Genomic DNA, 57,671 nt, shown 5'->3' with positions numbered 1-57,671 from the left:
GCTGAAAAAAAAGAGCAAGGATTGGTTGATAAAGTTTTCGTTACCGGATGTTTATCGGAACGTTACAGACCCGATTTAGAAAAAGAAATTCCAAATGTTGATCAATTTTTTGGAACTACAGAATTACCATTATTATTAAAAGCATTAGGTGCAGATTATAAACATGAATTAATTGGAGAACGTTTAACTACCACTCCAAAAAATTATGCCTATTTAAAAATTGCAGAAGGTTGTGATAGACCGTGTAGTTTTTGTGCTATTCCATTAATGAGAGGGAAACACGTTTCTACTCCTATTGAAAACCTAGTAATTGAAGCTGAAAAATTAGCTAAGAATGGTGTTAAAGAATTAATCTTAATTGCGCAAGATTTAACTTATTATGGTTTAGACTTGTACAAAAAAAGAAACTTAGCAGAACTTTTAGAAAATTTAGTAAAAGTAGAAGGAATTGAATGGATACGCTTGCATTATGCCTTCCCTACTGGTTTCCCTATGGAAGTTTTAGACCTTATGAAAAAAGAACCTAAAATTTGTAATTATATTGATATTCCTTTACAACACATTTCAGACAATATTTTGAAATCGATGCGTAGAGGAACTACAAATGAAAAAACAACTAATCTTCTAAAAGACTTTAGAAAAGCAGTTCCTGAAATGGCAATTCGCACTACTTTAATCGTTGGATATCCTGGAGAAACAGAAGAAGATTTCCAAATTTTAAAGAATTGGGTGGAAGAAATGCGTTTCGAACGTTTAGGATGTTTTGCTTATTCTCATGAAGAAAACACACATGCTTATAATCTTGAAGACGATGTTCCAGACGAAGTAAAACAACAACGTGCTATGGAAATTATGGATATTCAAGCACAAATTTCTTGGGAGTTAAATCAAGAGAAAATCGGTAAAGTTTTCAAATGTGTAATTGATAGAAAAGAAGGCGAGCATTTTATTGGAAGAACCGAATTTGATAGTCCAGATGTTGACAATGAAGTTTTAGTAGATGCTTCTAAACATTATTTAAAAACTGGCGATTTTGTTATGTTAAAAGTAACCGAAGCTACTGAGTTTGATTTATATGCTGAACCAATAGTATAATTTTCAATTTACGATAAATAAAAAAGTCCTCGTTAATTTAATGAGGACTTTTTTATTTTCACATGACAAATATCATTTCAAATAGGAAAGCTATGTTGTAAATTTGAATATATTAATTAAACAAGCGATAAATATGATTACTAAGCATCAATTAACAGTAGATTTTCCAGAATTTGAAGTAAAAATTCATGATTTAAAAGTAAATGATAATCATTTTAAAAACTTATTTGAAGAATACGACAAGCTAGATCATGAAATATATAGAATTGAAACAGATTCAGAACCAGCTTCTGATGAAACTCTAAATAATCTTAGAGTAGAAAGGGTACGCGTAAAAGATGAGATTTACGCCTACTTAAACCAAAACTAAACCAACAAATTAAAACTAAATTTTAAATCCTTTTCATTCGTTTGGAAAGGATTTTTTATCTTTGGTTAAAAAGAATGTACAAGGCAATTTTCGCTTTTCTATCTAAGTATTTTAAAAAGAATATTTTATTCAAAATTTTATTCAACATTTCCCCAATGTATCGTCGAACAAACGCTCAATTAATCGAGGTTTCAAAAGATATTCATAGAGTAAAAATAAAAATTTCATTAAACTATAAGAATCGCAATTATATGGGAACTATGTTTGGAGGAAGCATGCTTTCTGCAACTGATCCTATTTACATGATTCAATTGTTACAAATTTTAGGTGATGATTATGTAGTTTGGGATAAAGCAACTAACATTCGTTTTAAAAAACCTGCCAATCAACATTGTTATGCTATTTTTGAATTTACTGAGCAAGAAATCATTAAAATAAAGGAAGATGTTACTAAAAATAACGAAATAGATATAATTAAAAATCTAACTATTCAAGGGAGAAATGACCAAATATTTGCAATAGTTGACAAAACTATCTACATCAGTACAAAAAGCCATTATGAAGCTAAAAAGAAAAAATTAAACCGACAATAATGCAACCAACCATAAAAACAATACACGCTAAGAAAACGATTGGATTTTCAATAAAAACAACCATGGCTAACGACCAAACTGTAAAAATTTGGCAACAATTAATGCCTCGATTAAAAGAAGTAAAAAATGCAGTAAGTGCTGATTTATTTTCACTTCAAGTATATAATGGTGAAAGTTTTGATGAATTTACACCTACTACAGAATTCACTCAATATGCATTAGTAGAAGTAAAAAACTACGATTTTGTACCTGAAAGTTTTGAAACATTTGAAATTCCTGCTGGCGATTATGCTGTTTTCATTCACAAAGGCACAAGTGCAGATTTTTATAAAACCTCACAATATATTTATGCAGAATGGCTTCCAAAATCTAAATACAAATTAGACGACAAACCTCATTTTGCTGTGATGAGCGACAACTATTTAGGGCATGAAAATCCAGAATCAGAAGAAGAAATTTGGGTGCCTATAATTATAAAAAATTAATTCAAAACACGATTAATTTGAACGAATCTTTTGGAATAATAAGGCTCGTTTAAAGAAGATGTAATTACACCTGAAGAAGTAGAAGAATGAATAAATTTAATTTCATTATCAGAAACTTCGGTAATCATTCCAACGTGACTAATGGTTCGTTTTCTATTAGTCGCAAAAAAAATCAAATCGCCTTTTTGCGCTTGTTTTCGTTTTACTTTAATTCCGAATGTAGCCTGACCTCCAGAAGTTCGTGGTAAAACAATGTCAACTTCTTTAAATGTTGTACACATTAAACCAGAACAGTCAAAACCTGCAGCAGTTGTTCCGCCGCTTCTATAACGTGTTCCAATATATTGCGATGCTTTTTCAATTAAAAAATGAGCCTTGCTAGCTGCTGTTTCGTCTAAAGGAGCAACTTCAGCTAATTCATCTTCATTTACTGCTTGCACAATTTCATCAGAAACTTCTCCTTTCTTTATAATCAAATGGTAACCCAAAGGCAAACTATTAACCACTTCTGGGTTTAATTCTTTTAATTTTACAACCGTAGTTTTGTATTGTTTTGCAATACGATATAAAGTCTCCTTAGCTTTTACAACGTGCATTAAGTCGTTAGAAAACTCTTCTTCATCTTGAGCAATAACAGGTTCATCAACCGAATTTAATTCAACAGGAACAATCTCAACAATTTCCTCAACTTTGGGAGCAACCAAGTTTACTTGCATTCCTATTTTTAAATCGGAAGGATTTATGTTTGGATTATACTTTTTTAATTTTTCAATTGTAGAGTTGTATTTTTTAGCAATTCCGTAAAAAGTATCGCCTTTCTCTATTTTATGAAAGTTAACACCTGAATTTGCAACGTATGCTTTATTTGGCAAAATTAAAACTGCGTTTAATTGCAAAGGTTTATTTTTTACCTCTGGATTTAATGCATAAATTTCATTTGCTTTAATATTATATTTTTTAGCAATTCCATAAATGGTTTCGCCCTGCACCACTTTATGTTTAATGGTTTCTTGACCAAAAGCAAAAAAGGAATTTAAAATAAAAATAAAAACAATGACCTTGAATAATTTCATCTGGAAAATTTAGTATGCGTTTTAAGTTTTGCTAAAAGCGTGCCAAGATAGGAAAACTAACGTTATCCAGATTGTTTTATTATATAAAAAACCGCCAATTGGCGGTTTTTCGTTTTTTACAAAGGAATATTTCCGTGTTTACGTTTTGGCGTATCTACTGTTTTATGTTCTAAAACACTAAACGCTTTGAGTAACTTTCTACGCGTATCTTGTGGTAAAATAACCTCATCGATAAACCCACGTTGTGCTGCACTGTATGGATTAGCAAATTTCTCCGCATATTCTGCCTCTTTTTCTAATAATTTTGCTGCAGGATCAGCTGCTTCGCTAATTTCTTTCTTAAAGATAATTTCCGAAGCTCCTTTTGCGCCCATAACTGCAATTTCAGCACTTGGCCAAGCAAAATTAAAGTCGGCACCAATATGTTTCGAGTTCATTACGTCATACGCTCCACCATAAGCTTTACGTGTAATTACAGTTACTTTTGGCACAGTTGCTTCACTTAACGCATATAATAATTTTGCTCCGTGTACGATAATTCCGTTCCATTCTTGATCAGTTCCTGGTAAGAAACCTGGTACATCTACCAATACTAATAAAGGAATATTAAACGCATCGCAAAAACGTGTAAAACGAGCTGCTTTTATAGACGAATTCACATCTAAACAACCTGCTAAAAACATCGGTTGATTAGCTACAACTCCAACGCTTCTTCCGCCAATACGTGCAAAACCTACTATGATGTTTTCGGCATAATTTTTATGAATTTCGTAAAACGATTCTTCATCAATAATACCTTTAATTACATCGTGCATATCGTAAGGCTTATTCGCATTATCAGGAATAAGACTTGCCAATTGTTCACGAACCTCATCGTTTAATTCGTAAGGTAATTTCGTTGGTAATTCTTTATTACTTTGAGGCAAATAGCTCAATAATCTTTTTAAATCTTCCAAACATTCAATATCGTTTGTAGACGTAATATGTGCTACACCTGATTTTGTTGAATGTGTACTTGCACCACCTAATTCTTCAGAAGTTACTTCTTCATTCGTTACGGTTTTCACAACACTTGGTCCGGTAACAAACATGTAACTACTTCCTTCTACCATCATGGTAAAATCGGTCATAGCCGGAGAATACACTGCTCCACCAGCACATGGACCCATAATTGCTGAAATTTGAGGAATTACTCCAGAAGCTTGTACGTTTTTGTAGAAAATATCGGCATAACCACCTAATGAGCGAACACCTTCTTGAATACGTGCTCCACCAGAATCATTTAAACCTATCATAGGAACATTAGCCTTTAGAGCCATGTCCATTACTTTACATATTTTCTCTGCATGTGTTTCTGACAATGCTCCACCAAAAACGGTAAAATCTTGTGCAAAAACATATACTGGTCGTCCATTAATGGTTCCGTAACCTGTAATTACACCATCACCATAATAGATTTCGTTTTGCATTCCGAAATCGGTAGTTCTATGGGTTACCAATGCTCCAATTTCTTCAAAAGAACCTTCGTCCATTAAATAATTTACACGCTCACGAGCCGTTAACTTTTTCTTTTCGTGTTGTTTTGCTATTCTTTTTTCACCTCCACCTAAATAGGCTTGGGCTAATTTATCTTCTAATGTTTTTATTTTGTCTTGCATAGTTTTAAAAATTGCCCTTCGACTGCGCTCAGGGTGACAGAAATTAGCATTCAGAAATCTCTTAAAAACTAATTACTAGTTACTTTTTACTAATCACTAATTTATTGGTAAACGTAAAACTTTTTGGTCTTCCAAATATTTTTTCAAAGCTACTAAAGCGGCAATTTCTGCTTCTTTTTCAGCTTGTGCTTTCAATACCTCTGCATCATAATATTTCTTCACGAAATGAGTATCAAAATCTCCTGAACGGAACGCTTCATGCTCCATTACAAAAGTTCCAAAAGATAATGTTGTACTAATTCCTTCTACTTTATAATCAGCAATTGCTTTTATCATTAACTCGATAGATTCTTCACGTGTTTTTCCGTAGGTAATTAACTTCGCTAACATTGGATCGTAATAGATAGGCACATCCATTCCTTGTTCGAAACCGTTATCTACACGAATTCCTTTTCCAACCGGAAGTTCATATACTTCCAAATTTCCAACACTTGGCAAAAAGTCGTTTAAAGGATCTTCTGCATAAACACGTAATTCCATTGCGTGACCTGTAATTTGCAAGTCTTCTTGTTTTACAGTCAATTCTTCACCACGAGCCACACGAATTTGCATTTCAACTAAATCCATTCCTGTGATTAATTCAGTTACCGGATGCTCTACTTGCAAACGTGTATTCATTTCTAAGAAATAGAAATTTTTATTCTCGTCTAATAAGAATTCAACAGTTCCTGCACCTATATAATCACACGCTTTTGCAACTTTAACCGCAGCTTCTCCCATTGCTTTGCGAATTTCTGAAGTTAACACCGATGAAGGTGCTTCTTCTACTACTTTTTGATGACGACGTTGCACCGAACATTCTCTTTCGAAAAGATAAAGGATATTACCGAAACCATCGGCCATAACTTGAATTTCGATATGACGTGGCGAACCTACATATTTTTCGATAAAAACAGAGCCATCTCCAAAAGCAGAAACCGCTTCTGAAACTGCACGATTCATTTGCGATTCAAATTCTGCTTCATTATTCACCACACGCATTCCTTTACCACCACCACCAGCAGCGGCTTTAATTAAAATAGGAAAACCTATGTTTACCGCAACTTCTTTTGCTTTTGGTATATCTGTTATCGCTTCATCAACACCAGGAACCATAGGAATATCATAATCTTTAACCGCGTCTTTGGCAGCTAACTTATTCCCCATCATGTGCATAGCTTTCGACTTAGGCCCAATGAAAGTGATGTTATTTTTTTCTACTAAATCGGCAAAGTCTGCATTTTCACTTAAAAATCCGTATCCAGGATGAATTCCGTCTACATTAAGTTGTTTACAAACTTCTATTATTTTATCTCCTCTTAAATACGATTGACTTGAAGGTGCTTCTCCAATACAAACTGCCTCATCTGCAAATTTTACGTGCGGTGCATTTCTATCGGCAACCGAATAAACAGCAACGGTTTTAATTCCCATTTTCTTTGCTGTTTGCATTACTCTTATGGCAATTTCACCACGATTTGCTACTAATATCTTTTTCATTTTATTCGAATTCAATTAATAAAGCTCCTTTTTCTACCGCTGCTCCTTTTGTCATGGTAACTGATTTAATTACACCATCACGAGGTGATAAAATACTGTTTTCCATTTTCATGGCTTCTAGTATTAATAGAGGATCGTTTTCTTTAACTTCCTGACCAACTTCAACCGAAATTTCCAATATTAAACCTGGCATTGGTGCTTTAATTGAATTTACCTGTTTAGATGCACCAACTTCAAACCCCATTTCTTTTATAAGCATATCTAAAGCATTTGCAATTGCAACCGTATAAGTTGAATTGTTAACTTTAACTGTGTATGTTTTATTAATAAAATCGGTAGCGATTATTTCTGCTTGGTAAGGCGTGTTGTTTTTTAAAATGTGAAATTTATTTTTTTCAACACTTACAGCATCTAATTGAGAAACAGCATCATTTTCAACATCAAATTGAAAAGTGTTATTTACGTTTAGTTTATAATGATTACTCATGTTTTTACTTTTAAGTGGCGTAAAAATAAGGAAAAGAAATCGTTTTACTAAAAATTTGACTTGTAAAATTCGTTATTTAGTATAGTTATAATGTTAACAAACCAAACTCTTTCAAAGTGTTTATTGGTTTTGAATACCAAAACAATTCAAAGTCTTCGAATTGAAGTTCAAAATCGTTTTTTAACTGTTGAAATGTAAATCGTTGTTCATTAGAAACCGACAAAAATTTTAATTTTTCTAATAACCAATTCCCTTTATCTTGTTCCAAAGAAATTTCAAATGAATGTGTTTTTTGATGAAAAAAAAGTTTTATCATTTCCCAAGAATTTCCCTTTTTAGATTTGGTAAAAGTTTCTACCAAAGGAATTCCTCCTATCCAAATAATTTTAGCATTGGTTTTGGTTGAAAAAAAAGTTTCTTTTTGAAGCGCATTTTGAATGAAATCGGGTTCTATTTTAGTACGAGGAATTTTAAAATCAAACCAATCTTGCAAATCGTAGTCAAAACAAATTCCGTGCATGTAATTAAATAATGATTTTTTTAAACCAAAACTAAATTTATCGTGATCAATTCCGGTTTTATCAGTAAAAGCGACATCATTATTCGCAAAAGTAATTTCATTGATAACCGGAATAACACCAAATTCTTCAGGATTAATTCCAACCGGACTATGTGCTGTCATGGCAAATTGATGCCAAAAACCTGATTGCAAAACTCCTATTTCAAATAATTGACGAACCATTTCTAAACTATCAATTGTTTCTTGGACTGTTTGTGTTGGGTAACCGTACATTAAATATGCATGCACCATTATTCCGCTCTCGGTAAAATTTCTTGTTACTTGCGCTACTTGTTCAACAGTTACTCCTTTTTTTATTAATTCCAATAATCTATCTGAAGCTACTTCTAATCCGCCAGAAACAGCAATACAACCGGATAATTTCAACAATAAACATAAATCTTGTGTAAAACTCTTTTCGAAACGAATATTCGTCCACCACGTAACCGAAAGATTTCTTCGCAGAATTTCAAGAGCCACTTCACGCATTAAAGCTGGAGGCGCTGCTTCATCTACAAAATGAAATCCGTTTTCACCTGTTTGCGCAATAATCTCCTCTATTCTATCTACTAAAATTTTAGCAGCAATAGGTTCGTAAATTTTAATATAATCTAATGAGATATCACAAAAAGTACATTTTCCCCAATAGCAACCATGCGCCATTGTCAGTTTGTTCCAGCGCCCATCGCTCCACAAACTGTGCATCGGGTTTGCAATTTCTATAACCGAAATGTATTTATCTAAAAATAAATCGGAATAATCTGGTGTTCCCACTTCGCTTTGTTTATAGTCGTTTTTTAAAGTGTTGTTCTTATAAACGACTTCATTGTTTTCGAGAAGAAATGTTCTTTTAAACTGGTTCTCGACTGCGCTCGAACTGACAAAATTGTGAAGTAATTCTACAGGTAATTCGCCATCATCTAAAGTTATAAAATCGAAAAACTCAAAAACACGATTGTCTTTTAATTGACGGAGTTCTGTATTTGGGAAACCTCCACCCATTGAAATCTTAATTTCTGGATAATTTGCTTTTAAAAACTGTGCACAACGGAAAGCACTGTACAAATTACCTGGAAAAGGGACTGAAATTAAAACTAATTTTGGGTCAACTGTTTCTATTCTATCTTTTAGAATTCGTAAAGTAATTTGATCTATAAAAGTGGTTTCTTTATTTAGCTCACTATACAATTCATCAAAAGAATTGGCACTTCTTCCTAAACGTTCGGCATAACGACTGAATCCGAAATTTTTATCGATACATTCTACAATAAAATCAGATAAATCTTCTAAATATAAGGTAGCTAAATGCTTAGCTTTGTCTTGCATTCCCATAGTACCAAATGCATATTCTAAGTCATCTAATTGCTCAAAACGAGAAGCTTCTGGTAAGAAATTACCACTACAAATTTGACGCGCTAATGTGGGTTGTTTTCCTTGTAAAAATGTAATAACTGAATCTATGGTTTTAATGTATTCGTTTTGAAGCGCTACTATTCGTTGAATGTTATCAGAAAGTTCAATGTTTTTTGATTCACTGATTTTAAAAATTTTCATCAAACCTTTTCTTGAAAACAACTCTAAAATTACTTCGATTCCTAAATCCATCTGGAAGGCAGAAATGTTTTTAGTATTCAAAAAACCTTTTAAATAAGCCGTTGCTGGATAAGGTGTATTCAGTTGGGTAAAAGGAGGAGTGATTAATAGAGTTTCTTTCAATTTTTTATATTTATCTGTAGTATTTTACTTAAATTTGCAGAAAATTTACATTTCAATAAATGAGCAAAAATATACTTTTGTCAAAATTAGCAAAATCATTACAGATAATTCTATTTTTATTTACATTAACATTTATAAATAACTTATCAGGACAAACATATGTAACTTGGACTACAGGGGCTGGTGGAACAATTATAGGAACATATCCTGGCGGAACTGTTACTGCATCAATTACAGGAACAGGTAATGGAATAACTCTTAGTACTCCATCAAGTTTTACAGACTTTTTAAATGCAACAGGAACTCAAACTTTTTCTACTTTTGGGCCTAGAAACACAGTCCCGTCAAAAAAATTAACTTTTAACTTCTCAACACCTGTAATTGTTACAAAATTCAATATGAATGATATCGACAAAGGACCACAATGGGATGATTCTTTTCTTTTTGAAAATATTGTATTTTCTTCTACAACATGCACTAATTGTATTTCAACTGTTAATGGAGGAACTGCAGACGGTTCTCATTCAGGTGTTAGCGAATATGGGTACTGGTTTGACAGCACTGCACCTATAACAGATTTTTCATTAAATTATCTAACAACTAATAATCTAACACATGCTTTTTTGGGTTATTCGATGGAGGTCATTCAATCCAATATAAACATTGTTAGTATAAATAGCCCTACTATATGCTCTAGTCAATTAGCAACAATAACAGCATCAAATACTTTACCTGGAACCTATTCATATGACTGGACTGTTCCTTCTGGGGCAACAAATCCTGGAAACGTAAATACTTTTACAACAAGTATTCCTGGAACATATAGTGTAATAGTTACAAATACAATAACCGGTCAAGTTAACACACCTGTTTCAAGTGTAGTGACTATAAGTTCTTTTATAAATAACACTTTCAATCAAATACAGCCTATATGTGCTGGAGATACATTTAATTTACCATTAGTCTCAAATGAAGGAATTGCAGGAACTTGGTCGCCTTCAATAGACAACAATCAAACGACAACTTACACTTTTACTCCAACAAGTAACTTTTGTTCTTCAACAGAGCAAATGACAGTAATTGTAAATCAACTTGTTTCTCCTACATTAAATTCACCCCAGTTATTTTGTGTACAGGATAATGCAACATTAAATGATATTGTAATTTCAGGAATAAATATTAATTGGTATAATTCGTCAACAAGTGGAAGCATATTACCTACATCTACAACTCTTCAAAATGGAGCGACATATTATGCCACTCAGACCATTAATAATTGCGAAAGTAATAGAGTTCCCGTATTAATTCAAGTACAAAACACAAGTGCCCCAACAGGAAATACTAATCAACTTTTTTGCAGCACTGATGGAGCTACTTTAAATTCAATAAATATAATAGGCACTAATATTCAATGGTACAATAGTAGTACTACAAGCACTACACCGCTACCAAACAACACTCCATTAACAGATGGAATGACTTATTATGCATCACAGATTGTAAATAATTGTGAAAGTATAAATAGACTTCCTGTTACAATTGAAATAATTTTTACGCTAAATGCGTCAAATTATGTAGAATTAATTTGTGATGAACTAAATAATGGAGTAGAAAGCATAAATCTTTCTAACTTTAATTCAAATTTAATATCAACTAGTGGAAATACTTTTTCGTATTATTATTCTTTAAATGGTGCTAATAATGAAATTGCTACTGATGAAATAGCAAATTACACAAATTATAATTTAAACATAGGAACCGAAATTTTTTACGTTAGGATAGTTGCTCCAAACTCTTGTTATCAGGTTGTTGAATTAACTCTAGAACTTGTAAGTAAACCATTTATACTTATAGATGACAGTATAATTCTTTGTGAGGGCAATAATGTTCAAATTGATGCTGGTTCTGGATACGATGCTTATTTATGGTCAACTGGAGAAACAACTGACAGCATAATCATTCAAAACCCTGGAAATTATTCAGTTACTGTTTCAGAAAATTTTGGCACTTTAACATGCTCAACAATAAAGAACTTTAATGTAGTACTTTCAAATATTGCTACTATTACAGAAACAATAGCTACAGACTGGACTTCAGAAGAAAACACACTTGAAGTACTAACTAATGGATTAGGAGATTATGAATTTTCAATAAATAATATTGACTATCAAGATAGTAATATATTTACCAATTTAGAAAACGGGGAATACACCGTTTATGTTAGAGATAAAAATGGCTGTGGTATAAATTCAGAACAGATATATTTATTAATGCATCCAAAATATTTTACACCTAATGGAGATGGTTATAATGATTTTTGGAAAATTAATTTTTCAGAAAAAGAACCTAACTTAACCATAAAAATATTTGACAGATACGGCAAATTAATCAAAGAATTAGATTCAAATTCAATTGGTTGGGATGGAACGTATTTAGGTAAAAAAGCAGTATCAAGTGACTATTGGTTTTTAGTTATAAGAGAAAATGGAAAAGAACACAGAGGACACTTCTCTTTAATACGATAAAAATGAAAAAAATAATTTTACTATTCCTTTTTATATTCATTTCATGTGAAGAAAAACATGAAATAAAACTAGACTTAAAACTCAATGAATCTTATAAAATTGCAGTTATAAATGAAATTGCAATTAATGAAAATGATACAGATGGATTTAATATCGTTAACATATTAAACTCCATTACACAAACTGAGTATATCGTAAAAAAAATAGATAAAAATGTTTATTTTTTAGAAGGACGTTTAAAATACATAAAGTTCGAAATTAGCACGCCTAATGGCTCAGTTACGATGAATTCAAAAGAAAACAGAAAAGAAGACATCATGTCTAATCTTTTAAAAAAGATGATAGATAAACCTTTTAACTTACGTCTAAATAAATCTGGAAAAGTTGAAAAAATTGAAAATCTAGAAAACATTTATTCAAATTTACTTGATGATGTAAAAGGAATTTCAAAAAAACAAAAAGAAGAGCTTCAATTACAGCTTAAAGATAAATTTAACGAAACAGCTTTTAAAGAAGAAATTGAAATATTCACTAATGTATACCCGTCTGAAAAAGTAGCTATAAATGAAAAATGGAGCAAAAAAAGTAATAAAACATTAATGAATTTAAAGGGGTTTTACGAAAACACTTTTAAATTAAGAAAACTACAAAAAACAAGCGCTTTTATTGATGGAAATACATTAATGGTAAATTTCAAGAATGAAAGCACGGCTTTTCCTCAATATAACTTAAATGGTACTGTTAAATTAAAATTTAAAATAAATACGAAAACAGGCTGGATAAAAGAAGGGCTTCTTGATCAAAAATTAAAAGGTTATTTAGAAGTGATTGACAACACAAAAAATAATAAAACAGCTAAAAGACCTTTAACAATAGATAATAGAATAATGATTTCAGGCTATTAATTTTAAAATTGAGTTAATCTTAATAATACAGTTTTTATTTTTCTTATTTTAGCAAAAAGTAATAAATATGCAAAGCGACTGTATAACTTACCAAAAATCGGGATGTTTTTCTAATCTAATTGTAGATTATCTAAATCAGAAAGAAGAACTACAACCTTTATATAATCGTTTTCCAACTTTAGAGAATTTTAAATTTCAAATTGAAGAGAAAAAGCAGAATTTTTCTTTGAACAAAAGAGAAGTTTTAGTTGATGCTTTGAAAGAACAATACAAAAACATTGAAGCATCTGAAATAACACTAAACAATATTGATAGTTTATTATCTGAAAAAACGTTTACAATTACAACTGGCCACCAACTTAATTTGTTTACTGGTCCGCTTTATTTCTTATACAAGATAGTATCGGTTATAAACTTAACTAAAGAACTAAAAACTAAATATCCTGAATATAATTTTGTTCCAATTTATTGGATGGCGACAGAAGACCACGATTTTGAAGAAATTAATTATTTTAATTTTAACAATAAAAAAATAAAGTGGAATAAAGAAAGTAATGGTCCAGTTGGAAGATTATCAACTGATGGTTTAGAAACTATTTTTGAAGAATTTTCTTCAGCATTAGGAAAAGGTGAAAATGCAGATTTTTTAAGAGAACTATTTAAATCATCTTATTTAAATCATCATACTTTAACAGAGGCTACAAGATTTCTAACTAACGAATTATTTAAAGAACAAGGTTTAATTATAATTGACGGAGATCATAAAGCTTTAAAAAAGGTATTCTGCCCGTTTGTTAAAAATGAACTTTTAAATCAAACTTCTTTTAAAGAGGTAAATAAAACAAATAAATTAATAAGCGAATATAAAATTCAAGTAAATCCAAGAGAAATCAATTTGTTTTATATTCTCGATGATTTAAGAGAACGAATTGTTTTTGAGAATAATCAGTATAAAATTAATAATACTAATCTAAAATTTTCTGAATCTGAAATTTTAACTGAATTAGAAAATTATCCAGAACGTTTCAGTCCAAATGTAATATTACGCCCTCTATATCAAGAGGTAATACTTCCTAACTTATGTTATATAGGAGGTGGTGGTGAATTAGCCTATTGGCTTGAATTAAAATCAAACTTCGAATCAAATTCAGTTACTTTTCCAATTTTGTTACTCAGAAATTCGGTTTTAGTTGCTACTGAAAAACAAATTAAAAAAGTAGACAAATTAAACTTAAGTTGGTCTGATTTATTCTTAAGCAAAGAACAATTGATTGAGAATAAAACAAGAGAACTTTCAAAATTTGAAATTGATTTTTCAAAACAAAAAAATCATTTATCAAAACAATTTCAAGAATTAAAAGAGATTGCAAAAAAAACCGATAGATCTTTTATCGGAGCTGTTAAAGCACAAGAGGCAAAACAAATAAAAGGATTAGAAAATCTTGAAAAAAGATTACTAAAAGCCGAAAAGAGACAACACGCTGAAAAAATCGAACAAATAGTACAACTTCAAGTAAGCTTGTTTCCAAATGAAAGCCTTCAGGAACGCACTAAAAATATTTCAGAAATAGTTCAATCAATAAAATTTCATTCTTTTTTAGAAAAGTTATTGCAAAAAACAAAACCACTTCAACAAAAATTCACTATTATTGATATATAATAATCGATAAACGGCGTGGTAAAATCGACCAAAAACATCATTTATTGCATTATTATCAATAAACAGAATATTTCATTACATTTTTAACAAAAAAAAGCCGCAATGTGATATTTTTCGTATCTTTGCGCAAAATTTTTAACATATTTAAGATTATGAAGAAAACTACTTTTTTAACCTACGCATTATTAATTTCTGTATTTACATTTTTCTCTTTTACAGAAAATAATCCTATAAACTTTATGGTAAAAGTTGAAGGAGGTACATTTAAAATGGGATCTAAAGATTCTGACAAGTCTGCTGACAACGACGAACAAACTGAACATACTGTAACAGTTAAAGATTTTGAATTATGTAAATTTGAGGTAACAGTTTGGCAATGGAAAGAATATGTAAAAGCAAATAAATTAAAAATGCCTGTTAAACCAAAATGGGGATTTGTTGATAATTATCCAATTAATAACGTTACTTGGGAAGAAGTAATTTCATATTGTAATTGGTTAAGTAAAAAAGAAAAGTTGACTCCTGTATATTCAAAACACGGACCAAATGTATTTTGCGATTTTAACGCAAATGGGTACAGACTACCTACAGAGGCAGAATGGGAATATGCAGCTAAGGGAGGAAAAAAAGCAAAAGAAACAAAGTTTAGCGGAAGCACTAACGTAAATGATATTGCTTGGCATAAAGCTAATAGTAAAGGGTCACCTCATACAGTGGGTACTAAATTACCAAATGAACTTGGAATTTATGACATGAGTGGAAATGTTTGGGAATGGTGCTGGGATTGGTACAATAAAGATTATTACAAAGTAGAAGATGGTAATAACCCAAAAGGACCTACAATGGGAGAAAGAAAAGCCGTAAGAGGTGGTTCATGGGATAGTAATATTAATTATTTACGTCCGGCAAATAGAATTTCTACAATTCCAAGTAAAACACATGAGTTTTACGGATTTAGAGTTGCTCGTTCAATAACAGAATAAATAAAATAAATCTTGTTTTTAGTTACTAAAATAGTACTTTTGCACAAAATTTAAAATAAACGTTATGGCAACGAATAGAACTTTTACAATGATTAAACCAGATGGTGTTGAAAATGGACACATTGGTGGAATTTTAAATATGATTACTGAAGGTGGTTTCAGAATTGTAGCAATGAAATTAACACAACTTACTGTAGCTGATGCTAAGGAATTTTATGCAGTACATGCTGAAAGACCTTTTTATGGTGAATTAGTTGAGTTTATGACTCGCGGACCAATTGTTGCTGCTATCTTAGAAAAAGATAATGCTGTTGAAGATTTTAGAACTTTAATTGGTGCTACAAATCCTGCAAATGCAGAAGAAGGAACAATTCGTAAGAAATATGCGACTTCTATGGGAGAAAATGCAGTTCACGGATCTGATAGCGATGAAAATGCTGCTATTGAAGCAGCTTTCCATTTTTCTGGAAGAGAAATGTTCTAATAAAATATATTTCAAAAAAAAGCCATTCATAACTGAATGGCTTTTTTTTATCTTAAAACTAAAGTTTTTACAACTTCTTTCCCTATCTCTTGATTTATCATTTTGATGATTTTCTCTCTACCAAACATCAACTCTTCTCTTAATACAGCCGAAGTTAACTTAACATAAAGTGTTTCTTTTCTTAATTCTACTTCCTCGGTATAATTAGCCACTCCGTTTCCCATTAAACGAAACCAGACTTCCTTAACTTCTATTTTATCAATACCACCTTGAAGTTTATTATGGGAAATGAAATTTTTTAAAACGTCTTGAATAGATTGTTCTTCATTAAATCGCTTTGCCATCTTATTCTTTATTTAAATCTGTTCTTTTAGTATAAAAATACATCAAATCATTACTATTTTTTACTACTAATTTATCATTAGACAAATTAATTAATTCCTCTGTCCACGAAGTGTGTTCCGTTTTATAATTTAACCAAAATGTATTATCTTTTTCTGTAATAGTAAACTTTTCAAATAAATTATTAGACAATAAACTACCATCTAACTGTGGGATAACTTTATTTCTTGAACCATTCATATTATCATACTTAATAAAATCTAAAGATTCATTAATTTTAAATTCTTTAGTAGAACCATCAGGCATTTGAACTTTTTCAATTTCCCAAAAACCATTTAATTGTTGTAAATCTTCTGGCTTTACATCAGACTTACATGATAAAATTGATAAAAAAAATAACACCAAAATGATTTTTATATGCTTCATAATACTATTCTTTTGAAAAAAATAAAATTACAATATTAATTGCGGAATTAAACTATTTCTTACTTTTAATGTCATAGAAAAAAACGGAGTATGAAAAACTTGAAAAATATTGGTTTAATAATAATTGGATTATTTATCTGCAGCTGTTCAAGTACGGAAGAAAATGTTTTTGCTGAACCTATGTATTTTCCACCTAATAATAGCTCTATTTGGGAAACCAAAACAATAACAGAACTAGGCTGGAATGAAAGTAAAGTTCAACCATTATTAGATTATTTAGAATTAAAAAATTCTAAAAGTTTTATCGTATTACATAACGGAAAAATTGTATTAGAGTATTATTTTAACGGACATACCGAAAGTACTCCATGGTATTGGGCAAGTGCTGGAAAAACACTTACAACAGCTATTACTGGTATTGCTGAAGAGGAAGGCTACATTAATATAAATAACAAAGTTTCAGATTATATAGGTACCAGTTGGACAAATGCACCATTAGCAAAAGAAAACTTAATTACTTGTAAACATCTTCTAACAATGACCTCAGGATTAGATGATACAAATGATCAAATAGATGCCGCAAACTTAAATTATCTTGCCGATGCAGGTACAAGATGGGCATATCATGGTGTGTTTTTTAAACTTCAAGATGTTGTTGAACAAGCCACAAGTCAAAATTGGGACAACTATTTCAATACAAAACTAAAAAACCCTATCGGCATGAGTGGTATTTGGCTAGCTAGTGCTAGTTCTGAAAATGTATATTGGAGCTCTACTAGAAGCATGGCTCGTTTTGGCTTACTTTCTTTAAATCAGGGTAACTGGAATGGTGCACAGATAATAAATTCTAATTTTTTTAATAATTCTACATCAACTTCTCAAAGCATAAATTTAGCTTATGGCTATATGTGGTGGTTAAACGGAAAAACAAGCTATCATTTACCCCAAACACAATTTGAATTCAATGGAAGTATCATTCCATCGGGGCCCGCTGATATGTTTATGGCATTAGGAAAAAATGACCAAAAAATTTATGTTGTTCCAAGCAAAAAATTAGTAATTATACGTATGGGAAATGCTGCAGACAATGAAACCGCTGCATTATCAGATTTTGACGAAGTACTGTGGCAAAAAATAAATGCTGTTATTAATCCTTAAAAAAAAGCTTAACAATAGCGTACATTATTAATGCAAATGAAAACAATCTTAAAAAAATAAAAATAGTTGGAAATGATTCTTCAATAAAAATTCCTGGCAAGGTAAATAAAAAGCTAATTAAAATAATTTTAATTGGTTTAGCCTCTCTAAAAAAATTAATTATCTTCATTTTATTTGAAAAAAGAATCAACAAATGCATATTTATTAAAAACTTGAAGATCGTCAATTCCTTCACCCACTCCAATATATCTAACTGGAATTTTAAATTGGTCTGAAATACCAATAACAACTCCACCTTTTGCTGTTCCATCTAATTTAGTAACTGCAAGACTTGTAACTTCAGTAGCAGCAGTAAATTGTTTTGCTTGTTCAAATGCATTTTGCCCTGTTGAACCGTCTAAGACTAACATCACGTCGTGTGGAGCATTTGGCACAACTTTTTGCATAACTCGTTTAACCTTCGTCAATTCGTTCATCAAATTAACTTTATTATGTAAACGTCCTGCAGTATCAATAATAACAATATCTGCATTTTGAGCCACAGCTGATTGTAAGGTATCAAAAGCAACAGATGCAGGATCACTACCCATATCCTGCCTTACAATTGGCACACCTACTCTATCTGCCCAAATTTGCAGTTGATCGATTGCCGCAGCTCTAAAAGTATCTGCTGCCCCTAATACAACTTTATAACCCGATTTTTTAAATTGACTTGCAAGCTTACCAATGGTAGTTGTTTTACCAACTCCATTAACACCAACAACCATAATTACATAAGGTTTAACATCTTTAATGATAGAATAATCAACAGCATCATCGGTATTATTTTCAGATAATAAACCTGCTATTTCTTCTCTTAAAATTTGATTTAGCTCGCTTGTTCCTAAATATTTATCTTCAGCAACACGTTTTTCTATTCTTTCAATAATTTTTAATGTAGTAGTAACACCAACATCTGAAGACACTAATATTTCCTCTAAATTATCCAATACATCATCATCAACTTTGGTTTTTCCCGCTACCGCCTTAGAAAGCTTAGAAAAAAAAGTTGATTTAGATTTCTCCAATCCTTTATCAAGAGTTTCTTTCTCTTGCTCACTAAGGTTGGGATTCTTTTTGTCTGAAGAAAATATTTTTTTAAAGAAGCTCATTTTTTTGAATATAATTATAAACAAATGTAAAAATAAAAAAGCTACTTTCAAACGAAAGCAGCTTTTCTATAGATTGTATTTACAAATTATTTCTTGCTTAAGAAATCATCTACTAATTCAGGAGCCATAACTGATTCAACAAATGTATAAGCACCCGTTTTTGGAGACTTAACCATTTTTATAGCTTTTGTTAATCTTTTAGAAGATGTTTGTAAAGTTGCTACGGTTTTCTTTGCCATGACTTAATTATTTAATTTCTTTATGAACTGTTACTCTTTTTAAAACAGGATTAAATTTTTTAATCTCTAATCTGTCTGGAGTATTTTTTTTGTTTTTAGTAGTGATATAACGAGATGTTCCAGCAACGCCAGAAGCTTTGTGCTCAGTACATTCTAATATAACTTGAATTCTATTACCTTTCTTTGCCATTTTGTATATTATTATCGGTTATCGAATTATTTTACAAATCCGTCTGCTTTTGCTTTCTTTAAAACAGCAGCAATACCAAGTTTATTAATTGTTTTTAACGCAGCAGTAGATATCTTTAAAGTAACCCATCTATCTTCTTCTGGAATGTAGAAACGTTTCTTAACTAAATTAACTGAGAATTTTCTCTTAGTTTTATTCATAGCATGAGAAACATTGTTTCCTACCATTGCTCTTTTTCCTGTAAGTTCACAAACTCTTGACATTATTCTATAATCTTTATATCGTTATTCAAAATCAGGGTGCAAAGAAACAAAATTTTATAATATCAAACAACTATCTTTAATTAATTTTTTAAAATTTCTTTATATAAAATTTCCAATGCTTTATTCACCGTTCTATCTATTACTTTTTCTCTCGGCTGTCCAAAGTTAAATTCTTCTACAATTACTTGACTTGGAGTAATTACTGAAATAAAAACTGTACCTACATCAGCAAACGAATCTCCTTTCAATGGACCAGCATTTCCGGTAGTTGCAATAGCAAAATCAGTATTTAAAATGCGTTGAACAGAATGTGCCATTTCTCTAACTACTTCCTTACTTACAACAGAATATTTTTCAATTAAATCTGGACTAACTCCCAATAAATTAATTTTAGCTTCAGTTGCATAAGTAACCATACTTCCTTTAAAATAATTTGATGCCCCCGGAATCGATGTAATTAATTGCGCTATTTTACCTCCTGTACAACTTTCTGCTGTTGAGAGTGTAAACTTTTTTTCGTTTAACAACATCCCTACAACTCGCTCAATTGGTTCGTCATCATCAAAACCAACAATATCATTAGGAATTAATTTCTGAAGCTTACCTACCTCTATTTCAATCGCTTCTTTTAAAATTTGCTCATTTTTCCCTCTTGCTGTCAAACGTAACCTTACTCGTCCTGGACTTGGTAAATATGCTAATTTAACAAATGAAGGCAAATTATTTTCCCAATCTTCAATTTCTTCAGCCAATAAACTTTCCCCTTTACCATAAGTCATTATAGTTTTATGTAAAATATAAGGTCTTTCAAATCTTTGAACTAAAGCTGGGATAATTTCTTCATTAACAAGATATTTCATTTCATAAGGTACTCCTGGTAAAGAAATAAAAATAGTATTTTCCTTCTCCATCCACATTCCTGGAGCAGTTCCTACTTTATTAAATAACACCTTAGCTTTTGAAGGCACTAAAGCCTGATCTTTATTGATTTGAGAAATCGGTCTTTTATATATCCCCTCAATTAACTCAGTTACATGAAATAACACTTCTTCATTACTTACTAAAGTATCTTGAAAATAGGTACAAAAAGTTTTCTTAGTAACATCATCTTTAGTCGGACCTAACCCACCAGTGATAATTACCAAATTAACTTTATTTTGAAGTTTTTTGAAAGTCGAAAGTATATATTCTTCTTTGTCTGAAATGGACAACATTTCAGTAGTTTCAATTCCGATTTTATCTAAGGCTTTAGCTATGTAAGAAGAATTAGTATCAATAATTTGACCGATGAGTATTTCATCGCCAATAGTTACGATTGAGGCAGTCATAAATTTTAGTTGCTGATTTTAAAATCTTTTTTTATTTCCTTAACTGATAAATCAACCCTATCCTTTAAAGATTTAAAAACTTCAATTATTTCTTTGCGTTTTCCTTGAGATTTAGCCCAAGACATAATTTGAAGGTTTTCATCGTATGCAATATCCATCCCAAGCAAATCAAGTGAAGGTTTAATTTTATGAGAAGCAGTATATGTTCTGGTATAATCTTTTTCTTCAATACCCATTTTCATAGATGCTATTTCATCAGGAACTTCGGAAAGAAAAAGTGTAACAATTTGATGCGCAAAGTCAGTATCATTTTCTGAAATTTCGTAAACTTTCGATAAATTATACTGTAGTGCCATTTTATTTTACGTTAATTTTAAACATCTGTTTATCTTCTATAAAACCCTCAAGTAAATCTCCTGGTAAAACTTTAGCTACACCTTTTGGAGTACCTGTAAATAATATATCTCCTTTTTTGAGTGTAAAAAATTGAGAAACATAAGCAATCAATTCATCAATTTTCCACAACATTAAGTCAGAATTACCTTTTTGAACAACTTCATTATTATTCCTTAACTCAAAGTTAATATTTTCTAATGAAGAAAAATTATTTTTCGGTAAAAAGTCACTAATTACCGCCGAGCCGTCAAAAGCCTTTGCTTTTTCCCAAGGCAAACCTTTTTCTTTTAACTTACTTTGCAAATCTCTTGCTGTAAAATCGATTCCTAAACCTATTTCATCATAGTATTTATGAGCAAATTTTTTATCAATATACTTTCCTACTTTATTGATCTTGACCAATAATTCAACTTCATGATGTACATCATTAGTAAATTCAGGAATAACAAATGGAAACTTCTTTAGCAATACAGAAGAATCCGCTTTCATAAAAATCACAGGTTCTTCGGGCTTTTCATTATTCAGTTCAGAAATATGGTCAGCGTAATTTCGGCCAATACAGATTATTTTCATGTTATAAATAAATTATGCTTATTTCGTATTTAATTTTCTAAGCTTAATTGCTGTCAATACTTTTTTAGTGTACAGCGGAAAATCGGCATTTTGCAACCAATTAAAGTATCCAGGTTCGTTTTCCAAAACATCATCTACTAAAACACCTTTATGTTTCCCAAAAGCAAACACCTCTTTACCTTCTTTATTCATAGCAATAAAACCTGCAAAATCAACTGATTTTTTACGAGTTGTAAATTCAGAAAGTGTTTTCATATCATTTTCCAAGTCTGGATAACGGTCTAATTGTGCTTTTAAAATTTCGTAAGTTGCTTCTGTATCGGCATTTGCGCTATGCGCATTTTCTAACGTTTCGCCACAATAAAATTTATATGCAGCACTTAATGTTCGCTCTTCTTTTTTGTGAAAAATGGTTTGCACATCAACTGAAACTCTATTTTTCATGTCAAAATCAACTCCCGCTCGAAGCATTTCTTCAGCTAATAATGGAATATCAAAACGATCTGAATTAAAACCAGCCAAATCACTATCTTTAATCATATTATACACATGAGGAGCTAGTTCGTTAAACGTTGGCTCATTAGCAACTTTTTCATCAGAAATACCATGAATTGCAGTTGTTTGCGGAGGAATTGGAATCGTAGGGTTAACTAGCCATGTTTTACTTTCTTTATTTCCGTTTGGATATATTTTAACCACTGCAATTTCAACTATTCTATCTTTCCCTACATCAATTCCGGTAGTTTCTAAGTCAAAAAAGCAAATTGGTCTATTTAATTTTAATTCCATTTTTAATTTTATTTCGAAATATGTAAATTATTATTATTTCGGCGATTATTAGATTAAAAACCCAACCTAACCAAGAAACTATTCGATAAGTATCCATAGGCGGAGAGTGAAACAAAAATACAATAATGTATTTGAAAAGGCGTAATGAAATAGCAGATAATGTTAATGCAAAACTTCTTATTGCAAATTTTTGATGTTCTATAAAGTTTAGTTTTTTAGCATATGAATATGACATATAAGTAAATAAAAGCCACAAAATTGATAGTATGATGAATGAAATTTTAGAGGAAATTCCTCCATTTGCATGGTAGCCCATTATTAAAGCTGAAGGCCCAGAAAACATAAGAATTATGAGAATATAAAATTTTCCAATTAACGTATGTAAGTTGGTATATTTTTTTCTAAAAAAAGACCAAAATTGAATCCAACCTATCAATACGAGAACTATACTCGTATAAACATGTGTAAAAAAAGCAATATTATAATAGGATAATTTAACTTCTTCTTGTTTTAATTTCAAGAATGTAACTTCAAAATTTAAAGGGATGTATTGAAGTGTAATTAAAAGTAGTAAAAACGTAAAGTAAAAATAACTTATAACGATTAAAATTTTAATTAATTTCATTACCTACCAAATCTATCATAATACTCTTCTGCATTTTCTTCATACAAAAGCAACATATCTATATTAGCAAGTTCAATTTTAGTAAATGATTTTTTTACATCTGTAAAAACAGGCATATACCAATTATAATTTTCAAAATACCTACGCAATTGACGATTCTTAAATGAGTAACCATGACGTGCATAAATAGAATTTCTTAGAATAAAAATATCTGCTTTAGACAAATTCTCAGCAAATTCTTTAGTTATTTTATCTTTAGAAGCATTTACCTTTAAAACAGCTTCAGTTGTAGTAAAATACTCTTCATCTTCCCATTCATACTCATTTTCATTATCAACTTCTTTATATTTTACTTTTTTTGACTTATCCCAATCTACAAATTCATTACTTAATTCATTATCAGCACTGTACTCAAATACTTTTTTATATAATTTTAAACTTCTCCTATCTATCCTTAAAACTTCATTTGCTTGCCATTTCCCATTTATTATGCTATCATTTTTTAAAATTGAAAATTCAAATTTTCCATCGTATTTATCATCACCTGGCTCTGAAACTTTAAAATAGAAACCTTTTTCATCTTCAAACAAACTTCCTTGAAAGGGTCTTATATTACCACTCACTATTGAATGTCCGTCAACAAGAGTGTCTTTAATTTTATCAATTGAAATAGAAATCTGTTTATTATAATTATACTCATAATAATCTTCAGAATCGGCTAATTCTCTTTCTTCTTCAACGGTTAAATCGCTTTTAAAATCCCCAACCCAATAACCTAATAAATCTTCTTTAGTAGTCATTACTAAATTTTCGGTCACTACAGGTTCTTCGAATTCATACAAAACCTTGTCTACTTTTAGCTTTTGAGCAACTTCGTTTATAATTACTTCTTTACAACCAAAAAACGCAAATACAACTGCTACAATAAAAACTTTTTTCATTGATTTCTTTTTTTTCAAATATAAAAAAACCCGACAGGTTTTAGAAACTTGTCGGGCTTAATATTCAATATATTTTTTTATACGTCTCTATTTACATCAAAAGCTTCTAAATAATCAGCCACTCTTTTAACGAAACTTCCACCAAGCGCTCCATCAACTACTCTATGATCGTAAGAGTGCGATAAGAACATTTTTTGGCGAATTCCAATAAAATCACCTTCTGGAGTTTCAATAACCGCAGGAACTTTTCTAATTGCTCCAAGGGCCAAAATACCTACTTGTGGTTGATTGATAATTGGTGTTCCAAAAACAGATCCAAAAGTACCTACATTAGTAACCGTGTAAGTTCCACCTTGCGTATCGTCTGGTTTTAATTTACCTGCTTTTGCTCTGCTTCCTAAATCGTTTACCGCTTTTGCCATACCTACCAAGTTTAATTGGTCTGCATTTTTAATAACTGGTACAATTAAGTTTCCATTTGGTAAAGCCGCAGCCATACCTAAGTTTATATTTTTACGCTTAATGATAAAATCACCATCAACCGAAATGTTCATTCCTGGGAAATCTTTCAATGCTTTTGCAACCGCTTCCATCATAATAGGCGTAAAAGTCAACTTCTCACCTTCTCTCTTTTCGAAAGCTGCTTTATGCTTATCCCTCCATTTTACAATATTAGTAACATCTACTTCAATAAACGACTGAACGTGTGCAGAAGTTTGAACCGAAGCTACCATATAACCTGAAATCAACTTACGCATTCTGTCCATTTCAACAATTTCGTCTCCACCATTTACAGAAACAGGAGCTGCTTTTGGCGCTTCTTTAACTGTAGCTATTGGAGTTGAAGGAACTGCAGCTACCGCAGCAGGTTGACTTCCTCTATTTTTAATATAATTTAATATATCTTCTTTGTTTACTCTTCCGTCTTTTCCTGAACCAGTAATTGATTCTAATTCTGCTAACGAAATACCTTCTTCTTTAGCAATATTTTTTACTAACGGTGAAAAGAATTTATCAGAACCTGAAAAATCAGCACTTGAAACTGTTTCTTTTGCTTCTTCTACAGCTTTTTCAACAGCCGCAACTGGAGCTGACACTACTTCTGCAACTGGAGTCGCAGCAACAGCACCACCTTCTGTTTCAATAATAGCAATAGTTTGACCTACTTGAACAACATCATCTACATTAAAAAGAATTTCAGTTAAAGTTCCTGAAACCTCAGAAGGCACTTCGCTATCTACTTTGTCAGTTGCTATTTCCAAAACAGCCTCGTCCATTTCTATAGTTTCACCTACATTTTTTAACCAATTTGTAATGGTTGCCTCTGCAACACTCTCTCCCATTTTAGGAAGTTTTAATTCAAATTTTGCCATATTCTTACTGTATCGTTGTGATGTATAATTTGGATTGCAAAATTAATAAAAGTTTTGAGCTTTCACTATCAATTGCATAATTTTATTTATTATTTCAAATTCTCAATTAAAATCACTTTTCCTCTGTCGTTACTACTATCACTTCCTATTAAAAAATCACTAGAAAAAACAGCATTTTTAAACGTAATGTTAGTAGATTTATGCACTTCCATAAAATGTATAATTTCTGTAAATGAGAAACTATTTGTATCAAAAATTATTTCAATATTATTGTTTTCATTATTGACAAATGCACTAAAATCTTTGAAATAAGTTGTTTTTTTATTTAAATTTAATTGAAGTTCATTTTTAGAAAAAACAATAAATTCATCAATATTAATTTCTATTTCTTTTTGTTGATTTCTTTTAATTAAGCTAAAAATAAAAGCACCAAACTGCATCATTACATCAAAAATAATTGACTTTTTAAAATGTTTTTTATAGAAAAATTGCATTGCTTCGCGAAAGCGTTTCATGTACAAACCATCACGAACTGTGCTTTCACCTTTATAATGAATCACTGAAGTTTCATGAAAGTAATAATTTTGTTTTCCTGATTTTAGAACCATGTAACTCAAATCAATATCATCTGAATACATAAAACAATTCTCATCAAAACCGCCAATTTCAAGATATAAACTACGTTTCATAAACATAAAAGCACCTACTAAAACATCCACTTTACCTGAGTGATTTTCGGTAATATGTTGTGCATAATATTGATTAAACCAACTTGAATTAGGAAATAATTTATACAAACCAAAAATCTTTGTAAAAGCAACCCATGGAGTTGGAACACCACGTTTACTTTCTGGAAGAAAATTTCCAGTTCCATCAATTAGTTTACAACCCACAATACCCGTGTTCAGTTGCCAGTTTTTAGTACTCAGTATTTTAATAAAAGTATCTTCTGAGACAACTGTATCTGGATTTAAGATGCAAATATACTCTCCTTTTGCTTCTGCAACTCCAATATTATTTCCTTTTGGAAAACCCGAATTTTCTTTGTTTTCAATAAGTTTTACATTAGGAAATTTTTCCTTAATCATCGCACAACTTTCGTCAGACGAATTATTATCGACTACAATTATTTCACCATTAATGTTTTCTAATGCTTTTTGGACACTAAAAACACACTGCTCTAAAAAGAAACGCACATTATAATTGAGAATAATAACGGATAATTGCATAGTGCGAATATAATTAAAGTTTAAAACTATTTAAAGCAACAATTTATTTAATTGGAAAAATCTTAATATCTTCGAAGTTCTATTTATTATTATCCCTTGAACAAATAAAATAATAACTATTTATAATGAAAAATATTTTTAAGTTTTTAATGATTTTATTGTCATTACAAATGTTTTCTCAGGAAGATATTAAAACCAATTATGACAAAAAAGAGGTTTATATCCCTATGCGAGATGGTGTAAAACTTTACACGGCTATATATACTCCAAAGGACATTTCTAAGGAGAAAAAATATCCAATATTAATGCAAAGAACATGTTATAGCATTGCGCCTTATGGTGAAGATAATTTTAAAAAATCACTTGGACCAAACTCTTTCTTAGAAGATGATAAATACATTTTTGTTTATCAAGATGTTCGCGGAAGATACATGAGCGAAGGTGTTTTCACCAACATGACACCGCAAGTAGAACACAAAACTAAAAAAGACATTGACGAAAGTACAGACACATACGACACAGTTGATTGGTTAGTAAAAAACATCAAGAGCAACAACGGAAAAGTAGGACAATACGGAACTTCTTATCCGGGTTTTTACTCAGCAGCTGGAACTATTTCCAATCATCCTTCATTAGTGGCTTCATCACCTCAAGCACCTATTTCTGATTTCTTTTTCGATGATTTTCATCACAATGGTGCTTTTGTAATGGGATATTTTAGAACTTTTCCTGTGTTTGGAGTTCAAAAAACAAAAGCTGAAAAAGATGCCTGGTATATGGATCAGTTTATAAGACCAACTTCAAATGACGGCTCTTTTTTCTTTAATGAACTTGGAACTGTTAAAGAAGCAACTGACAAATATTACAAGGATAATTTTTTCATGCAAGAAATCATAGATCATCCAAGTTATGATTCATTTTGGCAATCTAGAAATTTATTACCACATTTAAAGAACATTGATCATGCTGTGATGACTGTTGGAGGTTGGTTTGATGCAGAAGATTTAGCTGGACCTTTAAATATTTACAAAACAATAGAAAAAACAAGTCCAAAAGCAAAAAACACTATTGTCATGGGACCTTTTTCTCATGGGGGCTGGGGAAGAGAAACGGGTAAACATTTTCATAATGACATCTATTTTGGTGATAGTATTGCTACTTTTTATCAAAAAAACATTGAGTATAAGTTCTTTACTCATTATTTAAAAGGAAAATCAAAAAATGCTGTTGCACTTCCTGAGGCTTATATGTTTGATACTGGAAAAAAAGTATGGAATGAATTTACCAATTGGCCTCCAAAAGAAAGTTCTAAATTAAATTTCTATTTAAATTCAAATGGAAAATTAGAAACAAAAAAATCGCAAAATAATTTATTTTCTGAATATTATAGTGATCCAAATAATCCGGTTCCAAGTAGCGTTAATTACAAAGAGTATAATGGATTTACGCCAAGAAATTATATGAGTGAAGACCAACGCTTTGCACTTAACAGACCAGATGTAGTTACTTTTACAACAGATTATTTAACTGATGACATTACGTTAGCTGGGGAAATAATGGCAAAATTAAAGATTTCCTCCTCTTCTTCTGATGCAGATTTTATTGTAAAGTTAATTGATATTTATCCGGCTGATGAAACTCAGAATTCTGATAAACCAGAAGTACTTTATGCCAATTACCATCAAATGGTTCGTAGTGAAGTAATGCCAGCACGTTTCAGAACAAGTTTTGAAAAACCAGAAGCATTAACTCCAAATCAATCCACTGAAGTTAATTTTAAATTACAAGATGTTTTACATACCTTCAAAAAAGGACATAAAATCCAAATTCAAATTCAAAGTACTTGGTATCCAATGATTGCTGTGAATCCACAAAAGTTTTTAGAAAATCAATATTTAGCTAAAAAAGAAGATTATACTAAATCATTTATCAAAATTTTTAATGATAGTCATATCGAAGTTGATGTTATAAAATAAATTCTAAAGCTGTCTGAAAAGGCAGCTTTTTTTATTTACAATTAAAACATTGTTTCATTATAGTCAATAAACTACTTTTGCATTTTAAAATCTAAATACCAATTCACTTTGAATTACTTATCAGTAGAAAATATTTCTAAATCATACGGAGAACGCGTTTTGTTTGACAACGTTTCTTTCGGAATTAATAAAGACCAAAAAATAGCTTTTATTGCAAAAAACGGTTCCGGAAAGACAACTATTATGAATATGATTAACGGCTTTGACGAACCAGATTCGGGGCAAATTGTAATTCGTAAAGGAATAAACATGGCGTTTTTATCGCAAAATAATAATCTTCAAGACGAATTAACTATTGAAGAGAGTGTTTTTGCATCTGATAATGCTACTTTAAAAGTAATTGAAGCTTACGAAAAAGCATTAGAAAATCCAGAAGACGAAGAAGTTTACCAAAGAGCTTTTGACGACATGGATCGTCTTAACGCATGGGATTTTGAAACACAGTACAAACAAATTTTATCTAAATTAAAACTAGAAGATTTAAAATTAAAAGTAAAAAATCTTTCTGGTGGACAAAAGAAACGTTTATCATTAGCTATTATATTAATCAATAGACCTGACTTATTAATCTTAGATGAACCTACCAATCACCTAGATTTAGAAATGATTGAATGGTTAGAAGATTATTTTGCAAAAGAAAACATTACTTTATTTATGGTTACTCACGACCGTTTTTTCTTAGAACGTGTTTGTAATGAAATTATAGAGTTAGACAATAATAAAGTTTACCAATACAAAGGAAACTATTCGTACTACTTAGAAAAAAAAGAAGAACGAATTGCATCTGAAAACGCAAGTATTGACAAAGCGCAAAACCTATTTGTAAAAGAGCTAGCTTGGATGCGTCGCCAACCAAAAGCAAGAACTACAAAATCAAAATCACGTCAAGATGACTTTTATGTAATTAAAGAAAAAGCAGAAAGTCGTAGAAAAGAAAACGTAGTTGAGCTAGAAATCAACATGGAAAGAATGGGTAGTAAAATCATTGAAATGGTTAAGGTTACTAAGAAATTTCCAGAAAAAACAATCTTAAACGAGTTTTCATATTCTTTTCAACGCGGAGAACGTATTGGTATTATTGGTAAAAATGGAACAGGAAAATCAACTTACCTTAATTTACTCACTCAAACCATTCAACCTGATTCTGGTAAAGTAATTATTGGTGATACAATTAAAATTGGTTATTACACACAAAGTGGAATTAACCCTAAACCAGGTCAAAAGGTTATTGATATAATTAAAGAATACGGAGAATATATTCCGCTTACAAAAGGAAAAATTATTTCGGCTTCGCAATTATTAGAACGCTTTTTATTTGATGCCAAAAAACAATACGATTTCGTAGAAAAATTAAGTGGTGGAGAACTGAAACGACTCTATTTATGTACGGTTTTAATTCAAAATCCAAACTTTTTAATTCTCGATGAGCCTACTAACGATTTAGATATTGTTACCTTAAATGTACTTGAAAGCTTCTTACTAGATTATCCTGGATGTTTATTAGTGGTAAGTCATGATAGGTATTTTATGGATAAAATTGTAGATCACTTATTCGTTTTTAGAGGAGAAGGAGAAGTTGAAGATTTTCCAGGAAATTATTCTGACTTTAGAAGTTATGAAGATTCTGCAGACCCTAAAGTTTTAAACAGTGTAAATACTGAAAAAATAAATTGGAAAGAAAAAAATGCAACTACAATAGGTTTATCTTTTAACGAACAAAAAGAATTCAATAAAATTGAGCGTGAAATAAAAGATTTAGAGTTTGAAAAAGCTAAAATAGAACAATTATTTACTGATGGAAAAGTAGCTGACGATGCCATTGAAAAAAAGGCAAACGAGTTACAGAATATTATCAAAAAATTAGAAGCGAAAGAAGAACGCTGGTTTGAACTTTCAGCTAAAATTGAGTAGATTTAAGTTCTTAGTAAAGAGTAATTAGTAATTAGCTTTTCAAATTCAAAACTAATTACTAATTACTTATCACTATTTACTAAAACAAGATGAAACATATAATTAAATCATACTTAAAATTCCTTTGGAACTCCAAAAACGAACATGGAGTGCATTCGCCATTTGTATATGATTTGATTACCAAATGTTTTCACGACACTACTAATTATCCTGAATACGAAATTCTAAAAAATTATCGAAATTCGCTTTTAGAAAACAAAAATACGATTGAAGTAACCGATTTTGGCGCTGGCTCAAGGGTTTTTAAATCGAATACTAGAGAAATTGCAAAAATTGCTAAAACAGCAGGGATTACTTCAAAAAATGCTAAGCTATTATTTAGAATTGTTCGTTATTTTCAACCTGAACAAATTTTAGAGATTGGAACTTCATTAGGTTTAGCCTCTTCTGCATTGTCTTTAGGAAACAAGAATTCATATTTACTTAGCCTTGAAGGTTGCAAAAATACACAATGCGTAACAGAAAATTTGTTTAATACTGAATTTCCAGATTATAACTTTGAATTTTTAAATGTGGAATTTGGTGAATTTTTAAAACACAATACAGGCATAAGTGACTGGAGCCTAATTTACTTCGACGGTAATCATTCTAAAAAAGCTACTTTAGAATATTTCGAACTTTTGCTACCAACATTTTCAAATGATTCAGTTTGGATTTTCGACGATATTCATTGGTCTGCCGAAATGGATGAAGCTTGGGAAATCATTAAAAATCATTCAAAAGTAACTGTTACAATTGACACTTTTCAATGGGGAATTGTTTTCTTTAGAAAAGAACAAAAAAAGGAACACTTTATTATCAACCCTAATAAAACCTTAAGTTCTTTTATATTCAAAAAAATAAGAATCTAATTGTAACAAAACCTTATCTTTTTCTACTTATGTATTAGTTATGAATTCAAATGTTACGAGTTCTAAATTCTAAATTCTAAATAGAAATGGCACAACCAATAATCGAAATTAAAAACATCACTAGAGACTTTCCACTTGGAAATGAAATTGTTCATGTTTTAAAAGGAATAGATTTAAATATAAATAAAGGAGAATATGTAGCTTTAATGGGACCATCTGGTTCAGGAAAATCTACACTAATGAATTTATTAGGTTGCCTAGACACCCCAACAGGAGGAACTTATATTTTGAACGGTAAACGAGTAAGTGAAATGGAAGATGAAGAGTTAGCTGAAATTAGAAACAAAGAAATTGGTTTTGTTTTTCAAACTTTTAATCTTATGCCCAGAACTACAGCTTTAGACAACGTAGCTTTACCAATGGTTTACGCCGGCTATTCAAAAAGCGATAGAAATGAAAGAGCAACTGAGGTGCTTTCTCAAGTAGGGCTTTCTGACAGAATGGATCACAAACCCAATCAGTTATCAGGTGGACAAAGACAAAGAGTTGCAGTTGCAAGAGCTTTGGTTAACAAACCTTCTATAATTCTTGCCGATGAACCAACAGGTAATTTAGATAGTAAAACTTCTTTAGAAATCATGACTCTTTTTGATGATATACATGCAAACGGAAATACTGTTATTTTAGTTACTCACGAAGAAGATGTTGCACAACACGCACACAGAATCATTAGATTGCGTGATGGTGTTGTTGAAAGTGATGTTAAAAATAGATAGATACTGCTTACCACAAACTTATTTGGCTATTATTTCCGATTTGAAATATATTCATTTTCTTATCTTTGATAAAATTTAAAATGATATGTTTTACTTAGTCGGAATATTATTGTTTTTGTATATTGCTTTACGATTGGTGTACAAAAAAGACTCAACTAACTTAAACCACAGAAAGACTTTTAATATTAAAGGCACTAAAAAAGACTAATCACTAGTTTCTCAAAAAATGAAAGTATATACAAAAACAGGCGATAAAGGAACAACCGCATTATTTGGCGGCACACGTGTTCCTAAACACCATATTAGAATTGAAAGCTATGGAACAGTAGACGAATTAAATTCTCATATTGGTTTAATCCGAGATCAAGATATCAATACCTTATACAAAAACGTTTTGATTGAAGTACAAGATCGCTTATTTACAATTGGTGCAATATTAGCAACTCCACCCGAAAAAGAGACTTTAAAAAATGGTCAACCAAGATTGCAAAATTTAGGAATTCAGGAAAAAGACATTGAATATTTAGAAAAAGAAATTGACGTTATGGAAGAAAGTCTTCCTCCGATGACACATTTCGTTTTACCTGGAGGACACACAACCGTGTCATATTGTCATATTGCACGATGCGTTTGCCGTAGAGCAGAGCGATTAGCAACCCATTTAAATGACATAGAGCCTACAGATGAACGTGTAATGAAATACTTAAACCGACTTTCTGACTATCTTTTTGTGTTGGCACGAAAGTTGACTTTAGATTTAAACGCAGATGAAGTACAATGGATACCTCGAAAATAAAACCTTATTTAACTGTGTAAAAATTCATAAATATGTCAACTATTTTTATCAAATTCTGACTAAAATAAAGGCAAATCATTGAATGCTAAAATAAAACGTTCTTAAATTTAAAGAAAAACACTAAAAAAAATTGCTTTTTTAAGTATTAAAATTACTTTTGCAAAAACTAAAATCGATATAAGATGTATTGGACATTAGAATTAGCATCATATTTAAGTGATGCGCCTTGGCCAGCTACCAAAGATGAACTTATCGACTATGCCATTAGAACTAGCGCACCTTTAGAGGTGGTAGAAAACTTACAGTCTATTGAAGACGAAGGTGAAATCTATGAGTCTATCGAAGAAATTTGGCCCGATTATCCAACTGACGAAGATTATCTTTGGAATGAGGATGAGTATTAAAAGATAAAGAATACAACGTAAAAAAGTCTCCTATTGAGGCTTTTTTTTGTGTACATTTGTTAACCATTATAGAAAAAAAATAAAAATGAGTTTAGTAAATTCAGTATTAAAAATGTTTGTGGGAGATAAGTCCCAAAAAGATATAAAAGCTATTCAGCCACTTGTTAATAAAGTTAAAACTTTTGAATCTAAACTTGCCGCTTTATCTAATGATGAATTAAGAGCAAAAACACAAGAGTTCAAAGAGTTAATAAAAGAAGCTAGGCAAGAAAAGGACAATAAAATTGCGGCTTTAAAAGCTGAAGCAGAAACTACTCAAGATATTGATGCTCGTGAAGATATTTACTTAGAAATCGATGCTATTGAAAAAGAAGCATATGAAATTTCTGAAAAAGTATTAAACGACATTCTTCCAGAAGCTTTTGCCGTTTTAAAAGAAACAGCTAAAAGATTTAAGGAAAACAGTACAGTTACTGTAACTTCAACTGAAAAAGACAGAGAATTATCTGCTACTAAACCTTATATAAAAATAGTTGGAGACCAAACGAATTGGGCTAACTCTTGGGATGCTGCAGGGAAACCTATTACTTGGGACATGATTCATTATGATGTTCAGTTAATTGGTGGTGTAGTATTACATCAAGGTAAAATTGCTGAGATGCAAACAGGTGAAGGAAAAACGTTAGTTGCAACTTTACCAATGTACTTAAATGCGTTAACAGGAAACGGTGTTCACTTAGTAACCGTAAATGATTACTTAGCACGTCGTGATAGCACTTGGAAAGCTCCATTATTTGAATTTCATGGTTTAACAGTAGATTGTATTGACAATCATAAACCAAATACTGAAGAACGTAGAAAAGCTTATAATGCAGACATTACTTATGGAACAAATAACGAATTTGGTTTCGATTATTTGAGAGATAACATGTCGCACTCACCAGAAGATTTAGTACAACGTAAACACAATTTTGCAATTGTCGATGAGGTCGATTCTGTATTAATTGATGATGCTCGTACACCATTAATTATCTCTGGACCAGTTCCTCAAGGAGACCGTCATGAATTCTTAGAATTAAAACCAAAAGTTGAAAACTTAGTTGGTTTACAGCGTAAGTTAGCTAATGAATGTTTAATTGAAGCAAAAAGATTAATCAAAGAAGGTAATACTAAAGATGGTGGTTTTTATTTATTAAGAACTTACAGAGCATTACCTAAAAATAAAGCATTAATTAAGTTTTTATCGGAAGAAGGAATCAAACAATTACTTCAAAAAACGGAAAACCAATACATGCAAGACAACAACAGAGAAATGCCAAAAATTGATGAGGCATTATACTTTGTAATTGAAGAAAAAAATAATCAAGTTGAATTAACTGATAATGGTATTCAATTTTTATCACAAGATACAGAAGGCGATTTCTTCCTTTTACCAGATATTGGAACTGAAATTGCAAAAATTGAAAAATTAGGTCTTTCAACTGAAGAGGAAGCAGAAAAAAGAGAAGATTTATACAAAGATTTCTCTATAAAATCTGAACGTATTCATACTTTAACGCAGTTATTAAAAGCATATACAGTATTTGAAAAAGATACTGAATATGTAATTATGGACAATAAAGTAATGATCGTTGACGAGCAAACAGGTCGTATCATGGACGGTCGTCGTTACTCTGACGGTTTACATCAAGCAATCGAGGCTAAAGAAAATGTAAAAATTGAAGCTGCTACACAAACTTTCGCAACAGTAACACTTCAAAATTATTTTAGAATGTACAACAAACTTGCTGGTATGACAGGTACTGCCACTACTGAAGCAGGTGAGTTTTGGGAAATTTATAAATTAGATGTTGTTGAAATTCCAACAAACAGACCAATTGCAAGAAAAGACAAAGAAGATTTAATTTATAGATCAGTACGTGAAAAATTCAACGCTGTTATTGAAGATGTTGTAAAATTATCTCAATCGGGTCGTCCGGTATTAATTGGAACAACTTCAGTAGAAATTTCTGAATTATTGAGCAGAATGCTTAAAATGCGTGGAATTAACCACAACGTTTTGAATGCAAAAATGCATAAAAGTGAAGCGGAAATTGTTGCAGAAGCGGGTAACCCGGGAGTTGTAACAATTGCAACAAACATGGCTGGTCGTGGAACGGATATTAAATTATCTGACGAAGTTAAAGCTGCTGGTGGTTTAGCAATTGTAGGTACAGAACGTCATGATTCTCGTCGTGTTGACCGTCAGTTAAGAGGTCGTGCAGGTCGTCAAGGAGATGTGGGTAGCTCGCAATTCTACGTTTCATTAGAAGATAACTTAATGCGTTTATTTGGTTCTGAACGTGTTGCAAAAGTTATGGACAGAATGGGTCTAGAAGAAGGAGAAGTGATTCAACATTCTATGATGACTAAGTCTATCGAAAGAGCGCAGAAAAAAGTAGAAGAAAACAACTTTGGTATTCGTAAACGTTTATTAGAATATGATGACGTAATGAATGCTCAAAGAGAAGTAGTTTACAAAAGAAGAAGACATGCATTGCACGGTGAGCGTTTAAATGTTGACATTGCAAACATGATGTTCGACACAAGTGAAATTATTGTTCAAGAAAATAAAGCAGTAAATGACTTTAAAAATTATGAATTTGAATTAATTCGTAGTTTCTCAATCAGTGCGCCAGTTTCACAAAGCGAATTTGCTAAACTTCCAGAAACAGAAATAACTGCTAAAACATACAAAGCGGTTTTAGCTCATTATACAGATAAAATTGCTCGTAATGCAAAAGAAGCTTTCCCAGTTGTTAAAAATGTATACGAGAACAACAACGGTAAATATGAACGAATTGTAGTACCATTTACTGACGGAATTAAATCGTTAAACATTGTTACTAACTTAGAGAAGGCATACCAAACAGAAGCAAAATCATTAATTACTGATTTTGAGAAAAATGTTTCACTTGCAATTATTGATGAAGCTTGGAAAAAGCACCTTCGTAAAATGGATGAATTGAAACAATCGGTTCAATTAGCCGTTCACGAACAAAAAGATCCTTTATTAATTTATAAGTTTGAAGCTTTCAACTTATTCAAAAAAATGATGGATAATGTAAATAGAGAAGTAATTTCTTTCTTATTTAAAGCAGATTTACCATCACAAAATCCAAATGAGATTAGCGAAGCTAAACAAGTTACTCAAAAAGGAAATTATACTGAATCTAAAGAAGAAGTTTTAAATAGCGATGAATTAGCCGCTCGCAACAGAGAAGCTGGTCAGCAAGCTCAAAATAGACCTCAAGTAACGGAAACAATTACTAGAGAAATGCCAAAGATTAACCGTAATGACACGGTTACTATTAAGCATGTTATGAGTGGAAAAAGCGAAACCATGAAATTCAAAAAAGCGGAATCAATGTTAGCTTCTGGAGAATGGGTTTTAGTAAATGAATAAATAAACATAATTATTATTTAATAAATCATCCTCAACATCATAAAAAGAGTTGAGGATTTTTTATATTTGAAAAAACATAGAAAATGAAAAAAATTATTTTTTTATTACTAATATCATTTAGTTTAACTTCATTTAACACAAATGATATAAAAACCCAATTAATTGGAGAATGGATTGGAGAAGACAAAGGAGAAATTGGCAAAATGGTTTTTCAGAAAAATGGGTTTGCTTATTTCGAGTTTCAAAATAAAATATTTGGGGGTGAAAGCTTTGAAATGAATGGTAAAAAAGGTTCGATGAAATATGTAATTGACGACAGAAAAAACCCATTCAATGTTGACCTAATAATATCAGTAGAAGGAACACAAATGAAACAAACACAATATTGTATTGGTAGATTTATCAACAAAAGTAAATTACAATTTGCAATGGGGTTTGAAGGTGAGCGCCCAAAAGATTTTGATAATGAAAACTCAATAATTTTTAATAAAAATAACTAATGAAAAAATCAATCTTTCTTGTTGCTTTTTTAATAAGCACAACATTTTCAGCTATTGCACAAGACATGGCTACTTTAAAAGTAGAAGCTAAAAAAGCATATATATCATCTGCAAATATGAATTATGACGCCATTTTTGAAACTACTTACCCAAAAGTATTTGATATAGTTCCAAAAGAACAAATGAAACTTATGTTTGAGCAAATGATGTCAAACGAACAATTTACGATTAAGTTAGTCCAAGTAGAACCTAACTTTAAATTTGGAGAAATAAAAAAAATTGGCAAACAAAGTTTTTGTTTAATTGACCATGACAATGTAATGGAAATGTCATTTAAAGAACCTATGGAAGATCCAGAAATGATGACAGGTATTTTTAAATCGTCAATGGAAGCTGAAGAAGTAACTTATGATAAAGAAAAAAAGGCCTTTAGAATTAAAATGCGTTCTACTTTAATTGCGGTTGCAGATGAGTTAACAAGTAACAAATGGAAGTTTTTAAACAAAGACAAAGAAAACAAATTATTTACTATGATTTTTAATGAAACTGTAAAATCTGAACTAGGGTTATAAATGGAAAACAACATCACCTATACTACCTTTTTTAAAGCAGTTCATGACAGTATTTCTGACGGTACTTTTGCAAAATTAACTTTAGCAAAAACCATTGGAAAACCTGAACTACAAAACATTTACATCAAATTAATAGTAGAAGATAATGTATTAAAATGCACTCATACTAAAAAAATATATGATGGTGAAAAGCATGAAATAACATCTGTTCATGAAATTGAAAATTTAGAGTCTGAATTAACGCCTTATTTCACAAATCCATTTTTTACAGGTTTATTGTTTACAACTGAAGCCGATATTACCCTTAAAATTAACAAGAAAAAAGCAGTCAGTATAATTGAACAAGCGCCAACATTTAAAAATGCAGATCCAATATTATTGGATTATTTAGGAAAATAAAAAAAGACCTCAAATTGAGGTCTTTTTTTATACTTCATCTGGAAATATCTTTCCAGGATTTAAAATATTATTTGGGTCAAACACTTTTTTAATTCCTCGCATTAATTGCAATTCCATATTACTAAAGGCAATTGGCATAAAATTCTTTTGCACATAACCAATTCCGTGTTCACCAGAAAGCGTTCCTTTTAACGCAACCGTTAATTCAAAAATTTCAGTAATTCCTTTTGGGACTTCTGTTTTCCAATTCTCATCTGTCATTTCTCCTTTTACAATATTGATGTGTAAATTTCCATCGCCAGCGTGACCGTAACAAACCGACTGAAATCCATATTTCTTCCCAATTTCTTTAACGCCTTTCAATAATGAAGGCAATTCATATCTTGGAACAACCGTATCTTCTTCTTTATAAACAGAATTCGATTTTACGGCCTCACCCACTGCCCTACGCATTTTCCAAAGTGCATTTTTCTGTTCTTCCGTATCAGCAAATAAAATCTCATCAATTTCAAAAGCTTCCACTACATTCATTATTTTTTCGGCTTCTTGAAATAAAATATCTGGATAATTTCCGTCTACTTCAATCAACAAATGCGCTTGAATATTTTCTTTAATTGGAACACTCACGCCATCTATAAATTTCATCGTCCAATCTAAAGCATCACGTTCCATAAACTCCAAAGCACTTGGAACAATTCCGGCTCTAAAAATAGCAGAAACAGCTTCACAAGCTTGTTCCGATTTGTAAAAAGGAACCAACATCAATACATTATGATTGTTTTTTGGCCAAAGTTTCAAGACAATCTTGGTAACAATTCCAAGTGTTCCTTCGCTACCCACCATCAATTGTGTTAAATTATAACCTGTTGAGTTTTTAAGCGTATTGGCTCCTGTCCAAATAATTTCACCATTGGGCAAAACCACTTCTAAATTCAATACATAATCTTTGGTAACACCATATTTTACTGCTCTTGCTCCACCAGAATTTTCAGCAATATTTCCACCAATAAAACAACTTCCCATACTGCTTGGATCTACCGGATAAAACAAACCTTTTTCTAAAACCGCTTCTTTTAAAACTTGAGTAATTACAGCGGGTTCCGTTATCACTTGAAGGTTTTGCTCATCAATAGACAAAATTTTATTCAATCGCTCCATAGAAAGTCCAATTCCGCCATGAATAGATAATGCGCCACCGCTTAAACCTGTTCTTCCTCCTATAGGAACAACCGGAATTTCATTGGCATTAGCGAACTTCATTATTTCAGAAATTTCTAATGTGTTTGCAGGTTTTACCACAACATGTGGCGGAAAATTATAATCTTCCGTTTCATCATGTCCGTAGTCATTTCGTGTATCTTCATCTGTAAAAACAAATGAAGCACCCACAATATTCTGTAAAGAAGAAATTATATTTTGATCTAAATTTACCATAATTTAAAAAGTAATTAATACCCAATACCAAGAAGCTAAAGTTACAAAAGATAACGGAATTCCCACACCAACCATCATACTACTTAATTTAGGTTTCAATCCATAATTTGATGCTAAAATGGTTCCTGTAATCATAGGCGCCATTCCTGCTTCTAAAATAGAAACATCTATCATTAATCCGGTTCCGCCTAAAACTTTTTTATAGAAAATAAAAAAGAATGCCGGAGTAATGATTAATTTGAAAAATAAACCCAATCCTAAAAAACCAAAATGTTTGCTTTTACGTTCAATTTTAAGTTGTAACCCAACGGCAATTAAAGCAATTGGTGTAACCGTATCGCCTATTCTATGAAAAACGGTTTGTAATTCTTCTGGAAAGTCAACTTTTAAAATATTGATGACAATAGCAATTCCAAAAGCGATAAAAGGCGGAAATAGTAAAATCTTGGTTAGAATCGATTGTGGATTTGAAGCGTCTCTTGAAAACATTGTCGCTACTAAAATCCCCAATGTTGCCATAACAACAAACGAACCGGGCTGATCTATTATAATCGCCGTTTCCAATCCTTTAGAGCCATATAGAGCCTCTACAACAGGAAACCCAACAAAAGATGTGTTTCCTAAACCTGCAGTCAATACAAGGCAGCCAATTAGCTTTTTAGACCAACCGTAATATTTACCAATGCTGTAAAAAAACAAAAAAGACAATCCAAAACCTAACCATGCAATTCCAAGTGGGTATAAAAGCGCTGTAGAAATTTCAATTTTAGGAATATAATACAATGCCAAAGCAGGTAAAGAAACGTAAATTACAAATTGATTTAACGAAATATGCATATTGCTAGGAAATGCTTTTATGTATTGAAAAGCAACTCCTGTAAACAAACAAAGAAAAATTAATATAATATTATCCATACTTTTTACTGAAATACAAAGTTAAAAGCATTATTCGATTATCGATATGAAAGTGTAATTTTTTCAAAAATTTCGTACTTTTACACAAAGACTCAAAGACTTTGGAAGAACCAAAAAACAAATCGGCTTTATCAGAAGTAAATGGCATTAACCAACCCGAAGCGGTGAGTAATGTGGTTGCCAAACAAATTCAGCAATTTAGAAGAAAACAACCTTCTGCAACTGAACTGATTGATGCTATTTTAAAAGGAGACAAAACCGCTTTGAGTCGTGCTATAACTTTAGTAGAAAGTACTAATATTTCCCATTTAGAAAAAGCAACCGAAGTTATACAAGGTTGTTTACCACATGCAAATAAATCAGTTAGAATAGGAATTACTGGCGTTCCTGGTGTGGGAAAAAGTACGTTTATTGAAGCTTTTGGAAAACATTTAACGTCTTTAGGAAAAAAAGTGGCTGTTTTAGCGGTTGACCCAAGTAGTTCTATTAGTCATGGTAGTATTTTAGGAGATAAAACTAGAATGGAAGAATTAGTTAAAGATGCAAATGCATTTATTAGACCGAGTGCTTCTGGAGACAGTTTAGGTGGCGTGGCTCGTAAAACTCGTGAAGCGATTATTTTATGTGAAGCTTGTGGTTTTGATACGATTGTTATTGAAACCGTTGGTGTTGGCCAAAGTGAAACTGCGGTTCACAGTATGGTTGATTTCTTTTTATTATTAAAAATTGCTGGCGCAGGAGATGAATTGCAAGGCATTAAACGTGGAATTATGGAAATGGCAGATGCTATCGTAATTAATAAAGCCGATGGTGATAATATGGCAAAAGCAAAATTAGCTAAAACTGAATTTAATAGAGCTTTACACATGTTTCCTGCTAAAAAAAGCGGTTGGATGCCAAAAGTAACGACTTGTAGTGCTATTGAAAAAAACGGAATTGACAACGTTTGGCAATTGATTACCGACTATTTTGAATTAGCAAAAGGAAACCATCATTTTCAAAACAAACGCCAAGAGCAAAACCAGTTTTGGATGATGGAAACCATAAACGAGCAATTGAAAACGCGCTTTTACAACCATCCTGAAATTATGACACTACTGGGAGAAAACAAAAAAGCGGTGCAAAATAATGAAGTTTCTCCTTTTGCAGCCGCTCAAATTTTATTGGAAAAGTATTTTGGGAAATAGATTTATTTTACATTTTCAAACTCATTTATTCCAATACTATTTTCAATAAGATATATTTCCGGTCTTCCAATCATTACTCCCCTTTTTACACTACAACGTATAAAATACTCTTTCCCTTTTTCAATATTAATCTCCAACTCTTCTTTTGTTTCAAGCTCACCATAAAAGCTTTGTTTTCCAAATTTTTTAGTTTTAAGAATAAACTTTTCTCCATTTCGTAATCTACCAACTATAGAATCATTTTTGTCTTTAATCTTAAAACCTAAAAAAGCCCCAAGAGCTGATGTTGGCCTATAGAAATGTAATAATGCAAAATCACTATCATCAGAAAGTCTTGATTTATTTTTAAGATTAGATTTTTCTATCAATTTAGACATTGATTCGTTGTCAAAATTACGATATAACTTAGCTTTTATTCTATAACAACTACTACCAAATGCAGTAGGCTCTTTTACTTCCGTTAATTGAATAATATTTGCTCCTGACTTTCTTGCATTAATCTTAGCATCAGAAATAACTTTATTATAAGTACAGTCTGTTGTAAATCCAGAATCTCCTATTTTAATATCTCCTACAAAAACTGAATTAAGTGGTAAAGTAGCTTCTTTACTTAAAACAAATATTTTATCATTCTCTTTCAATTTTTCTTGCTTTTCAACAGCAAGTTTAGTAGATATACTAGTTGCGCAACCTATAAAAAGAAAAATTATAGGTAAGAAAAATATTTTTTTCATTATGTTATTTTAAATTAAATTAAGCTTTCTCGTAACGTTCCATTTCTCTATCGTAAAATTCTTCTGCAAGCGTAATTAAATGTTCCATTTCTGTTTCTAATTCTCTTTCGTCTTCTGAAGTAATGTCTTCTAAAAACTCAACCTCATCATCTTTTAAATTGATGATAAATTGAGGAAAATCTAAATGAATTACAAATATATCTTCTGGAAAGTCAGTATTATCACCTATTACAAATTTTGGTAAATTCATGTTATATGTTTATTTGATTATTTTGTTTGGTTATTAATTTTTTGGTAAGATAATTAAATCGGATAAATAATAAAACAGATGCTGTTGTTAAACCGGCTAAAAGTCCAATCCATATTCCTGATGCTCCTAATGAAGTATACAGTCCTAAATAAATAGAAATTGGAAAACCAACTACCCAATAAGAAATAAAAGTCATGTACATAGGAATTTTTACATCTTGTAATCCACGTAAAGCTCCTAATGCAACAACTTGTAAACTATCGGATATTTGAAAAACGGCAGCAACTAATAATAATTGTGCCGCAATAGTCACAACTTCTGTATTTTCTGCCAACGTTGAAGCATCTTTCATGTCAACAAAAAGTTTTGGTAACTCTACATGAAACAACATAAATACTACAGCAAAGCCTACTGCCATAAATGCACCCAATAAAAAAATAGATACGGCGACTAATCTAAGCTTATTATAATCTTCTAATCCTTTTTGATTGGCTACTCTAATCATTGCCGCAACACTTAATCCCATGGCAAACATAAACGTAAAGGAAGCTAAACTCAATGCAACTTGATTGGCAGCTTGACTCGTAGTTCCTAATCGTCCTGAAAGCCAAATGGCACCAGTAAACAAGGCAACTTCAAAAAACATTTGCATTGCCGATGGTGTTCCTAATTTTATGATTTGAATATTGACTGATTTTTTGATTTCTTTTAAGCTGAATCCTTTAAAGTACGGATGAAAACGTTCTCTTAAATTCATCATGTAGTGCATATAACCTAACATTACAAATCGCGAAACGATAGTTCCAATGGCAGCACCTACGATTCCTAATTCTGGGAAGAACCAAATTCCGTAAATCAATAAATAATTCAACACTACATTTACAATATTTGCAATTATAGTTGCCCACATTGATAGTTTCGTTTCGCTCATTCCATCGGCAAATTGCTTATATGCCTGAAACATAATTAATGGAATCAAAGAGAATGCAACAATATCTAAATAAGGTTTGGCTAATTCTACAACATTTTCTGGCTGTCCCATGAATGCTATAATTGGCTTAGAAAAAAAGATAATTGTAAATAAAGCTACTCCAAGAATAGTACATAAATACAATCCATGATGAAAAGCACTTCTTCCACCTTCAACATCTTTTCTTCCATCAGCTTCCGCAACAAGTGGAGTAATTGCTGTTGAAAAACCAATCCCCAATGACATAGCAATGAACACAAAACTATTTCCTAGAGAAACAGCAGCTAATTCAGTTGGTCCAAGTTTTCCAACCATTATATTATCTACAATTCCTACAACCGTATGACCTAACATTCCTAAAATAATAGGATAGGCCAGTCTTAAATTATAAGAAAACTCTTTTGTGTAAGTAGATAAAGTCATTTTTTTTGCAATTAGCCTGCAAAGTTAATCAATTTGAAAATGGTTCTAATTATTTTTCGCTTGCTAATTTATCGTGATACATTTTAATGTTTCCTTTAACCTCATCATCTAATTCCGGATAATGAAATTCGTATTTTTCTAGTTCTTCTAAAATAGATTTCGCGACTAAATATCGAGCTGTTTCCTTATTATCGGCAGGAATAACTAACCAAGGAGCGTATGGTTTTGAGGTTTTATTAATCGCTTCTTCATAACATTTTTGATAATCGTCCCAAAGCAGTCTTTCTTTTAAATCAGCAGGAGAAAATTTCCAATTATGCTTTTCTTTTTCTAATCTTCGAAGTAATCGTTGACGTTGTTCTTCTTTACTTAAATGTAAAAAGAATTTCAAAATTATAACACCGTTTAAAGCTAAATGCTTTTCAAAATTATTAATACTTTCAAATCTGTTTTCCCAAAAATCAGGTGTAATATCTTCTACTTTTTCAATTCCAGGAATATTTTCACTTAAAATGTATTCTGGATGTACTCTTGTAATCAGTACATTCTCATAATGTGTTCTATTAAAAACAGAGAATTTTCCCTTTTCGGGTAAAGCCAAATAATGCCTCCAAATGAAATCATGTTCTAGCTCATTAGAATTTGGTGTTTTAAAACTATGCACCACTACTCCACGTGCATTAAACTCTTTAAAAACTTCTCTTATTAAACTGTCTTTACCTGCAGTATCCATTCCTTGTAAGCAAATAAGTACGCTATACTTATTATGTGCATACATCATATCTTGAATCTTACTTAGCTTTTCTCTAATTTTTTGTAATTCTTTTTCTTTCTTCTTTTCAGAAGTAGCTACATCAATTAAAGTCGGCAAATCATTCAGTTTTATTGAACAGGAAACTTTTAAAGAATCTATAGATATGTTTTTCATTTGGCATTGAGTTTGAGTAAATATACTTAATTTTAAAAAAATATTTTAAGGTCGTCCCAACCTTTTACCAACTTTAATGCTCTATATAAAAAAGCAACGTTTATAATGGATGTAAAAATTATACAAGCTTGTAGAAAACAACAAAGAGAAGGCCAGCGCTTACTATATGAGCAAATGGGTCCTAAGTTGTATTATACTTGCAAGAGATACCTTAAAAAGGAAGAAGACATTGAAGAAGTTATGGCTGATGCCTTTTATACCATCTTTACCAAAATAGAACAATTAAAAGAAGATTATGCTTTTGAAGCTTGGGCACGAAAAATAACAGTAAACTTATGTTTGTTGCAACTGAAAAAGAACATCAATTTTAATTTATATATTGATGAAGTGAGTTACAGCAACCAACCTTTAGCTGATGAAGTAACCGAACTTGAAGAAGCTGATTTACTGAATTTCTTAAATTATATTCCAGAAGGTTGCAGAACCATTTTCAGTTTGTTTGTAATTGAAGGATTCAGTCATAAAGAAATTGCCGAACAACTCGGAATTTCAGAAGGAACTTCAAAATCACAATTAAATGCTTCAAAAAGCAAACTAAAAGAATTGGTAAACACTTTTTACTATCAAAAAGCAAAATAAGTCATGGGAACAGAAGATAAATTATATAACAAAATAAAACACGCCGCTGAAAACGCTGAGCAAAAAGACTTTCCAGGAATGGATAAGATTTGGGCACGTGTAGAAGAAAAATTAGACACTAATGTGGCTAAAAAAGAAACTTCAAATTGGAAAAAAATCGCAGTTGCTGCTTCAATAGTATTGGTTGGAACAATTGGATATCAATTTTATACAACTACTGAAACAGTAGAAACTCCAGTTATTGTAAACGAAACTAAAATAGAACCATTAGAAAATAATGAAGTTTTAGTGGAAACACGAGAAAATCAAATTATTAGTACAGAAGAAGCTGGTGTAATTTTGAACAACCAAATCAACAAACCAAATAACGAAGCAGTTGTCACTAATACGAAACCTATTCTTCCTAACGAAATAAGCATTGTTAATAATGATGAAATTGTAACTTATGTTAGGACTGAAAAGAAAGACAAAACTGCAGTTAAAGAACAAATTGAATTAATGCCTTTTGGGAAAAATCAAGAAGAAGAATTAACATCTAGAGGTTATTTTAATGCCGCATCAACCAATAGCCCAAAATATGCAACTGCAAAAGGAATAAAACGAGAGCAATTTGATATTGAAGCTTCAGATGAAACTCCACAAACTAAAAAACATGATGCACTTGTTATTGTAGATGGTAAAGTTACTGACGCAAGAACACTTCAAAATATTCCAATTGAAGAGGTAGATTATACTATTGTTTTAAAAGAACCATTATATATTATTAATGGCGTTCAATATTCAGAACAAGAACTTTTTGGGCCAAACCCTACAAGTCCGTATGCGCCTCTAACCAAACAAGACATAATTAAAACCGTAATCTTACAAGAAGCAGATGCTGAAAAAGAATATGGTGATAAAGGTAAAAAAGGGGTGGTAATTATAACTACTAAAGACGGTAAGCCAAAGAAATAAAATCTTCTAAATAAATCATTCGTTTAATTAAATTAAAGTATCATGAAAAAAATCAAAATCTTTTCATTAGGGATAGCTATGCTTATAACTTTCCTTAATTTCGGAACAACAAATCATTCAAATCTAGCAACAAATTACAAAACCATTACAGGAATTGTAAGCGATGCTCTTGGTCCAATTGCTGGAGTAAACGTATTGGTAAAAGGAACCAAAAATGCAACTACAACTGATTTCGATGGAAAATACAGTATTGTAGCAAACGAAGGTGACATCCTAGAATTTACGTATACAGGAATGAAAAAGGCAAGTCTTTCTGTTGGAAAATCAAACATCGTAAATGCCTTTCTAACTGAAGATATTTTATCTGGAAGTGAAGTGATAGTGGTAGGTTCAACTAGTATTAAAAAAAGAGTTGACCAACAAACATCATCAACTCAAATTGTAAAAGCAGAAACAACATCAAAAGGATATGTTGGAAATGCTATTTTAGATGATAGCGCACCTGCATATTATCAAAACCAAAATATTTCACAACCATTATCTGGAAAAGTATCAGGTTTACAAATAAATACAACTAATAATGGTGTAAATCCTACCACTAGAATTGTACTTAGAGGAAATCGTTCACATTCTGCAAATAACCAAGCTTTAGTAGTTATTGACAATAAAATTACAACTGCTGAAGAGTTACAAAAATTAGCTCCTGAAAAAATTGAAGAAACACATGTTTTAAAAGGAACTCAAGGCGCTGCATTATATGGCTCTCAGGGTGTAAATGGCGTTATTATGGTCGTTACAAAAGACGGACTAAATAAAGAAGATAAAGCAAAATTCATAAGTGATATCAAGAACATCAAAAAACCTTTACCTGTAGTAGTTGAACCAAACAATGAAGACTACGAACTTTTCATTGAAAATCAATTTACAAGTCCAAAAAGTGAACCCCTTTCTACTTTCTCAATCGATGTGGATAATGCTTCATATACTAATATAAGACGTTTTATCAACCAAGGACAAAAAGTACCAAAAGATGCAGTTCGTATAGAAGAAATGATGAATTTCTTTAAATACAATTATGCACAACCTTCGTCAAAACATCCTTTTGCGATCCATACAGAATATAGCGAATGTCCATGGAATGAAAAGCACAAGTTGGTTAAAATAGGTTTACAAGGAAAAGAAATTGACAGTGATGTTTTACCCAACTCAAATTTTGTTTTTTTAATTGATGTTTCAGGTTCAATGAGCTCTCAAAACAAATTGCCTTTATTGAAAGAATCAATGAAAGTATTGGTTAACCAATTAAGAGCAAAAGACAAAGTTTCTATTGTAGTTTATGCAGGTGCAGCTGGATTAGTTTTACCACCAACTTCAGGAAACGACAAAGAAACAATCATCAAATCATTAGAAAATTTGAATGCTGGCGGAAGTACTGCTGGTGGAGCCGGAATTGAATTGGCATACAAAATTGCAGCAGAAAACTTCATTAAAGGTGGAAATAACCGTGTGATTTTAGCAACCGATGGTGATTTTAACGTGGGTGCTTCTTCAAACAAAGACATGGAAACATTGATTGAAGAAAAAAGAAAATCGGGTGTGTTTTTAACGTGTTTAGGCTATGGAATGGGAAATTATAAAGACAGTAAAATGGAAACTTTGGCCGATAAAGGAAATGGAAATTACGCTTATATTGATAACATTCAAGAAGCCAATCGTTTTCTTGGTAAAGAATTCAAAGGAAGTATGTTTACTATTGCAAAAGATGTAAAAATTCAAATTGAATTCAACCCAAAACATGTTCAAAACTATAGATTAATTGGTTACGAAAATAGAAAATTGCGTCCAGAAGATTTTAAAAACGATGCAATTGATGCTGGAGAATTAGGAAGCGGACATACCGTTACGGCTTTGTACGAAATTATTCCAACTGGTGTAGAGAGCACATTTGATAATTCAATTGATCCTTTAAAATACACGGAACAAAACACAAATTTTGAAAAATATGCAGATGAATTGGCAACGGTAAAATTCAGATACAAAAAACCAGATGGTGATAAAAGCATAGAAATGATTCAAGTAATTGAAAACAAATCAATAGCATTAGAAAAAGCTTCTGAAGATTTTAAATTTACAACCGCTGTGGCTTGGTTTGGATTAAAATTACGCGATTCTAAATTGGTAACCAATAAAACTTCAAAAGATATTAAAGCTTTAGCTTTACAAGGAAAAGCGATAGACAAAGAAGGTTATAAAGCGGAGTTCATTCGATTAATAGATGCTGTGAATTAAAAGGAATATTTTTATTTATCAAAAAACAGCGTTAATCTTAAAACACACTTAAATCACTATTTAAGTGTGTTTTTAATTATAAAAAATTAGTACATTTATTGAAAAATAAATATCTCATGAAAAAAATACTTATTGGTCTTTTAGTTCTTCTTGTTGCAATCCAATTTTTTCAAATTGACAAAACGAATCCGGTTGCAGATGAAAAATTGGACTTTCTTGTGATGAATAATACACCGCCAGAAATTGCTTCACAAATACAAGCATCTTGTTATGATTGTCATTCTAATAAGAGTAATTATCCTGCATATACTTATATTCAACCTGTTGGGTGGTTTGTAAAGAATCATATTGAAGAAGGAAAAGAACATTTAAATTTTTCTGAATTCGGAAATTATTCGGCTAAAAAACAAGCGCATAAATTAGAAGAAAGTTATGAAATGATTGAAAAAAGTGAAATGCCACTTTCAAGTTATACCATTATTCATAATGAAGCAGTTTTAGATGCAACACAAAAAGAAGTTTTAATCAGTTACTTCAAAGAAATTGAAAAAGGAATTAAAAAATAAATAGTTAACAAAAAAGCTCCAAATTATTGGAGCTTTTTTGTTAATTATATGTATTAGAGTTACTCTTTATATATTTAATTAATTCATTAAATAATGGATTAAATGTATTTCCATCAAATGCACCTACCCAAACTGTATCATAATATGTATCACCTACAAAAATCTCTTCAAAATTCTCAGGATTAATTAATTTTAATTGCAATCTATTCGACTTCTCTTTATTAGCATCAAATCTTAAAAATAAAAAATTTTTATATTTACGGTAAGCATTATTTATTCCAATGTTTCCACTTAAAGAACCTACTTCGTCCTGTTTGTTAGCTCTTATTATTTCTTTTTCTAAATCATCAAAAGTTATAACTCGCTCAAAAAAATTAATTTTTTCAGCCATCCCCTTCATATAGACACCATTTGGAACAACTAACAATGTTTTATTTGAATCTAAATCAAAAGCAATACTTTTTAATGTTTCAGATTCTTTTGATGCATTAAAATAGCCATTTTTATTTAAATCTGTTACTTTCATTACTGAACCACAACTTACTATTAATGTAGTAATAAGTAATAATAATGTTTTTTGTAATCTCATTTTTAAATTTGTTTTATTTATTGTTAATTATTTCTTCTCAAGTTCACGCATACTTTCCATTTTCTTATTCGCAAGGAAACCGTTCAAGTCTTCAAAATGTTCTACTACTCTCTTATCTTTAAATTCGAATACTTTTGTAGCCAATCCGTCTAAGAAATCTCTATCGTGAGACACTAAGATTAATGTTCCGTCAAAATCGCGTAACGCATCTTTAATGATGTCTTTCGTTTTCATGTCTAAGTGATTGGAAGGCTCATCTAAAATTAATAAGTTAACGGGTTCCAACAATAATTTGATCATTGCTAAACGTGTTTTTTCTCCTCCAGATAACACTTTTACTTTTTTCTGAATATCATCGCCTTGGAACATGAACGCTCCTAAGATGTTTTTAATTTGGGTACGAATATCGCCAACCGCAATTCTATCAATTGTTTCAAAAATTGTTCCGTTTTCATCTAATAATGAAGCTTGATTTTGAGCAAAATAACCAATTTGTGCATTGTGACCAATTTCTACACTACCGCTATTGATTTCGATTTCTTTCATAATCGCCTTAATCATAGTCGATTTTCCTTCTCCATTTTTTCCTACGAAAGCAACTTTTTCTCCTCTTTCAATTACTATATTGGCATCTTTAAAAATAACTTTTTCGCCATAGCTTTTATGTAAATCTTTAACCACAACCGGATATTGACCCGAACGAACTGAAGGTGGAAATTTTAATTTCAATGCCGAATTATCTACTTCATCAACTTCAATTGGAACAATTTTTTCCAACATTTTTACACGTGATTGCACCGATTCGGTTTTTGAGAACGTTCCTCTAAAACGATCAATAAACGCTTGGTTTTCTGCAATAAACTTTTGTTGTTCGTCGTATGCTTTTTGTTGGTGAACTCTTCTGTCTTTTCTTAATTCTAAATAATGAGAATATTTGGCTTTATAATCGTAAATTCTTCCCATTGTAACTTCAATAGTACGATTGGTAATATTATCAACAAACGCTCTATCGTGTGAAATTACCATAACTGCTTTCGCTTGATTAACTAAGAAATCTTCTAACCATTGAATACTGTCCATATCCAAGTGATTGGTTGGCTCATCTAATAGAATTAAATCGGGTTTCTTTAAAAGAATTTTAGCTAATTCAATTCGCATTCTCCAACCTCCAGAAAACTCACTTGTTGAACGATTTAAATCTTTGCGTTCAAAACCTAAACCTTTTAAAACTTTTTCAACTTCAGCTTCATAGTTCACTTCTTCAATGGCGTAGTATTTTTCAGAAAGTTCAGAAACACGCTCAATTAACTTCATGTACGCATCACTTTCATAATCGGTACGAATGGTTAATTGCTCGTTGATTTCATCCATTTCTTTTTTCATATCTAAAACTTCAGCAAACGCTTTTGAAGTTTCTTCCATAACCGTACAATCGTCGTTTGCTAACAAATGCTGTGGCAAATAAGCAATTACAGCTTCTTTTGGTGCCGAAATATTTCCGCGTGTTGGTTTATTTTGACCCGCAACAATTTTAAGCAATGTAGATTTACCTGCTCCATTTTTACCCATTAAGGCAATTTTGTCGTTTTCATTTATGGCAAAAGTTACTTCACTAAATAGTGTAGTTCCACCAAATTCTACCGCTATATCATTTACTGTAATCATTATAAAAGAGTTAAAAGTCGAAAGCTATAAGTCAAAAGACAAATAACTATAAATTTTGAAGCTGCAAAGATAGATTAATTTCGAAATGAAGCAATTGGAAAACACACTACTTTAATCCTTTATTTGCAATTATTTAAAAATGTCAATTCGAGTGTTTTTTGTGTAGTGAAACAGAACAAAAAACGTATCGAGAATCGTTTTTAGCACTAATTTTCTCTTCTCGATACATTTTCTATCAAAAATTACTCGAAGTGACGAAAATCATCATAAAAAACTAATTGCACCCAAAAAGGTTATTTACATTGATTTAACTTATGTTAATTGCTTGCATTCAAATAACTTCTTATCTTTGATTAAATCTTAAATGAAATATAAAGACATGAAAAAAATAGCAGTATTTGCATTTGCTGTAGCTTTATTAACTACAAGCTGTAAAAAAGAAGAAAAAAATGAAGTAATTGTTGAACCAACTCCAGAGGTTTCTGGTTTAAAAATCATTACTGATTCTACAAAAGTAAATTGGACTGCGTTTAAAACAACCGAGAAAATTGCAGTTGGAGGAAGTTTCAAATCAATTGAATTAAAAGATACAAAAACTGGTGAAACACCTGAAGAAGTTTTAGAAGGTGCTGCTTTTTCTATTCCTGTAAGTAGTTTGTATACAAACAATCCAGATAGAGATTCAAAACTTTTGAAATTTTTCTTTGGAACATTAAAAAACACTGAGTTATTGGCAGGAACACTAAATTTTAGAGAAGGAAAATGCTACATGACACTTACAATGAATGATGTTACTAAACAAATTGTAACTGAATATACATTTGAAAATAAGGTATTTACTTTAACTTCTACACTAAACTTGGTAGAGTTTGGTGGTGAAAAAGCAGTTGCTGCAATAAACGAAGCCTGCCTTGAATTACATAAAGGAAAAGATGGTGTTAGTAAAACCTGGGAACTTGTAGATATTAAAGGCTCTGTTCTTTTTGAATAAACACAAAAACATATTATAAAAAAACCCTGAATGTTCAGGGCTTTTTTATGTTAAAGATTCATCTTAAAATCTTCAATGACTTGTTCTGCTAATGGCAGTTCGCGCTCTTCTATGAAAAGCTCTACTGCTAAGCCTGTATTACCAAAACCAGCTGTTCTGGCAGCTTGCATATTGTTTTTTACTACAGGAAAAATATCTATTTCCTCTAATTTTTGTTGCAATCCAATTGCTAGAATCTCACTTCCCGAAAAAATCTTTACTAATGCCATATCTCTATTTTTTTATTAACTAATCTTCAATTTCTTCATCTTTTTCTATTTCTAAAAAAAGAGGTTCAATCATTATTTTTTCTGCAAGAAATTCTACTTTTTCAGTTATTTCATTACAAAAGAAAATTCTTTGTGCTTTTCCAATACTTTCGGACATTCTATGAATTACAGTGTCAAGTCTATTTTTAAACAAAATATCTGCATCATCTACAATTACCATCAAAAGACGGTTTACATTGAAACCTGCCGTAGAAAACAACATATTTAATTTATTTGGTGTACCTATTAAGACATCAACACCCATTGAAATTTGGTTTTTATCTTCATCTAAATCGCTTTTCTCATGAACTCCATAAGCGCTTAGGTCATTGAATTTACCAAGTTGGTCAAATAACCTTACCATTTCTAATACTTGTTCTTTATCTTGAACATAAATTAATGCTCTTGGTGATTCTTCACCTTCGCATTTTAATTTTTGCAATACATTAATAACAATTGTTGTTGTTTTTCCTGATTTTCTATCCGATTGAACAATACAATCAACTCCACTTTTTATGGTAGAAAAAGAATCTCTTTGCAACTCATTTGCCTCTGTTAATCCATGCAAGATTAAACCTTGTTGTAACTCTTCGTTTATTTTTTTTAATTGCATTTTATTTTGGGTAATGGGTTTTAGGTAATTGAAAATAGGGCTAACTATTGCCGATAAACAATATCCTTTTACCTAATTTATTTACTTGCGAATAATTTTACATCTTGTTCTGAAATTTCAGTTCCGCCAAGAATAATTAAACGCTCAATTACATTTCTTAATTCTCTAATATTACCTGTCCAATCATATTCTTGTAACAATTGAATTGCTTTTTTAGAAAACACTTTTTCAACTATACCTTGTTCTTCGGCAATTTTGGTTGTAAAATGTTCAATAAGCATTGGAATATCTTCTCTACGCTCATTTAAGGCTGGTACTTTTATTAATATTACAGCTAAACGATGGTACAAATCTTCGCGAAAGCGTCCTTCTTCAATTTCTTTTTTTAAATCTTTGTTAGTTGCTGCAACCACACGAACATCAACTTTAATATCTTTATCTGCACCAACTCTTTGAATTAAATTTTCCTGTAATGCACGAAGTACTTTTGCTTGTGCAGGCAAACTCATATCGCCTATTTCATCTAAGAAAATAGTTCCTTTATTTGCAGCTTCAAACTTTCCTGCTCTATCTTTAACTGCCGATGTAAAAGCACCTTTAACATGACCAAACAATTCACTTTCTATCAATTCAGAAGGAATTGCGGCACAGTTTACTTCTATTAACGGATTTGCGCTACGATCACTTTTTTCGTGTAATTGATGGGCTACTAATTCTTTACCTGTTCCATTAGGCCCCGTAATTAAAACTCTAGCATCTGTAGGAGCAACTTTATCAATCATTGTTTTTATATGATTTATGGCCTCACTATCTCCTATCATTCTATAGTTTTTGCTGACTTTCTTTTTTAGAATTTTATTTTCAACAACTAACTGTTTTCTGTCTAATGCATTTCTAACCGTGTTTAACAACCTGTTTAAATCTGGCGGTTTAGAAATATAATCAAAAGCACCTAAACGCATTGTATTAACAGCAGTTTCTAAATCTCCATGACCTGAAATCATAACCATAGGAGTTTCAGGCTTTATTTTTTTAGCAGCTTCTAAAACTTCAACACCATCCATTTTCGGCATTTTAATGTCGCAAAGCACTAAATCGTAATCTTCATTTTTGATTTTTTCAATTCCCTGTAAACCATCTTCTGCTTCATCAACCTGATAAGTATCGCTTTCTTCAGAAAGAATTTTAGTTAAAACTCTTCTAATCGCTGCTTCGTCTTCAATTACTAATATTTTTGGCATTCTAAATTTTTTATTTTTTTAATAATTACAAAAACTATGCCTTTGTAATAACATGAATATCTCTCTGCGGAAATGGAATGGAAACGTTATTTGCTCTAAAAGCAGCATCAATTCTAAACCTTAAATCACTTTGAATTCCTGGACTATTCATTCCATTATCTACATAAAAGTATAATGAAAAATTTAGTGATGAGTCTGCAAAGTCTTCAAATAGGACTATTGGTTTAGGTTCTTTTACTACTTCTGGGGTTTCTTCAGCACATTCCAATAATATTTTTTTTACTATCTGCACATCGCTTCCATAAGCTACACCAACATTCACTTGTTCTCTATTAGTAAAACTATTTTGTGTCCAATTAAACAAAGTATCTAACATAAATTTATGGTTGGGAATAACCATAACTCTATTGTTACGCGTAACAACCCTTGTTGTTCTTAATTTTATTTCTAAAACTTTTCCAACCCTTCCATCTACTTCTACAATATCACCAACATGTAAAGATTGATCAATAATAATTAGAATTCCTGAAATAATATCTTGAAATAATTGCTGTAATGCAAAACCTAAACCTACTAATAAAGCTGCAGACGCAGTTAAAAGTACACTCATATCAACTCCAGAAACATCAAGTGCAAAAATGAATGCAAAAATAAATACGATATATCTTATGAACTGAAAAAAACTAATGAATTTATTTTTTTCTTCTTTAGGCAACTTTCTAGTTAAAAAAATTCTAATTGCTTTTAAGATTAATCCAGTAGTAATTAATACAACAACCAATAAAGTAATGGTACCAATTGTTATGTCAATCTCTTTTCCGTCAATAATCTTAAAGTTTAAAATCTCTTTAATAGTTTCAATCATATTTTAGTATTTTAACCATTTGTATAGCTCTTTCCAGGTTGGTTTTTTTCCGTACATTAAAATACCTACTCTGTATATTTTAGCAGCAAACCACACTACAAAGATAAACGTTCCAAACAATAAAACGATAGAAAGTATCAATTGCCATAAAGGAACTCCAAATGGAATACGCATTAACATAACAATTGGCGATGTTAAAGGAATAATAGAAAATACTGTTGCTACCATTCCGTGCGGATCATTAATAACTGTAAAGAAACCAACATAAACACCTAGCATTAATGGCATGATTACAGGCAACATAAATTGTTGAGAGTCGGTTTCAGAATCAACTGCAGCTCCGATAGCTGCATAGAACGAACTATATAAGAAATAACCACCTATGAAATAAATGATAAAACAAGTTACTAATGTTCCTAATGGTAAATTCCAAATTTCATTAAAATACAATTGAATTTTAGAAATAGCTTCAGTTGATTGTGCTGCTTCCATCATCTCTGGAGTTAAACTTGAACTTGCTCCCATTTGTATTCCAAAAAATGTTTGTGCTACAAAAAATAAAATTGTTCCTACAATAGCCCAAATAATGAATTGTAAAATTCCTGCTAATGAAGTTCCAATGATTTTACCCATCATAAGTTGAAAGGGTTTAACCGATGAAATGATGATTTCGATTATACGATTGGTTTTTTCTTCAATTACACTTCTCATAACCATATTACCGTATATAATGATAAACATCATAATTAAGTAACCAAATATTCCTCCAATACCTACTTTAATTTCGTTTAATCCTTTTAAGCTTTCTCCTCCCGAAAACTTTGATAATTTTAAAGTTGAATCCGCTTTAGCTTTATCAATTTTATCTGCGTCTAGACCCAGTGTTTTTAATCTATCAGATGTAAGGGTGGAATCTACCACTTTTTCAACTTTAGAAATGAATTCTAAACTTGGGCTATCTTCAGAAATGTATTCCACTTTATCTAATAACAACTGTAATGAATCTACTTTTGGTATAAACAGTAAACCTTCATAATTATTATTAGCAGTGTCTTTTGCAACATCAATTGGCATTAAAGACAAATCGATATAATGCGTATGTTTTGTGTTTTTAAAATTATTTTTCAACAATCCGCTTTCGTCATGAATAGCGATTTCTGTAATAGAATCTTTATTCATACTTGACAGGTATCCAATTAAAAAAG

Annotated in this window: 58 protein-coding genes (2 of these 58 cut by a window edge); 26 read left to right on the top strand and 32 right to left on the bottom strand. The window is 31.0% G+C overall.

Annotated elements, in window-relative coordinates:
- The 4 genes from rimO to ACQ65T_RS06880 form a co-directional block, all read left to right on the top strand.
- Positions 1 to 1,095 carry the 3' portion of a 30S ribosomal protein S12 methylthiotransferase RimO gene (gene rimO / locus ACQ65T_RS06895; RefSeq protein WP_430400350.1) on the top strand. Its footprint begins 219 nt before the window's first position, so only the last 1,095 of its 1,314 coding nucleotides appear in the window; its start codon lies beyond the left edge, outside the window; its stop codon occupies positions 1,093 to 1,095.
- A 133-nt stretch (positions 1,096 to 1,228) separates the two neighbouring features.
- A complete protein-coding gene (locus ACQ65T_RS06890; RefSeq protein ID WP_430400349.1) occupies positions 1,229 to 1,465 on the top strand; it encodes a YdcH family protein in 237 nt (78 codons plus the stop codon).
- Between the two features lie 74 nt (positions 1,466 to 1,539).
- Complete coding sequence (locus ACQ65T_RS06885) at positions 1,540 to 2,058, top strand: DUF4442 domain-containing protein (RefSeq protein WP_430400348.1); 519 nt, start codon at positions 1,540 to 1,542, stop codon at positions 2,056 to 2,058.
- Complete coding sequence (locus ACQ65T_RS06880; protein ID WP_430400347.1) at positions 2,058 to 2,543, top strand: GyrI-like domain-containing protein; 486 nt, start codon at positions 2,058 to 2,060, stop codon at positions 2,541 to 2,543. Before ACQ65T_RS06885 ends, ACQ65T_RS06880 begins: the two co-directional genes overlap by 1 nt.
- Here the strand turns inward: ACQ65T_RS06880 and ACQ65T_RS06875 are convergent.
- The 5 genes from ACQ65T_RS06875 to ACQ65T_RS06855 form a co-directional block, all read right to left on the bottom strand.
- Positions 2,540 to 3,616 (bottom strand): LysM peptidoglycan-binding domain-containing protein, encoded by a 1,077-nt coding sequence (locus tag ACQ65T_RS06875; protein ID WP_430400346.1) that lies wholly within the window; start codon positions 3,614 to 3,616, stop codon positions 2,540 to 2,542. The genes ACQ65T_RS06880 and ACQ65T_RS06875 overlap by 4 nt on opposite strands.
- A gap of 116 nt (positions 3,617 to 3,732) precedes the next feature.
- A complete protein-coding gene (locus tag ACQ65T_RS06870; RefSeq protein WP_430400345.1) occupies positions 3,733 to 5,274 on the bottom strand; it encodes an acyl-CoA carboxylase subunit beta in 1,542 nt (513 codons plus the stop codon).
- A 96-nt stretch (positions 5,275 to 5,370) separates the two neighbouring features.
- The gene (gene accC / locus ACQ65T_RS06865) at positions 5,371 to 6,813 is read right to left on the bottom strand and encodes an acetyl-CoA carboxylase biotin carboxylase subunit (protein ID WP_430400344.1); all 1,443 of its coding nucleotides are present in this window, start codon (positions 6,811 to 6,813) and stop codon (positions 5,371 to 5,373) included.
- A gap of 1 nt (position 6,814) precedes the next feature.
- The gene (locus ACQ65T_RS06860) at positions 6,815 to 7,300 is read right to left on the bottom strand and encodes an acetyl-CoA carboxylase biotin carboxyl carrier protein subunit (RefSeq protein ID WP_430400343.1); all 486 of its coding nucleotides are present in this window, start codon (positions 7,298 to 7,300) and stop codon (positions 6,815 to 6,817) included.
- Positions 7,301 to 7,385: 85 nt separating this feature from the next.
- On the bottom strand, positions 7,386 to 9,575 hold the full coding sequence (locus ACQ65T_RS06855; RefSeq protein WP_430400342.1) for a B12-binding domain-containing radical SAM protein: 2,190 nt from the start codon (positions 9,573 to 9,575) through the stop codon (positions 7,386 to 7,388).
- A 59-nt stretch (positions 9,576 to 9,634) separates the two neighbouring features.
- Here ACQ65T_RS06855 and ACQ65T_RS06850 point away from each other — a divergent pair, with 59 nt between their 5' ends.
- The 5 genes from ACQ65T_RS06850 (at position 9,635) to ACQ65T_RS06830 (ending at position 16,132) form a co-directional block, all read left to right on the top strand.
- Complete coding sequence (locus tag ACQ65T_RS06850; RefSeq protein WP_430400341.1) at positions 9,635 to 12,100, top strand: T9SS type B sorting domain-containing protein; 2,466 nt, start codon at positions 9,635 to 9,637, stop codon at positions 12,098 to 12,100.
- Between the two features lie 2 nt (positions 12,101 to 12,102).
- Positions 12,103 to 13,005 carry a DUF6263 family protein gene (locus ACQ65T_RS06845; RefSeq protein WP_430400340.1) on the top strand — a complete coding sequence of 301 codons (903 nt, stop codon included), beginning with the start codon at positions 12,103 to 12,105 and terminating at the stop codon, positions 13,003 to 13,005.
- 67 nt (positions 13,006 to 13,072) lie between these two features.
- Positions 13,073 to 14,665, top strand: coding sequence for a bacillithiol biosynthesis cysteine-adding enzyme BshC (gene bshC / locus ACQ65T_RS06840; RefSeq protein ID WP_430400339.1), 1,593 nt, complete (start codon positions 13,073 to 13,075; stop codon positions 14,663 to 14,665).
- A gap of 152 nt (positions 14,666 to 14,817) precedes the next feature.
- Positions 14,818 to 15,648, top strand: coding sequence for a formylglycine-generating enzyme family protein (locus ACQ65T_RS06835; RefSeq protein ID WP_430400338.1), 831 nt, complete (start codon positions 14,818 to 14,820; stop codon positions 15,646 to 15,648).
- Positions 15,649 to 15,712: 64 nt separating this feature from the next.
- Positions 15,713 to 16,132, top strand: a complete 420-nt coding sequence (locus ACQ65T_RS06830) for a nucleoside-diphosphate kinase (RefSeq protein WP_430400337.1) — start codon at positions 15,713 to 15,715, stop codon at positions 16,130 to 16,132.
- A gap of 47 nt (positions 16,133 to 16,179) precedes the next feature.
- Here ACQ65T_RS06830 and ACQ65T_RS06825 read toward each other — a convergent pair whose 3' ends face one another.
- On the bottom strand, positions 16,180 to 16,476 hold the full coding sequence (locus tag ACQ65T_RS06825; RefSeq protein ID WP_430400336.1) for a DUF721 domain-containing protein: 297 nt from the start codon (positions 16,474 to 16,476) through the stop codon (positions 16,180 to 16,182).
- Between the two features lies 1 nt (position 16,477).
- Positions 16,478 to 16,900 (bottom strand): hypothetical protein, encoded by a 423-nt coding sequence (locus ACQ65T_RS06820; RefSeq protein ID WP_430400335.1) that lies wholly within the window; start codon positions 16,898 to 16,900, stop codon positions 16,478 to 16,480.
- Between the two features lie 90 nt (positions 16,901 to 16,990).
- On the opposite strand from ACQ65T_RS06820, the gene ACQ65T_RS06815 reads away from it, so the two are divergent.
- The gene (locus ACQ65T_RS06815) at positions 16,991 to 18,058 is read left to right on the top strand and encodes a serine hydrolase domain-containing protein (RefSeq protein ID WP_430400334.1); all 1,068 of its coding nucleotides are present in this window, start codon (positions 16,991 to 16,993) and stop codon (positions 18,056 to 18,058) included.
- Between the two features lie 170 nt (positions 18,059 to 18,228).
- Here ACQ65T_RS06815 and ftsY read toward each other — a convergent pair whose 3' ends face one another.
- From ftsY to ACQ65T_RS06755, 12 genes are all read right to left on the bottom strand, one after another.
- Complete coding sequence (ftsY, locus tag ACQ65T_RS06810; protein ID WP_430400333.1) at positions 18,229 to 19,209, bottom strand: signal recognition particle-docking protein FtsY; 981 nt, start codon at positions 19,207 to 19,209, stop codon at positions 18,229 to 18,231.
- A gap of 86 nt (positions 19,210 to 19,295) precedes the next feature.
- Positions 19,296 to 19,448 (bottom strand): DUF4295 domain-containing protein, encoded by a 153-nt coding sequence (locus tag ACQ65T_RS06805; RefSeq protein WP_320815130.1) that lies wholly within the window; start codon positions 19,446 to 19,448, stop codon positions 19,296 to 19,298.
- A 7-nt stretch (positions 19,449 to 19,455) separates the two neighbouring features.
- Positions 19,456 to 19,638: a 50S ribosomal protein L33 gene (gene rpmG, locus ACQ65T_RS06800; RefSeq protein ID WP_011963553.1), complete on the bottom strand. Its 183-nt coding sequence runs from the start codon at positions 19,636 to 19,638 to the stop codon at positions 19,456 to 19,458.
- A gap of 26 nt (positions 19,639 to 19,664) precedes the next feature.
- On the bottom strand, positions 19,665 to 19,901 hold the full coding sequence (gene rpmB, locus ACQ65T_RS06795; protein WP_430400332.1) for a 50S ribosomal protein L28: 237 nt from the start codon (positions 19,899 to 19,901) through the stop codon (positions 19,665 to 19,667).
- 80 nt (positions 19,902 to 19,981) lie between these two features.
- Positions 19,982 to 21,229, bottom strand: a complete 1,248-nt coding sequence (locus ACQ65T_RS06790; RefSeq protein WP_430400331.1) for a CinA family nicotinamide mononucleotide deamidase-related protein — start codon at positions 21,227 to 21,229, stop codon at positions 19,982 to 19,984.
- A 5-nt stretch (positions 21,230 to 21,234) separates the two neighbouring features.
- Entirely contained in the window at positions 21,235 to 21,585 is a 351-nt protein-coding gene (locus ACQ65T_RS06785) for an Hpt domain-containing protein (RefSeq protein WP_430400330.1), read from the bottom strand.
- 1 nt (position 21,586) lies between these two features.
- Positions 21,587 to 22,198, bottom strand: a complete 612-nt coding sequence (locus ACQ65T_RS06780; protein WP_430400329.1) for a fumarylacetoacetate hydrolase family protein — start codon at positions 22,196 to 22,198, stop codon at positions 21,587 to 21,589.
- Positions 22,199 to 22,216: 18 nt separating this feature from the next.
- Entirely contained in the window at positions 22,217 to 22,987 is a 771-nt protein-coding gene (locus tag ACQ65T_RS06775; protein WP_430400328.1) for an exonuclease domain-containing protein, read from the bottom strand.
- A complete protein-coding gene (locus tag ACQ65T_RS06770) occupies positions 22,968 to 23,612 on the bottom strand; it encodes a DUF2306 domain-containing protein (protein ID WP_430400327.1) in 645 nt (214 codons plus the stop codon). Before ACQ65T_RS06770 ends, ACQ65T_RS06775 begins: the two co-directional genes overlap by 20 nt.
- Entirely contained in the window at positions 23,612 to 24,553 is a 942-nt protein-coding gene (locus ACQ65T_RS06765) for a YARHG domain-containing protein (protein WP_430400326.1), read from the bottom strand. Before ACQ65T_RS06765 ends, ACQ65T_RS06770 begins: the two co-directional genes overlap by 1 nt.
- 77 nt (positions 24,554 to 24,630) lie before the next feature.
- The gene (locus ACQ65T_RS06760; protein ID WP_430400325.1) at positions 24,631 to 25,926 is read right to left on the bottom strand and encodes a dihydrolipoamide acetyltransferase family protein; all 1,296 of its coding nucleotides are present in this window, start codon (positions 25,924 to 25,926) and stop codon (positions 24,631 to 24,633) included.
- An 89-nt stretch (positions 25,927 to 26,015) separates the two neighbouring features.
- The gene (locus ACQ65T_RS06755; protein WP_430400324.1) at positions 26,016 to 27,155 is read right to left on the bottom strand and encodes a glycosyltransferase family 2 protein; all 1,140 of its coding nucleotides are present in this window, start codon (positions 27,153 to 27,155) and stop codon (positions 26,016 to 26,018) included.
- Between the two features lie 125 nt (positions 27,156 to 27,280).
- Between ACQ65T_RS06755 and ACQ65T_RS06750 the strand changes: the two genes are divergently transcribed.
- The 10 genes from ACQ65T_RS06750 to ACQ65T_RS06705 all read left to right on the top strand — a co-directional run bounded on the left by ACQ65T_RS06750 (position 27,281) and on the right by ACQ65T_RS06705 (position 38,905).
- The gene (locus ACQ65T_RS06750) at positions 27,281 to 29,131 is read left to right on the top strand and encodes a CocE/NonD family hydrolase (protein WP_430400323.1); all 1,851 of its coding nucleotides are present in this window, start codon (positions 27,281 to 27,283) and stop codon (positions 29,129 to 29,131) included.
- A gap of 108 nt (positions 29,132 to 29,239) precedes the next feature.
- A complete protein-coding gene (locus ACQ65T_RS06745; RefSeq protein WP_430400322.1) occupies positions 29,240 to 31,102 on the top strand; it encodes an ABC-F family ATP-binding cassette domain-containing protein in 1,863 nt (620 codons plus the stop codon).
- An 89-nt stretch (positions 31,103 to 31,191) separates the two neighbouring features.
- Entirely contained in the window at positions 31,192 to 32,013 is an 822-nt protein-coding gene (locus ACQ65T_RS06740; RefSeq protein ID WP_430400321.1) for a class I SAM-dependent methyltransferase, read from the top strand.
- An 86-nt stretch (positions 32,014 to 32,099) separates the two neighbouring features.
- Entirely contained in the window at positions 32,100 to 32,789 is a 690-nt protein-coding gene (locus ACQ65T_RS06735) for an ABC transporter ATP-binding protein (protein ID WP_430400320.1), read from the top strand.
- Between the two features lie 226 nt (positions 32,790 to 33,015).
- A complete protein-coding gene (locus ACQ65T_RS06730; protein WP_430400319.1) occupies positions 33,016 to 33,585 on the top strand; it encodes a cob(I)yrinic acid a,c-diamide adenosyltransferase in 570 nt (189 codons plus the stop codon).
- A gap of 182 nt (positions 33,586 to 33,767) precedes the next feature.
- Positions 33,768 to 33,989 carry a DUF2795 domain-containing protein gene (locus tag ACQ65T_RS06725; RefSeq protein ID WP_430400318.1) on the top strand — a complete coding sequence of 74 codons (222 nt, stop codon included), beginning with the start codon at positions 33,768 to 33,770 and terminating at the stop codon, positions 33,987 to 33,989.
- Between the two features lie 85 nt (positions 33,990 to 34,074).
- Positions 34,075 to 37,434 (top strand): preprotein translocase subunit SecA, encoded by a 3,360-nt coding sequence (secA, locus tag ACQ65T_RS06720; RefSeq protein ID WP_430400317.1) that lies wholly within the window; start codon positions 34,075 to 34,077, stop codon positions 37,432 to 37,434.
- Between the two features lie 83 nt (positions 37,435 to 37,517).
- Positions 37,518 to 37,934, top strand: coding sequence for a hypothetical protein (locus tag ACQ65T_RS06715; protein ID WP_430400316.1), 417 nt, complete (start codon positions 37,518 to 37,520; stop codon positions 37,932 to 37,934).
- A complete protein-coding gene (locus ACQ65T_RS06710) occupies positions 37,934 to 38,506 on the top strand; it encodes a hypothetical protein (RefSeq protein ID WP_430400315.1) in 573 nt (190 codons plus the stop codon). The genes ACQ65T_RS06715 and ACQ65T_RS06710 overlap by 1 nt, the downstream gene beginning before the upstream one ends.
- A complete protein-coding gene (locus ACQ65T_RS06705) occupies positions 38,507 to 38,905 on the top strand; it encodes a hypothetical protein (RefSeq protein WP_430400314.1) in 399 nt (132 codons plus the stop codon).
- A 27-nt stretch (positions 38,906 to 38,932) separates the two neighbouring features.
- On the opposite strand, the gene ACQ65T_RS06700 is transcribed toward ACQ65T_RS06705, so the two are convergent.
- Together ACQ65T_RS06700 and ACQ65T_RS06695 are read right to left on the bottom strand one after the other, a co-directional pair.
- The gene (locus ACQ65T_RS06700; protein ID WP_430400313.1) at positions 38,933 to 40,339 is read right to left on the bottom strand and encodes an FAD-binding oxidoreductase; all 1,407 of its coding nucleotides are present in this window, start codon (positions 40,337 to 40,339) and stop codon (positions 38,933 to 38,935) included.
- Positions 40,340 to 40,342: 3 nt separating this feature from the next.
- Complete coding sequence (locus ACQ65T_RS06695; protein ID WP_430400312.1) at positions 40,343 to 41,254, bottom strand: AEC family transporter; 912 nt, start codon at positions 41,252 to 41,254, stop codon at positions 40,343 to 40,345.
- Positions 41,255 to 41,355: 101 nt separating this feature from the next.
- On the opposite strand from ACQ65T_RS06695, the gene meaB reads away from it, so the two are divergent.
- Complete coding sequence (meaB, locus tag ACQ65T_RS06690) at positions 41,356 to 42,441, top strand: methylmalonyl Co-A mutase-associated GTPase MeaB (RefSeq protein WP_430400311.1); 1,086 nt, start codon at positions 41,356 to 41,358, stop codon at positions 42,439 to 42,441.
- A 2-nt stretch (positions 42,442 to 42,443) separates the two neighbouring features.
- Here meaB and ACQ65T_RS06685 read toward each other — a convergent pair whose 3' ends face one another.
- Genes ACQ65T_RS06685 through ACQ65T_RS06670 form a run of 4 tightly spaced genes read right to left on the bottom strand, consistent with a single transcriptional unit; the run spans position 42,444 to position 45,746 of the window.
- Positions 42,444 to 43,175 carry a hypothetical protein gene (locus tag ACQ65T_RS06685; RefSeq protein ID WP_430400310.1) on the bottom strand — a complete coding sequence of 244 codons (732 nt, stop codon included), beginning with the start codon at positions 43,173 to 43,175 and terminating at the stop codon, positions 42,444 to 42,446.
- Between the two features lie 19 nt (positions 43,176 to 43,194).
- Positions 43,195 to 43,425, bottom strand: a complete 231-nt coding sequence (locus tag ACQ65T_RS06680; protein WP_430400309.1) for a hypothetical protein — start codon at positions 43,423 to 43,425, stop codon at positions 43,195 to 43,197.
- Between the two features lies 1 nt (position 43,426).
- Complete coding sequence (locus tag ACQ65T_RS06675) at positions 43,427 to 44,818, bottom strand: MATE family efflux transporter (RefSeq protein ID WP_430400308.1); 1,392 nt, start codon at positions 44,816 to 44,818, stop codon at positions 43,427 to 43,429.
- Positions 44,819 to 44,867: 49 nt separating this feature from the next.
- Positions 44,868 to 45,746, bottom strand: coding sequence for a PPK2 family polyphosphate kinase (locus ACQ65T_RS06670; protein WP_430400307.1), 879 nt, complete (start codon positions 45,744 to 45,746; stop codon positions 44,868 to 44,870).
- A 105-nt stretch (positions 45,747 to 45,851) separates the two neighbouring features.
- Between ACQ65T_RS06670 and ACQ65T_RS06665 the strand changes: the two genes are divergently transcribed.
- The 4 genes from ACQ65T_RS06665 (at position 45,852) to ACQ65T_RS06650 (ending at position 50,194) form a co-directional block, all read left to right on the top strand.
- Positions 45,852 to 46,385, top strand: coding sequence for an RNA polymerase sigma factor (locus tag ACQ65T_RS06665; RefSeq protein ID WP_430400306.1), 534 nt, complete (start codon positions 45,852 to 45,854; stop codon positions 46,383 to 46,385).
- Between the two features lie 3 nt (positions 46,386 to 46,388).
- The gene (locus ACQ65T_RS06660; RefSeq protein WP_430400305.1) at positions 46,389 to 47,339 is read left to right on the top strand and encodes a hypothetical protein; all 951 of its coding nucleotides are present in this window, start codon (positions 46,389 to 46,391) and stop codon (positions 47,337 to 47,339) included.
- Positions 47,340 to 47,381: 42 nt separating this feature from the next.
- Positions 47,382 to 49,628, top strand: a complete 2,247-nt coding sequence (locus ACQ65T_RS06655) for a YfbK domain-containing protein (protein ID WP_430400304.1) — start codon at positions 47,382 to 47,384, stop codon at positions 49,626 to 49,628.
- A gap of 116 nt (positions 49,629 to 49,744) precedes the next feature.
- Entirely contained in the window at positions 49,745 to 50,194 is a 450-nt protein-coding gene (locus tag ACQ65T_RS06650; protein ID WP_430400303.1) for a heme-binding domain-containing protein, read from the top strand.
- Positions 50,195 to 50,234: 40 nt separating this feature from the next.
- Here ACQ65T_RS06650 and ACQ65T_RS06645 read toward each other — a convergent pair whose 3' ends face one another.
- Positions 50,235 to 50,783: a hypothetical protein gene (locus ACQ65T_RS06645; protein WP_430400302.1), complete on the bottom strand. Its 549-nt coding sequence runs from the start codon at positions 50,781 to 50,783 to the stop codon at positions 50,235 to 50,237.
- A gap of 27 nt (positions 50,784 to 50,810) precedes the next feature.
- Entirely contained in the window at positions 50,811 to 52,448 is a 1,638-nt protein-coding gene (gene abc-f, locus ACQ65T_RS06640) for a ribosomal protection-like ABC-F family protein (RefSeq protein ID WP_430400301.1), read from the bottom strand.
- A gap of 379 nt (positions 52,449 to 52,827) precedes the next feature.
- Here abc-f and ACQ65T_RS06635 point away from each other — a divergent pair, with 379 nt between their 5' ends.
- Positions 52,828 to 53,439: a YceI family protein gene (locus ACQ65T_RS06635; RefSeq protein WP_430400300.1), complete on the top strand. Its 612-nt coding sequence runs from the start codon at positions 52,828 to 52,830 to the stop codon at positions 53,437 to 53,439.
- A gap of 50 nt (positions 53,440 to 53,489) precedes the next feature.
- On the opposite strand, the gene ACQ65T_RS06630 is transcribed toward ACQ65T_RS06635, so the two are convergent.
- The 5 genes from ACQ65T_RS06630 to ACQ65T_RS06610 form a co-directional block, all read right to left on the bottom strand.
- Positions 53,490 to 53,708 carry a DUF2007 domain-containing protein gene (locus tag ACQ65T_RS06630; RefSeq protein WP_430400299.1) on the bottom strand — a complete coding sequence of 73 codons (219 nt, stop codon included), beginning with the start codon at positions 53,706 to 53,708 and terminating at the stop codon, positions 53,490 to 53,492.
- A gap of 19 nt (positions 53,709 to 53,727) precedes the next feature.
- Positions 53,728 to 54,360 (bottom strand): DEAD/DEAH box helicase, encoded by a 633-nt coding sequence (locus tag ACQ65T_RS06625; RefSeq protein ID WP_430400298.1) that lies wholly within the window; start codon positions 54,358 to 54,360, stop codon positions 53,728 to 53,730.
- A 77-nt stretch (positions 54,361 to 54,437) separates the two neighbouring features.
- Positions 54,438 to 55,601, bottom strand: coding sequence for a sigma-54-dependent transcriptional regulator (locus ACQ65T_RS06620; RefSeq protein ID WP_430400297.1), 1,164 nt, complete (start codon positions 55,599 to 55,601; stop codon positions 54,438 to 54,440).
- Between the two features lie 34 nt (positions 55,602 to 55,635).
- Entirely contained in the window at positions 55,636 to 56,466 is an 831-nt protein-coding gene (locus ACQ65T_RS06615; protein WP_430400296.1) for a mechanosensitive ion channel family protein, read from the bottom strand.
- 3 nt (positions 56,467 to 56,469) lie between these two features.
- Positions 56,470 to 57,671 carry the 3' portion of an ABC transporter permease gene (locus ACQ65T_RS06610; RefSeq protein WP_430400295.1) on the bottom strand. It continues 106 nt past the right edge of the window, so 1,202 of the gene's 1,308 nt are visible here — the last part of the coding sequence; its start codon lies off the right edge, out of view; it ends in the stop codon at positions 56,470 to 56,472.

The organism is Flavobacterium sp. (assembly GCF_965284515.1).
Classification (GTDB): domain Bacteria; phylum Bacteroidota; class Bacteroidia; order Flavobacteriales; family Flavobacteriaceae; genus Flavobacterium.
Note: the sequence above shows the minus strand (reverse complement) of the source record. Positions and strands in the feature narration are given on the sequence as shown.

Bases quoted from the DNA above. Each gene is read 5' to 3' on its own strand.
- ACQ65T_RS06830 (WP_430400337.1), top strand. From the start codon at position 15,713: ATGGCAACGAATAGAACTTTTACAATGATTAAACCAGATGGTGTTGAA.
- ACQ65T_RS06635 (WP_430400300.1), top strand. From the start codon at position 52,828: ATGAAAAAAATAGCAGTATTTGCATTTGCTGTAGCTTTATTAACTACA.
- ACQ65T_RS06670 (WP_430400307.1), bottom strand. From the start codon at position 45,746: ATGAAAAACATATCTATAGATTCTTTAAAAGTTTCCTGTTCAATAAAA.
- ACQ65T_RS06815 (WP_430400334.1), top strand. From the start codon at position 16,991: ATGAAAAACTTGAAAAATATTGGTTTAATAATAATTGGATTATTTATC.
- ACQ65T_RS06715 (WP_430400316.1), top strand. From the start codon at position 37,518: ATGAAAAAAATTATTTTTTTATTACTAATATCATTTAGTTTAACTTCA.
- ACQ65T_RS06785 (WP_430400330.1), bottom strand. From the start codon at position 21,585: ATGGCACTACAGTATAATTTATCGAAAGTTTACGAAATTTCAGAAAAT.
- ACQ65T_RS06710 (WP_430400315.1), top strand. From the start codon at position 37,934: ATGAAAAAATCAATCTTTCTTGTTGCTTTTTTAATAAGCACAACATTT.
- ACQ65T_RS06760 (WP_430400325.1), bottom strand. From the start codon at position 25,926: ATGGCAAAATTTGAATTAAAACTTCCTAAAATGGGAGAGAGTGTTGCA.
- accC (WP_430400344.1), bottom strand. From the start codon at position 6,813: ATGAAAAAGATATTAGTAGCAAATCGTGGTGAAATTGCCATAAGAGTA.
- ACQ65T_RS06845 (WP_430400340.1), top strand. From the start codon at position 12,103: ATGAAAAAAATAATTTTACTATTCCTTTTTATATTCATTTCATGTGAA.
- secA (WP_430400317.1), top strand. From the start codon at position 34,075: ATGAGTTTAGTAAATTCAGTATTAAAAATGTTTGTGGGAGATAAGTCC.
- ACQ65T_RS06705 (WP_430400314.1), top strand. From the start codon at position 38,507: ATGGAAAACAACATCACCTATACTACCTTTTTTAAAGCAGTTCATGAC.
- ACQ65T_RS06630 (WP_430400299.1), bottom strand. From the start codon at position 53,708: ATGGCATTAGTAAAGATTTTTTCGGGAAGTGAGATTCTAGCAATTGGA.
- ACQ65T_RS06770 (WP_430400327.1), bottom strand. From the start codon at position 23,612: ATGAAATTAATTAAAATTTTAATCGTTATAAGTTATTTTTACTTTACG.
- ACQ65T_RS06880 (WP_430400347.1), top strand. From the start codon at position 2,058: ATGCAACCAACCATAAAAACAATACACGCTAAGAAAACGATTGGATTT.
- ACQ65T_RS06665 (WP_430400306.1), top strand. From the start codon at position 45,852: ATGGATGTAAAAATTATACAAGCTTGTAGAAAACAACAAAGAGAAGGC.
- ACQ65T_RS06675 (WP_430400308.1), bottom strand. From the start codon at position 44,818: ATGACTTTATCTACTTACACAAAAGAGTTTTCTTATAATTTAAGACTG.
- bshC (WP_430400339.1), top strand. From the start codon at position 13,073: ATGCAAAGCGACTGTATAACTTACCAAAAATCGGGATGTTTTTCTAAT.
- ACQ65T_RS06620 (WP_430400297.1), bottom strand. From the start codon at position 55,601: ATGCCAAAAATATTAGTAATTGAAGACGAAGCAGCGATTAGAAGAGTT.
- ACQ65T_RS06765 (WP_430400326.1), bottom strand. From the start codon at position 24,553: ATGAAAAAAGTTTTTATTGTAGCAGTTGTATTTGCGTTTTTTGGTTGT.
- ACQ65T_RS06835 (WP_430400338.1), top strand. From the start codon at position 14,818: ATGAAGAAAACTACTTTTTTAACCTACGCATTATTAATTTCTGTATTT.
- ACQ65T_RS06755 (WP_430400324.1), bottom strand. From the start codon at position 27,155: ATGCAATTATCCGTTATTATTCTCAATTATAATGTGCGTTTCTTTTTA.
- ACQ65T_RS06805 (WP_320815130.1), bottom strand. From the start codon at position 19,448: ATGGCAAAGAAAACCGTAGCAACTTTACAAACATCTTCTAAAAGATTA.
- ACQ65T_RS06775 (WP_430400328.1), bottom strand. From the start codon at position 22,987: ATGGAATTAAAATTAAATAGACCAATTTGCTTTTTTGACTTAGAAACT.
- abc-f (WP_430400301.1), bottom strand. From the start codon at position 52,448: ATGATTACAGTAAATGATATAGCGGTAGAATTTGGTGGAACTACACTA.
- ACQ65T_RS06680 (WP_430400309.1), bottom strand. From the start codon at position 43,425: ATGAATTTACCAAAATTTGTAATAGGTGATAATACTGACTTTCCAGAA.
- ACQ65T_RS06725 (WP_430400318.1), top strand. From the start codon at position 33,768: ATGTATTGGACATTAGAATTAGCATCATATTTAAGTGATGCGCCTTGG.
- ACQ65T_RS06695 (WP_430400312.1), bottom strand. From the start codon at position 41,254: ATGGATAATATTATATTAATTTTTCTTTGTTTGTTTACAGGAGTTGCT.
- rpmG (WP_011963553.1), bottom strand. From the start codon at position 19,638: ATGGCAAAGAAAGGTAATAGAATTCAAGTTATATTAGAATGTACTGAG.
- ACQ65T_RS06625 (WP_430400298.1), bottom strand. From the start codon at position 54,360: ATGCAATTAAAAAAAATAAACGAAGAGTTACAACAAGGTTTAATCTTG.
- ACQ65T_RS06890 (WP_430400349.1), top strand. From the start codon at position 1,229: ATGATTACTAAGCATCAATTAACAGTAGATTTTCCAGAATTTGAAGTA.
- rpmB (WP_430400332.1), bottom strand. From the start codon at position 19,901: ATGTCAAGAGTTTGTGAACTTACAGGAAAAAGAGCAATGGTAGGAAAC.
- ACQ65T_RS06735 (WP_430400320.1), top strand. From the start codon at position 32,100: ATGGCACAACCAATAATCGAAATTAAAAACATCACTAGAGACTTTCCA.
- ACQ65T_RS06850 (WP_430400341.1), top strand. From the start codon at position 9,635: ATGAGCAAAAATATACTTTTGTCAAAATTAGCAAAATCATTACAGATA.
- ACQ65T_RS06860 (WP_430400343.1), bottom strand. From the start codon at position 7,300: ATGAGTAATCATTATAAACTAAACGTAAATAACACTTTTCAATTTGAT.
- ACQ65T_RS06875 (WP_430400346.1), bottom strand. From the start codon at position 3,616: ATGAAATTATTCAAGGTCATTGTTTTTATTTTTATTTTAAATTCCTTT.
- ACQ65T_RS06655 (WP_430400304.1), top strand. From the start codon at position 47,382: ATGAAAAAAATCAAAATCTTTTCATTAGGGATAGCTATGCTTATAACT.
- ACQ65T_RS06730 (WP_430400319.1), top strand. From the start codon at position 33,016: ATGAAAGTATATACAAAAACAGGCGATAAAGGAACAACCGCATTATTT.
- ACQ65T_RS06870 (WP_430400345.1), bottom strand. From the start codon at position 5,274: ATGCAAGACAAAATAAAAACATTAGAAGATAAATTAGCCCAAGCCTAT.
- ACQ65T_RS06790 (WP_430400331.1), bottom strand. From the start codon at position 21,229: ATGACTGCCTCAATCGTAACTATTGGCGATGAAATACTCATCGGTCAA.
- ACQ65T_RS06825 (WP_430400336.1), bottom strand. From the start codon at position 16,476: ATGGCAAAGCGATTTAATGAAGAACAATCTATTCAAGACGTTTTAAAA.
- ACQ65T_RS06650 (WP_430400303.1), top strand. From the start codon at position 49,745: ATGAAAAAAATACTTATTGGTCTTTTAGTTCTTCTTGTTGCAATCCAA.
- ACQ65T_RS06885 (WP_430400348.1), top strand. From the start codon at position 1,540: ATGTACAAGGCAATTTTCGCTTTTCTATCTAAGTATTTTAAAAAGAAT.
- ACQ65T_RS06700 (WP_430400313.1), bottom strand. From the start codon at position 40,339: ATGGTAAATTTAGATCAAAATATAATTTCTTCTTTACAGAATATTGTG.
- ACQ65T_RS06820 (WP_430400335.1), bottom strand. From the start codon at position 16,900: ATGAAGCATATAAAAATCATTTTGGTGTTATTTTTTTTATCAATTTTA.
- ACQ65T_RS06740 (WP_430400321.1), top strand. From the start codon at position 31,192: ATGAAACATATAATTAAATCATACTTAAAATTCCTTTGGAACTCCAAA.
- ACQ65T_RS06645 (WP_430400302.1), bottom strand. From the start codon at position 50,783: ATGAGATTACAAAAAACATTATTATTACTTATTACTACATTAATAGTA.
- ACQ65T_RS06685 (WP_430400310.1), bottom strand. From the start codon at position 43,175: ATGAAAAAAATATTTTTCTTACCTATAATTTTTCTTTTTATAGGTTGC.
- ACQ65T_RS06750 (WP_430400323.1), top strand. From the start codon at position 27,281: ATGAAAAATATTTTTAAGTTTTTAATGATTTTATTGTCATTACAAATG.
- ACQ65T_RS06660 (WP_430400305.1), top strand. From the start codon at position 46,389: ATGGGAACAGAAGATAAATTATATAACAAAATAAAACACGCCGCTGAA.
- ftsY (WP_430400333.1), bottom strand. From the start codon at position 19,209: ATGAGCTTCTTTAAAAAAATATTTTCTTCAGACAAAAAGAATCCCAAC.
- ACQ65T_RS06615 (WP_430400296.1), bottom strand. From the start codon at position 56,466: ATGATTGAAACTATTAAAGAGATTTTAAACTTTAAGATTATTGACGGA.
- ACQ65T_RS06780 (WP_430400329.1), bottom strand. From the start codon at position 22,198: ATGAAAATAATCTGTATTGGCCGAAATTACGCTGACCATATTTCTGAA.